56 protein-coding genes (1 of these 56 cut by a window edge) are annotated in these 55045 nt (G+C 71.2%); 28 read left to right on the top strand and 28 right to left on the bottom strand.

Features of this window, described 5'->3' with window-relative positions:
• The coding region (locus tag ACWDY5_RS30395; RefSeq protein ID WP_449725573.1) for an ALF repeat-containing protein at nucleotides 1–823 on the bottom strand (823 nt) is incomplete at its 3' end.
• 120 nt (nucleotides 824–943) lie between these two features.
• Between ACWDY5_RS30395 and ACWDY5_RS30400 the strand changes: the two genes are divergently transcribed.
• Nucleotides 944–1402 carry a hypothetical protein gene (locus ACWDY5_RS30400; protein ID WP_449725574.1) on the top strand — a complete coding sequence of 153 codons (459 nt, stop codon included), beginning with the start codon at nucleotides 944–946 and terminating at the stop codon, nucleotides 1400–1402.
• A gap of 7 nt (nucleotides 1403–1409) precedes the next feature.
• Here ACWDY5_RS30400 and ACWDY5_RS30405 read toward each other — a convergent pair whose 3' ends face one another.
• The 4 genes from ACWDY5_RS30405 to ACWDY5_RS30420 form a co-directional block, all read right to left on the bottom strand.
• On the bottom strand, nucleotides 1410–1952 hold the full coding sequence (locus ACWDY5_RS30405; RefSeq protein ID WP_449725575.1) for a TlpA family protein disulfide reductase: 543 nt from the start codon (nucleotides 1950–1952) through the stop codon (nucleotides 1410–1412).
• Complete coding sequence (locus ACWDY5_RS30410; protein ID WP_283664812.1) at nucleotides 1949–2368, bottom strand: hypothetical protein; 420 nt, start codon at nucleotides 2366–2368, stop codon at nucleotides 1949–1951. The genes ACWDY5_RS30405 and ACWDY5_RS30410 overlap by 4 nt, the downstream gene beginning before the upstream one ends.
• Nucleotides 2350–4353, bottom strand: coding sequence for a M6 family metalloprotease domain-containing protein (locus ACWDY5_RS30415; RefSeq protein ID WP_449725576.1), 2004 nt, complete (start codon nucleotides 4351–4353; stop codon nucleotides 2350–2352). Before ACWDY5_RS30415 ends, ACWDY5_RS30410 begins: the two co-directional genes overlap by 19 nt.
• A gap of 61 nt (nucleotides 4354–4414) precedes the next feature.
• Nucleotides 4415–5647, bottom strand: a complete 1233-nt coding sequence (locus ACWDY5_RS30420) for a cytochrome P450 (protein ID WP_449725577.1) — start codon at nucleotides 5645–5647, stop codon at nucleotides 4415–4417.
• A 105-nt stretch (nucleotides 5648–5752) separates the two neighbouring features.
• Between ACWDY5_RS30420 and ACWDY5_RS30425 the strand changes: the two genes are divergently transcribed.
• From ACWDY5_RS30425 to ACWDY5_RS30435, 3 genes are read left to right on the top strand one after another with little or no spacing between them, the layout of a single operon-like run.
• The gene (locus ACWDY5_RS30425) at nucleotides 5753–6091 is read left to right on the top strand and encodes a hypothetical protein (RefSeq protein ID WP_449725578.1); all 339 of its coding nucleotides are present in this window, start codon (nucleotides 5753–5755) and stop codon (nucleotides 6089–6091) included.
• Nucleotides 6092–6103: 12 nt separating this feature from the next.
• Nucleotides 6104–6391 (top strand): hypothetical protein, encoded by a 288-nt coding sequence (locus tag ACWDY5_RS30430; protein WP_449725579.1) that lies wholly within the window; start codon nucleotides 6104–6106, stop codon nucleotides 6389–6391.
• Nucleotides 6388–8019, top strand: coding sequence for a RecQ family ATP-dependent DNA helicase (locus ACWDY5_RS30435; protein ID WP_449725580.1), 1632 nt, complete (start codon nucleotides 6388–6390; stop codon nucleotides 8017–8019). The genes ACWDY5_RS30430 and ACWDY5_RS30435 overlap by 4 nt, the downstream gene beginning before the upstream one ends.
• An 87-nt stretch (nucleotides 8020–8106) precedes the next feature.
• Here ACWDY5_RS30435 and ACWDY5_RS30440 read toward each other — a convergent pair whose 3' ends face one another.
• The 3 genes from ACWDY5_RS30440 to ACWDY5_RS30450 all read right to left on the bottom strand — a co-directional run bounded on the left by ACWDY5_RS30440 (nucleotide 8107) and on the right by ACWDY5_RS30450 (nucleotide 9991).
• Nucleotides 8107–8655 carry an EF-hand domain-containing protein gene (locus tag ACWDY5_RS30440; RefSeq protein WP_449725581.1) on the bottom strand — a complete coding sequence of 183 codons (549 nt, stop codon included), beginning with the start codon at nucleotides 8653–8655 and terminating at the stop codon, nucleotides 8107–8109.
• 124 nt (nucleotides 8656–8779) lie between these two features.
• On the bottom strand, nucleotides 8780–9151 hold the full coding sequence (locus ACWDY5_RS30445) for a DUF6292 family protein (RefSeq protein WP_449725582.1): 372 nt from the start codon (nucleotides 9149–9151) through the stop codon (nucleotides 8780–8782).
• 63 nt (nucleotides 9152–9214) lie between these two features.
• A complete protein-coding gene (locus ACWDY5_RS30450; protein WP_449725583.1) occupies nucleotides 9215–9991 on the bottom strand; it encodes an alpha/beta fold hydrolase in 777 nt (258 codons plus the stop codon).
• Between the two features lie 193 nt (nucleotides 9992–10184).
• Here ACWDY5_RS30450 and ACWDY5_RS30455 point away from each other — a divergent pair, with 193 nt between their 5' ends.
• A complete protein-coding gene (locus ACWDY5_RS30455; RefSeq protein WP_449725584.1) occupies nucleotides 10185–11852 on the top strand; it encodes a trypsin-like serine protease in 1668 nt (555 codons plus the stop codon).
• Nucleotides 11853–11990: 138 nt separating this feature from the next.
• On the opposite strand, the gene ACWDY5_RS30460 is transcribed toward ACWDY5_RS30455, so the two are convergent.
• A complete protein-coding gene (locus ACWDY5_RS30460; protein ID WP_449725585.1) occupies nucleotides 11991–13445 on the bottom strand; it encodes a M1 family metallopeptidase in 1455 nt (484 codons plus the stop codon).
• A gap of 97 nt (nucleotides 13446–13542) precedes the next feature.
• Nucleotides 13543–15486, bottom strand: coding sequence for a GTP-binding protein (locus ACWDY5_RS30465; protein ID WP_449725586.1), 1944 nt, complete (start codon nucleotides 15484–15486; stop codon nucleotides 13543–13545).
• 152 nt (nucleotides 15487–15638) lie between these two features.
• On the opposite strand from ACWDY5_RS30465, the gene ACWDY5_RS30470 reads away from it, so the two are divergent.
• On the top strand, nucleotides 15639–16622 hold the full coding sequence (locus tag ACWDY5_RS30470; RefSeq protein ID WP_449725587.1) for an acyl-CoA dehydrogenase family protein: 984 nt from the start codon (nucleotides 15639–15641) through the stop codon (nucleotides 16620–16622).
• Nucleotides 16623–16638: 16 nt separating this feature from the next.
• On the opposite strand, the gene ACWDY5_RS30475 is transcribed toward ACWDY5_RS30470, so the two are convergent.
• Entirely contained in the window at nucleotides 16639–17019 is a 381-nt protein-coding gene (locus tag ACWDY5_RS30475; RefSeq protein ID WP_449725588.1) for a hypothetical protein, read from the bottom strand.
• Nucleotides 17020–17106: 87 nt separating this feature from the next.
• Nucleotides 17107–18042: a heme o synthase gene (locus ACWDY5_RS30480; RefSeq protein WP_449725589.1), complete on the bottom strand. Its 936-nt coding sequence runs from the start codon at nucleotides 18040–18042 to the stop codon at nucleotides 17107–17109.
• Between the two features lie 308 nt (nucleotides 18043–18350).
• On the opposite strand from ACWDY5_RS30480, the gene tkt reads away from it, so the two are divergent.
• From tkt to opcA, 5 genes are read left to right on the top strand one after another with little or no spacing between them, the layout of a single operon-like run.
• Nucleotides 18351–20459, top strand: a complete 2109-nt coding sequence (gene tkt / locus ACWDY5_RS30485; RefSeq protein ID WP_449725590.1) for a transketolase — start codon at nucleotides 18351–18353, stop codon at nucleotides 20457–20459.
• Complete coding sequence (gene tal, locus ACWDY5_RS30490; RefSeq protein WP_449725591.1) at nucleotides 20456–21571, top strand: transaldolase; 1116 nt, start codon at nucleotides 20456–20458, stop codon at nucleotides 21569–21571. Before tkt ends, tal begins: the two co-directional genes overlap by 4 nt.
• A gap of 8 nt (nucleotides 21572–21579) precedes the next feature.
• Nucleotides 21580–23193: a glucose-6-phosphate isomerase gene (locus tag ACWDY5_RS30495; RefSeq protein ID WP_449725592.1), complete on the top strand. Its 1614-nt coding sequence runs from the start codon at nucleotides 21580–21582 to the stop codon at nucleotides 23191–23193.
• Nucleotides 23190–24719 (top strand): glucose-6-phosphate dehydrogenase, encoded by a 1530-nt coding sequence (zwf, locus tag ACWDY5_RS30500; protein WP_252481683.1) that lies wholly within the window; start codon nucleotides 23190–23192, stop codon nucleotides 24717–24719. Before ACWDY5_RS30495 ends, zwf begins: the two co-directional genes overlap by 4 nt.
• The gene (opcA, locus tag ACWDY5_RS30505; protein WP_449725593.1) at nucleotides 24716–25849 is read left to right on the top strand and encodes a glucose-6-phosphate dehydrogenase assembly protein OpcA; all 1134 of its coding nucleotides are present in this window, start codon (nucleotides 24716–24718) and stop codon (nucleotides 25847–25849) included. The genes zwf and opcA overlap by 4 nt, the downstream gene beginning before the upstream one ends.
• A gap of 73 nt (nucleotides 25850–25922) precedes the next feature.
• Here the strand turns inward: opcA and ACWDY5_RS30510 are convergent, their stop codons facing one another.
• From ACWDY5_RS30510 to ACWDY5_RS30520, 3 genes are all read right to left on the bottom strand, one after another.
• Nucleotides 25923–27479, bottom strand: a complete 1557-nt coding sequence (locus tag ACWDY5_RS30510; protein ID WP_449725594.1) for an MDR family MFS transporter — start codon at nucleotides 27477–27479, stop codon at nucleotides 25923–25925.
• Between the two features lie 31 nt (nucleotides 27480–27510).
• The gene (locus ACWDY5_RS30515) at nucleotides 27511–28146 is read right to left on the bottom strand and encodes a TetR family transcriptional regulator (RefSeq protein WP_449725595.1); all 636 of its coding nucleotides are present in this window, start codon (nucleotides 28144–28146) and stop codon (nucleotides 27511–27513) included.
• Between the two features lie 108 nt (nucleotides 28147–28254).
• On the bottom strand, nucleotides 28255–29223 hold the full coding sequence (locus ACWDY5_RS30520; RefSeq protein ID WP_449725596.1) for a quinone oxidoreductase family protein: 969 nt from the start codon (nucleotides 29221–29223) through the stop codon (nucleotides 28255–28257).
• A gap of 109 nt (nucleotides 29224–29332) precedes the next feature.
• On the opposite strand from ACWDY5_RS30520, the gene ACWDY5_RS30525 reads away from it, so the two are divergent.
• Both ACWDY5_RS30525 and ACWDY5_RS30530 read left to right on the top strand, forming a co-directional pair.
• Nucleotides 29333–29626, top strand: coding sequence for a hypothetical protein (locus ACWDY5_RS30525; RefSeq protein ID WP_252481688.1), 294 nt, complete (start codon nucleotides 29333–29335; stop codon nucleotides 29624–29626).
• A gap of 108 nt (nucleotides 29627–29734) precedes the next feature.
• Entirely contained in the window at nucleotides 29735–30214 is a 480-nt protein-coding gene (locus ACWDY5_RS30530; RefSeq protein ID WP_283664834.1) for a MarR family transcriptional regulator, read from the top strand.
• A 184-nt stretch (nucleotides 30215–30398) separates the two neighbouring features.
• On the opposite strand, the gene ACWDY5_RS30535 is transcribed toward ACWDY5_RS30530, so the two are convergent.
• The 5 genes from ACWDY5_RS30535 to ACWDY5_RS30555 form a co-directional block, all read right to left on the bottom strand.
• Nucleotides 30399–31292, bottom strand: coding sequence for a COX15/CtaA family protein (locus ACWDY5_RS30535; protein ID WP_449725597.1), 894 nt, complete (start codon nucleotides 31290–31292; stop codon nucleotides 30399–30401).
• A gap of 296 nt (nucleotides 31293–31588) precedes the next feature.
• Nucleotides 31589–32428, bottom strand: a complete 840-nt coding sequence (locus ACWDY5_RS30540) for a DUF4037 domain-containing protein (RefSeq protein WP_449725598.1) — start codon at nucleotides 32426–32428, stop codon at nucleotides 31589–31591.
• Nucleotides 32404–32745, bottom strand: a complete 342-nt coding sequence (locus ACWDY5_RS30545; RefSeq protein WP_449725599.1) for a hypothetical protein — start codon at nucleotides 32743–32745, stop codon at nucleotides 32404–32406. The genes ACWDY5_RS30540 and ACWDY5_RS30545 overlap by 25 nt, the downstream gene beginning before the upstream one ends.
• A 248-nt stretch (nucleotides 32746–32993) precedes the next feature.
• Nucleotides 32994–33443 (bottom strand): hypothetical protein, encoded by a 450-nt coding sequence (locus ACWDY5_RS30550; RefSeq protein WP_449725600.1) that lies wholly within the window; start codon nucleotides 33441–33443, stop codon nucleotides 32994–32996.
• Nucleotides 33444–34209: 766 nt separating this feature from the next.
• Nucleotides 34210–35007: an SDR family NAD(P)-dependent oxidoreductase gene (locus ACWDY5_RS30555; RefSeq protein WP_449725601.1), complete on the bottom strand. Its 798-nt coding sequence runs from the start codon at nucleotides 35005–35007 to the stop codon at nucleotides 34210–34212.
• 93 nt (nucleotides 35008–35100) lie between these two features.
• Between ACWDY5_RS30555 and ACWDY5_RS30560 the strand changes: the two genes are divergently transcribed.
• Both ACWDY5_RS30560 and ACWDY5_RS30565 read left to right on the top strand, forming a co-directional pair.
• Nucleotides 35101–35673 carry a TetR/AcrR family transcriptional regulator gene (locus ACWDY5_RS30560; RefSeq protein ID WP_449725602.1) on the top strand — a complete coding sequence of 191 codons (573 nt, stop codon included), beginning with the start codon at nucleotides 35101–35103 and terminating at the stop codon, nucleotides 35671–35673.
• A gap of 68 nt (nucleotides 35674–35741) precedes the next feature.
• A complete protein-coding gene (locus tag ACWDY5_RS30565) occupies nucleotides 35742–36800 on the top strand; it encodes an SDR family oxidoreductase (protein ID WP_449725603.1) in 1059 nt (352 codons plus the stop codon).
• Here ACWDY5_RS30565 and ACWDY5_RS30570 read toward each other — a convergent pair.
• On the bottom strand, nucleotides 36790–37575 hold the full coding sequence (locus ACWDY5_RS30570; protein ID WP_449725604.1) for an AraC family transcriptional regulator: 786 nt from the start codon (nucleotides 37573–37575) through the stop codon (nucleotides 36790–36792). The two genes, ACWDY5_RS30565 and ACWDY5_RS30570, sit on opposite strands and share 11 nt — an antisense overlap.
• Nucleotides 37576–37630: 55 nt before the next feature.
• On the opposite strand from ACWDY5_RS30570, the gene ACWDY5_RS30575 reads away from it, so the two are divergent.
• On the top strand, nucleotides 37631–38206 hold the full coding sequence (locus tag ACWDY5_RS30575) for a class I SAM-dependent methyltransferase (RefSeq protein ID WP_449725605.1): 576 nt from the start codon (nucleotides 37631–37633) through the stop codon (nucleotides 38204–38206).
• Between the two features lie 105 nt (nucleotides 38207–38311).
• Here ACWDY5_RS30575 and ACWDY5_RS30580 read toward each other — a convergent pair whose 3' ends face one another.
• Nucleotides 38312–38461 carry a CGNR zinc finger domain-containing protein gene (locus ACWDY5_RS30580; protein WP_449725606.1) on the bottom strand — a complete coding sequence of 50 codons (150 nt, stop codon included), beginning with the start codon at nucleotides 38459–38461 and terminating at the stop codon, nucleotides 38312–38314.
• Between the two features lie 71 nt (nucleotides 38462–38532).
• Nucleotides 38533–38871 (bottom strand): ABATE domain-containing protein, encoded by a 339-nt coding sequence (locus ACWDY5_RS30585; protein WP_449725607.1) that lies wholly within the window; start codon nucleotides 38869–38871, stop codon nucleotides 38533–38535.
• Between the two features lie 98 nt (nucleotides 38872–38969).
• Here ACWDY5_RS30585 and ACWDY5_RS30590 point away from each other — a divergent pair, with 98 nt between their 5' ends.
• Nucleotides 38970–39425 carry a DUF1348 family protein gene (locus ACWDY5_RS30590; RefSeq protein ID WP_449725608.1) on the top strand — a complete coding sequence of 152 codons (456 nt, stop codon included), beginning with the start codon at nucleotides 38970–38972 and terminating at the stop codon, nucleotides 39423–39425.
• A 665-nt stretch (nucleotides 39426–40090) separates the two neighbouring features.
• Here ACWDY5_RS30590 and ACWDY5_RS30595 read toward each other — a convergent pair.
• From ACWDY5_RS30595 to mptB, 3 genes are read right to left on the bottom strand one after another with little or no spacing between them, the layout of a single operon-like run.
• Complete coding sequence (locus ACWDY5_RS30595) at nucleotides 40091–40876, bottom strand: ABC transporter permease (RefSeq protein WP_449725609.1); 786 nt, start codon at nucleotides 40874–40876, stop codon at nucleotides 40091–40093.
• Nucleotides 40873–41811, bottom strand: a complete 939-nt coding sequence (locus ACWDY5_RS30600) for an ABC transporter ATP-binding protein (RefSeq protein ID WP_449725610.1) — start codon at nucleotides 41809–41811, stop codon at nucleotides 40873–40875. Before ACWDY5_RS30600 ends, ACWDY5_RS30595 begins: the two co-directional genes overlap by 4 nt.
• Before the next feature lie 46 nt (nucleotides 41812–41857).
• The gene (gene mptB, locus ACWDY5_RS30605; RefSeq protein ID WP_449725611.1) at nucleotides 41858–43441 is read right to left on the bottom strand and encodes a polyprenol phosphomannose-dependent alpha 1,6 mannosyltransferase MptB; all 1584 of its coding nucleotides are present in this window, start codon (nucleotides 43439–43441) and stop codon (nucleotides 41858–41860) included.
• 96 nt (nucleotides 43442–43537) lie between these two features.
• Here mptB and ACWDY5_RS30610 point away from each other — a divergent pair, with 96 nt between their 5' ends.
• The 9 genes from ACWDY5_RS30610 (at nucleotide 43538) to ACWDY5_RS30650 (ending at nucleotide 51559) form a co-directional block, all read left to right on the top strand.
• A complete protein-coding gene (locus tag ACWDY5_RS30610; protein ID WP_449725612.1) occupies nucleotides 43538–44341 on the top strand; it encodes a helix-turn-helix transcriptional regulator in 804 nt (267 codons plus the stop codon).
• Nucleotides 44338–45783: a Fe-S cluster assembly protein SufB gene (gene sufB / locus ACWDY5_RS30615; protein ID WP_252481703.1), complete on the top strand. Its 1446-nt coding sequence runs from the start codon at nucleotides 44338–44340 to the stop codon at nucleotides 45781–45783. Before ACWDY5_RS30610 ends, sufB begins: the two co-directional genes overlap by 4 nt.
• Nucleotides 45783–46958, top strand: a complete 1176-nt coding sequence (gene sufD, locus ACWDY5_RS30620) for a Fe-S cluster assembly protein SufD (RefSeq protein ID WP_252481704.1) — start codon at nucleotides 45783–45785, stop codon at nucleotides 46956–46958. Before sufB ends, sufD begins: the two co-directional genes overlap by 1 nt.
• On the top strand, nucleotides 46955–47281 hold the full coding sequence (locus tag ACWDY5_RS30625) for a Rieske (2Fe-2S) protein (RefSeq protein WP_252481705.1): 327 nt from the start codon (nucleotides 46955–46957) through the stop codon (nucleotides 47279–47281). Before sufD ends, ACWDY5_RS30625 begins: the two co-directional genes overlap by 4 nt.
• A gap of 28 nt (nucleotides 47282–47309) precedes the next feature.
• Nucleotides 47310–48080, top strand: a complete 771-nt coding sequence (sufC, locus tag ACWDY5_RS30630) for a Fe-S cluster assembly ATPase SufC (protein ID WP_449725613.1) — start codon at nucleotides 47310–47312, stop codon at nucleotides 48078–48080.
• 83 nt (nucleotides 48081–48163) lie between these two features.
• Complete coding sequence (locus ACWDY5_RS30635; RefSeq protein WP_449725614.1) at nucleotides 48164–49444, top strand: cysteine desulfurase; 1281 nt, start codon at nucleotides 48164–48166, stop codon at nucleotides 49442–49444.
• Nucleotides 49444–49908: a Fe-S cluster assembly sulfur transfer protein SufU gene (gene sufU, locus ACWDY5_RS30640; RefSeq protein WP_449725615.1), complete on the top strand. Its 465-nt coding sequence runs from the start codon at nucleotides 49444–49446 to the stop codon at nucleotides 49906–49908. Before ACWDY5_RS30635 ends, sufU begins: the two co-directional genes overlap by 1 nt.
• A complete protein-coding gene (locus ACWDY5_RS30645) occupies nucleotides 49905–50327 on the top strand; it encodes a metal-sulfur cluster assembly factor (protein ID WP_449725616.1) in 423 nt (140 codons plus the stop codon). The genes sufU and ACWDY5_RS30645 overlap by 4 nt, the downstream gene beginning before the upstream one ends.
• 71 nt (nucleotides 50328–50398) lie before the next feature.
• Nucleotides 50399–51559 (top strand): sialidase family protein, encoded by a 1161-nt coding sequence (locus ACWDY5_RS30650; RefSeq protein WP_449725617.1) that lies wholly within the window; start codon nucleotides 50399–50401, stop codon nucleotides 51557–51559.
• Here ACWDY5_RS30650 and ACWDY5_RS30655 read toward each other — a convergent pair.
• On the bottom strand, nucleotides 51556–52077 hold the full coding sequence (locus ACWDY5_RS30655; protein ID WP_449725618.1) for an EF-hand domain-containing protein: 522 nt from the start codon (nucleotides 52075–52077) through the stop codon (nucleotides 51556–51558). The genes ACWDY5_RS30650 and ACWDY5_RS30655 overlap by 4 nt on opposite strands.
• A 34-nt stretch (nucleotides 52078–52111) precedes the next feature.
• Nucleotides 52112–52879: an alpha/beta fold hydrolase gene (locus ACWDY5_RS30660; RefSeq protein WP_449725619.1), complete on the bottom strand. Its 768-nt coding sequence runs from the start codon at nucleotides 52877–52879 to the stop codon at nucleotides 52112–52114.
• Between the two features lie 61 nt (nucleotides 52880–52940).
• Here ACWDY5_RS30660 and ACWDY5_RS30665 point away from each other — a divergent pair, with 61 nt between their 5' ends.
• Complete coding sequence (locus ACWDY5_RS30665) at nucleotides 52941–54260, top strand: aminotransferase-like domain-containing protein (protein ID WP_449725653.1); 1320 nt, start codon at nucleotides 52941–52943, stop codon at nucleotides 54258–54260.
• A 54-nt stretch (nucleotides 54261–54314) separates the two neighbouring features.
• Nucleotides 54315–55045 carry the 5' portion of a calcium:proton antiporter gene (locus tag ACWDY5_RS30670; RefSeq protein WP_449725620.1) on the top strand. The gene runs 376 nt beyond the window's last position, so 731 of the gene's 1107 nt are visible here — the first part of the coding sequence; it begins with the start codon at nucleotides 54315–54317; its stop codon lies off the right edge, out of view.

Raw genomic sequence — 55045 nt, forward strand, 5'->3', positions numbered from 1 at the left:
CCGCCCGGCCGGCCGCCTGCGCGGCCTTGCGCGCGTCGCCCTGGGCCGCGGCGGTCTCGGCGGCAGCCCGCTCGGCGGCCTCCTTGGCCTTGCGCGCGGCGGCCAGCGCCTGGTCGGCGTTGTCCTTGGCGAGGTCGGTCTGCTCAGCGGCCCTGACCTGGGCGTCGGCGGCCAGCTCGGCCAGCCCGGCGACGGTCAGCGTCTCCTCGTCCCGCTGCACCGCGACCTGCCAGCCGCTGCGCAGGAACTCCCGGATGTCCTCAGCGCCGCCGTCCAGGGCGCGCTGGGCGGTGACGTGGACCGCAGAACCCTCCTTGGCCGCGGCCAGGATCTTGTTGACCCGGATCCGGTTGTCCTGGTCCTCGGCGACCGCCCGGCCGGTGGACAGGAACGCCTCGACGTCGGCGTCGGTGCCGTTGAGTGCGGCCTGCCCCGCCTTGGCCAGTTGGGTGCCGCCGCGGGCGATCAGCTGGTTGACCAGCCTGCGCTGGTCGTTGCGGTGCGGCTGCTGCCAGCCGGAGTCCAGGAAGGCCCGCAGCTCGGCCATCCCGCCGTTGAGCGCGGTGTCGGCCGCCGCCCGCATGGCGGGTCCGGAGGCGGCCAGCAGCCGGGTGACCTCGATCCGGGCGTCGTGCTCGGCGGCCACCGGACGCTGCTCGGTGAGGAAGCGCCGCACGTCCTCCTCGCTGCCCAGCAGCGCCGCCTCGGCGGCCCGCGCGGTGACCTGGCCGCCGGCCCGGTAGGCGGCCAGCACTTCCGCTCGGGAATGGGTCGGGGCCGGTGCGGCATTCACCGGTAGTGGCGCCAGCAAACCCGCGCCCATGGTCAGCGCCGTCGCCAGGACGGCTGCACGTGTTATAGCTTTCATAATGAAGTCAGTATCGGTTCGCGATGGGGCAAAAAGCTCTATTACCTCCATCCAGAGAATTTGAGGACATTTGTCATGAGCGCATTACTGCGGTTGGCCTATTCCGTGGCCATGGTTGTCTCCGGCACAATCCTAGGCACGGCCGGGACCGCCGTGGCGGCGGACAACCCGCCGCCGGTGGAGGAGGACTACGCCTATCCGGGCGCGGACAAGATTTTCGCCGAGCGCGGTATTCGGCTACTCAAAGGAAACGGGGTCATTCTGCTGACCACCTGCGTGCCGGGGCACGCCAACCAGATCGTGCTCAGCAGTTCCGCATTCACCGACCCGATCTGTTTCGCGGCGGGACCGGGTGCCGGATTTGTCAGCATGGACATTCCCGAGGTGTACTCGGTCAAGGGCGACAGCCATCGCGGGTCGGTCACGGTGCGGGTCAAGGACGTCACCAGCACCTCGCCCATCACGCCGAACCGGTGGAACCCGGTCAACAACGGCGACGGCGGGACCCTGCTGGAGCTGCGCACCCAGCCCTGAGCGCGGCTCAGCCCAGCAGTTCCCTCACCGCGGTCTCCACGGCGTTCGCCGAGGTCAGGCCTTTGACCAGGGTGCCGCCGGGGGCGATGACGGCCAGCAGCGGCGGTTCGGCCACGGCGTAGCTCCGGCCGACGGTCTGCTGCTGGTCGTCGTGGCCGACCGGGTAGGGCACCTGGTGCTGCTCCAGGTAGCCGCGCAGGTCCGCCTCGGTGTCCCTGGCCGCGACTCCGAGGAAGATCACCTTGTCCTTGTAGGTGTTCGCAAGCTCGGTGAGTTTGCGCTGCTCAGTGCCGCATTTGGCGCACCAGGAGCTGAAGAACACCACCACCAGCGGCCGGTCCTTCCACAGCGTGGAGGCGGTGACCTTGGTGCCGTCGGTGAGTGGCACGGTGAAGTCGGGGGCGGCGCCCGCCTCCGGGGGCGGCGGGCGGAAGGTGACCCCCGGCGGCAGCGGGCCGGGCAGTGCGGAGGCCCCGCCGCGCGCGGGCGGCGGGGTCGCGGTGCAGGCGGTCAGCAGCGCCGCCAGCAGCAGGACGAGGACGGTTCTCACGTGGTCAATCCCACCAGGGGCGCCCGCTCGCCCAGACTCGGGTCGCGGGCCAGCTCGATCGGCGGCAGGTCGCCGACCAGCAGCCGGTAGCCGTCGGCGGCCGGCAGCTCGGCGGTGAACTCGACCTGACAGAACGTGGGCTCCCTCGGCACGTCCAGCTGCTCCTCGATGGCCTTGACCGCCTTGCCCGGCGGCAGCGTGCCCTCGGCCAGCTGCCTGCCCCCGGCGTCCTGCACGCGGTAGCCGGCCTTGGGGTGGATGGCCTGGTAGGCGCCGGTGCCGGAGCACTCGGCGCCCACCTCGCGCATCGCCCCGTCCCGGACGAGCAGTTTCACCGGCGCGGCGGTGGTGGCGGGCGTGCTCGCGCAGCCCGCCACCACCAGTGCGGTGAGCAGGATCAGGACAGGACGGTGCACGTCGCCGTCGCGGTCTTGCTCGGGTCGGACTCCGAGGTCGCGGTCAGCTTGACCGTGGCGGGCTCGACCGGTTTCGCGGTGGTGCGCTCCACGTTGACCGCCACGTCCGCCTTCTCGCCGAACTTCGCCGTGGCCAGCGCGTTGGGCAGCTGGACCTGCCAGCCCGCGCCGCTGACCTCGGCCTTGAGCCGGTAGACGTCCGAGCGCAGGTGCGCGGCCGGGGTGCCACTGGCCTTGCCGGTGTTGGTCAGCGGGAACGAGCACGCGGTCGCGCCGCGGTGCCCGACCCAGCCGGTGCGGGCGTTGTCCAGCTTCACGCCCCTGGTGTGCGGGCCCGCGCCGTCGAGGGAGCGGACCGCGACGGTGTAGGAGAGCACGCCCTGGGCGTCCCGCTTGATGTCGAGCACGTAGAAGTGCAGCCGGTTGTGCGGGTCGGTGTACTCGTAGATCGACTTGGACCCGGTGCCCGCCTTGAGCAGCGCGTCAGCCAGCTGGCGCGGATCGCCCACGGTGACCTTCACCGGGGTGCCGTCCGGCTTGTAGTAGTCGACCAGGTTGATGTCCTGCGGGTTGGCGTCGATGACCCACTTGAACGGGGCGGCGTCGGCGTTCTTCGTCTTGGCCAGCAGCACGCCGCTGTCCGGGGTGAAGGAGTCCGACCCCATCCGGTCCACGACCTCCAGGGTGTAGTTCTGGTAGCCGCGGCCGTCGCAGAGCGGATCCTTGGCCTGGCTGCACGCCGGGGCCTTGTCCCCGCCGGGCATGACCACGTTGATCCCGGCCAGCCCGCCGGGTCCCGGCTGCGCCGCGCGGGCGGTCACCGTGGCCACCGCGAGGCCGGAGGTGGTCAGCGTGCCGCGGTCCAGCCGCAGCACGTGCGCCTCGTCGACGATGCCGAGCTTCATCTTGTTGCGCAGCATGTGCTGCGCGCCCATGGACGCCCCGGCCGTCGGCGGGATGAACCAGCGGGTGTGGGTGCCGCCGGGACCGTTGAAGGTGCCGCGGCTGAGCATGTCCCACGGGCCGCTGTAGGCACGCACCGGCGGGTTGCCGAAGGGGTTGTTGTAGTTGTCGCCGATGCCCAGGATGTGGCTGAACTCGTGCGCGTACACGCCCTGCCCCGAGCTCTCCGCCTGGGTGGAGGAGCCGCCGCCGGCGTTGGGCCAGATGGAGGCCGCGGCCTTCCACGAGGTCCACTCCACGTAGCGGGTCTTCGCCCAGTTCGGCAGGTTGGGGTCGGGCGGGCCGAAGGAGTCCGGCACGTCCTCCTTCTTGGCGAACATCATCGGCCCGAACTCCTGCCAGGTGCCCGACTCGTCCTGTCCCGCGGAGAGGAAGAAGACGAAGTCGAAGCCCTTGGGCACCTCGGTGCCGACGTCCTCGCGCCAGGCCTTGCCCGCGTCGGTGCGCAGGTCCTTGTTGCAGCTGGACCCGGCCGGGCAGGCGCCGGAGCCCTGGAACTCCATCGCGTACTCGTAGGACTTGCCGGGCAGCTGGTACGCGCCGAAGGCCTTGAGGTCGACGCCGAAGCGGCCGCCGGAGTCCTCCATCCAGTACTCGTTGATGGTGTGCCCGTTGTTGATCTTGCCGGGCTTGTTGAGGAAGTCCTGGTAGAACTGCGCGACCTGGGCGCGCGGGATGTTGTTGGCCAGCTGGGTGGGGTTGCCGAAGACGGTGGACTTCGGCGGCTGGGTGACCGCGAAGGGCTGGTCGGGGTAGTCGACGAGGACGAGCGCGCCCTTGAACATCCGCTTGGTCGGCTTGCGCGCCGGGTTCGCCCAGTCGGTGCCCGGCGGCTTCTTGTAGTCCGACCACGTCATGTCAGCGGGGTTCTCCCACTGCTGCGGGTCGATCGGCGCGAGGGAGACCGGCGAGCCCCACCCGGCGGGCGCGGCGGCGGCCGTGCCCGCCATCGACACCGACAGGGCGGCGGCCAGCACGAGGGCTCCGGTTCGCCTGACCCGGAAACGACGACGTAGCTGCATGAACCCGGATCCTAGGAACCCCTCGGCGGGCAACCCAGCCGCCGAAGGGACTGTGTCCCGCTCAGCCGGGGATCAGCAGGAACCGGCTGGCGGGCAGCGCGGGCACCCGGCGCAGCGATATCCGCAGGTCCTGGGGCGGCACCCGGTAGTCGGCCCGGGCCAGCCGGGTCACCAGCGCCTCCAGCAGCCCGAGGGTGAACGCCTCGCCGGGGCACCGGTGACCGGTGCGCGGATCGCCCGCGCCCTGCGGGACGAGTTCGAACTCGCCGATCGTCCGGTCGAGGAAGCGGGCCGGGTCGAACCGGTAGGGGTCGGGCCAGAGCCGGGGGTCGTGGTTCTGGCCGTAGAGGTCCAGCAGCACCAGCGCCCCGGCCGGGATGGTCTCGCCCTGCCAGGTGAGGTCGCGGGCGGCGCGGCCGCCGAGGAACGGGGCGAAGGGGTAGAAGCGGCGCAGCTCCTGGGCGAACGCGGTGGCGTAGCCCGGTTCGCCCGCGCGCAGCGGTTCCCGGTGCTGCGGCCAGCGGTGCAGGGCGTGCCCGGCGAAGGTGACGAACCAGCTGACCGCGACGGTCGGCCGGATGATGTTGAGCAGCTCCACCGCGGCCAGCCGCGGGTCCAGCGGCTGCCCGTCGGCGTCCCGGTGGCTCGCCACGGCCAGCAGCGCGGAGCCGGGCAGAGCTGGTGCCGAACCCGCGCGGACCTGGGTCACCAGCTGCCCCAGCCGTTCCTCCTGGCGGGCGCGGGCGCGCCGGGCCCGCCAGTGCCGGGGACCGGGGGTGGCGAAGCCGTCGACCATGGCGGTCAGGTCGCGGGCCACGGCGGGCGTCTCGGCCTCGGTCAGCGGTATCCCGGCCCAGCGGCAGACGCCCTGGGTGAGCACCCTGGCGGCGGCCTCGAACAACACGATCCGCTGGCCGCTCCGCCAGGAGCCGGTCTCCTGCTTCCAGGCGGTGATGGCGTGTTCGACCAGGTCGGCGGCGGTGTCCGGGCCGACCACGGAGAGGAACAGGTTCTTGCGGCAGCGGTGCTCGTCGCCGTCCAGGGTGTGCACCGCGCCGCGGCCGAACAGGGTGCTCCGCACCGGGCCGGGGATGGCGGTCTGCCTGCGGATGTTGTGCTCGTCGTAGAAGAACCGGGCCGCCTCGGGGCCGGTGAGGCAGACCGTGGGCTGGCCCATCAGCCGGGTGTGCACGACCGCGCCGTCGGACTCGCGCAGCCGGTCCGGCAGCCAGGCGTAGCCCTCGACGAGCAGCGCGGCCGAGTTGTCCATCAGGGGTGCCTGGAGAAGTCGCATGGGCGGGGAGTGCCCGTTCTGCCGCGATCAACTCCCGCGGCGTGCCGTTTGCCCGGTCGGCGCGGGGGTAGCCGGAACGCACCGCGTACCCGGGAAGGAGCGACCATGTCCGAGCACGCCGAGCTGCCGCTGCCCGACTACGACCACCTGCCGCAGGGCAGCCTGAACCACCGGATCAGGGCACTGGACCGGCCGCAGCTGGCCACCTTGCGCGAGTACGAGACGGCGCACGCGAACCGTCCGGCCGTGCTGGCCGTCTTCGACGCCCGGCTGGCCGAGCTGGACGCGGGCGCGCGCCCCTCCGGCGGCGACCAGCGGCGGCAGCCGGAACAGGCCCCGCCGCCCAGTGGCGGATCCCCCGTGGGCTCGGGCACCGGCGCGGAACCCAGCGCGCCGCCGCATCAGGGTGTGCACGAACAGGCCGCCCGCCACCAGCGGTCCTGACGGCGGGCGCCGATGGCTCCCGGACTCGCCGCGGTGGCGGCCTCCCGCGAGTGGACCGGCGAGGACGGCGTCCGGCTGCCAGCCGGTGACGTGCACGCCTGGTGGCCGCGGACCAACCAGACGGTGTGCGGGCTGGCGCTGCGACGGTCCCAGCTGGCGCCGTTCCCGCACGTGGTCTGGCCGGACGCGGTGTGGCTGACCCAGTCGGCGGAGGCGCGGGATCAGCTGCTGCGGCTGTGCCACCGGTGCACGGCGGCCATGGCTCCTCGGCCGCGGCGGCGGGAGCGGGCCCGCCGGTGACCACCTCAGCCGAGCACGAGGACGAGCTGAGCAGGGTGGCCGCGGAGAAGTTCGGCTGGCCGGAGCTGCGACCGGAGCAGCTGCGCGCGATGGCGTCGCTGATGGCCGGGCACGACGTGCTCGCGGTGCTGCCCACCGGCGCTGGCAAGTCCGCGATCTACCAGGTGCCCGCGCTGCTGCTGGACGGGCCGACCGTGGTGGTCTCGCCGCTGATCGCCCTGCAGCGCGACCAGGTGGACGGCATCGCCGGCAGCGGGGCTCCGGCGGCGGTGGCGGTGAACTCCGCGCTGCGGGCCGCCGAGCGGGAGCAGGCCTGGCGGTCGCTGCGCGCGGGCGAGGCCGAGTACCTGTTCCTCGCGCCCGAGCAGCTGGCCAAGGACGACCTGGTGGCCGAGCTGGCCGGGCTGGGGGTGTCGCTGTTCGTGGTTGACGAGGCGCACTGCGTCTCGGCCTGGGGCCACGACTTCCGGCCGGACTACCTGCGGCTGGCCCCGGTCATCGCCCGGCTCGGACGGCCGAGGGTGCTCGCCCTGACTGCCACCGCGGCCCCACCGGTGCGCGCGGACATCGCGCAGCGCCTCGGCCTGCGCGAGCACCGCGAGGTGGTCACCAGCTTCGACCGGCCCAACCTGCACCTGTCCGTGCGGCGCTGCGCCGACGAGGCCACCCGGCGGGCCGCGGTCCTGGCCAGGGCGGCCGAGCCGGTGCGTGGCCGAGGACTGGTCTACACGGCCAGCCGCAAGGACGCCGAGCAGTACGCCGCCGACCTGGCCGCGGCCGGGGTCCGGGCCGCCGGGTACCACGCCGGGATGAAGGCGGCCGACCGCGACCGGGTGCAGGAGCGGTTCACCGCGGGGGAGTTGGACGTGGTGGTGGCGACCTCGGCCTTCGGCATGGGCATCGACCTGCCCGACGTGCGGTTCGTGCTGCACGCGGCGATGCCGGAGTCGGTGGACTCCTACTACCAGCAGATCGGGCGGGCCGGCCGGGACGACGAGCCCGCCGAGGTCGTCCTGTTCCACCGCCCGCAAGACGCTGCCCTGCAACGGTTCCTGACCAGCAGCCCGCCGCCGCAGGACACCCTGGCCGAGGTGGCTCGGGCGATCGAGGACCACGACGGCCCGCTGCCGCCCGGCGAGCCCGCGGAACTGCCGCCGGCCCGGCGCACCAGGGCAGTCAACCTGCTGGAGGAGGCCGGGGCGGTCAGCACTGGCGCGGACGGCCACGTCGAGTACGCCGACCCCGGGCTGACACCGGAGCAGGCGGTGGCCAAGGCCACGGCCACGGCGGAAGCGCGGCAGCGGCTGCTGCGGTCCCGGGTGCGGATGATGAGCGGCTACGCCGAGACCACCGGCTGCCGCCGCCAGTACCTGCTCGGCTACTTCGGCGAAGGGCACGACGGCGGCTGCCGCGCCTGTGACAACTGCCTGAGCGGCCTGGCCGAACCGCGACCGGCGCAAGACCCGGAGTTCCCGCCCAACAGCGCGGTGGCGCACCGGGAGTGGGGGCCCGGCGTGGTGGTCTCCACCGAAGGGGACCGGCTGACCGTGCTGTTCGACGAGCAGGGCTACAAGACGCTGTCCCTGGCGGCCGTGCGCGAGCGGAACCTGCTCAGCGCGGCGGACTGAGACGGTGGCCCGGACCAGCCGGCCTGGCGGGCGGACGGCCTCGTCCGTGGCGGATCGCGCCGGGGCGAGGCCGTCACCGCGCGGCGTTCAGCCCAGCAGCCCGGTCCCGGGGGCATCGGGATCGGAGCTGGTGAACAGCTCCCGCAGGGCTGCCAGGAACTCGGCGTAGTCGATCACGCCGTCACCGTTCTCATCGATCCGGTCGAATGCCGCGCCCGCGATGTCGGCGCTGACGTCCGCGGCGAGGTACAGCTCGATGTACTCCCCGCGGTCGACCTGTCCGTCGCCGTCCCGGTCGAGCGCCTCGAACGCCGATTCGGCGACCTTGAGATAAGCCTCGTCCAAATAGTTCGGGTTTTCCGCCAGGCCACGTTCGGTGGCCGCGATGAACTCCTCTCTGCTGACTTGTCCGTCATTGTCGGAGTCGGCGTCCCGTTCGATCTGCGCCCACCAGCCGCGGAAGGCGGAGGTGATGTTCTCCCTGCGGTGTTCGTCCGCCCCCGGGGCGAGCCGGTCGGCCAGCTGCGTGGCCAGCGCGTCGAAGTCCTCGGCGGTGATGATGCCGTCCCTGGTGATGTCGAGCGCGTCGAACGCTTTGCCGAGGTTGGCGTCCTGAATCGGTGATTCGGTGCTCACGTGCTGCCTCCCGGTCGCTGACTCCTCTTGGAGTAAACCGCTTCCGCTCATCGGCATACCAGGGTGATTCCACGGTGCACGCATTCGGCCGTACCCGACCGGAAAACCTAGATATACGGCGCTTTCAGCGGGCCGCGGCGCCACCGGCGCGGGTGGCCGGAAACGTCGCGCCGTTGTGGCAGAGGCGGCGCACCCAGCCGGCCACCGCGCGCGGTGGTGGCCGGTGCTCACCGTCCAGGCGGGCCACCACCTCGAGGTCCGCGCCGCAGCGGGTCTCCACCGCGACCGCCCAGCCGCGGTCCTCCGCCCACAGCAGGGCGACATCGCGGCCGGGGAAGTCCGGTAGCCGCTCCTCCAGCGGCAGGTACACGCTGACCGGGCGCTCCTGCTCCACGCACAGGCAGTCCCCGCGCAACCCGAGCGCGGCGGCGACCCGCCGGAGGTAGTGCCGCGCCGCGCGCACCGGCTCGTCGTCCTCCTCGAACCGAAGCTCCATCCAGACCGCCGCCCTTCGCCCAGCCGGGCCCTCCGGCGTGTCTGCGGAGATACCCGGACCGGACTAGCGCAACCGCCCGTCCGGTCCCGGCAGGTCACTGTTCCGATCCAGTGCGGCCTCGGCGATCAACCGGGAGGTCAGGCCGCCCTGGCCGTAGGGGAAGGCGTGCGCGCCGGGCAGGGTGCGGGACACCGCGTCCGGCGCGGCGGCGGCGAGCCGGTCGAGCCAGTCCTGCGGGGCGAAGCCGTCCTGTTCGCCGCGGGCCAGCAGCACCGGGCAGCCAACGCGGGTGATCAACTGTTCCGGCCGGTCCCGCTGGGCGGAGCGGACGAACCGGGCGATCCGGCGGGGCCCGCCGCGCAGGTAGTAGGGCGCGGTCACCGGGAGCAGCCCGAGCGGTTCGTGCCGGGAGCTGCGCAGGTAGCCGCGGAAGAGCCCGGGCAGCCTGCGCTGCTCCGGCGGGAAGGTCGGGCCCAGCAGCACCAGGGACCGCACCCGGTCCGGCCGGTCCACCGCCGCCCGCAGCGCGGCCTGCGCGCCGGTGGAGTGCCCGACGAGCACCACCGGTTCGCCCGGCACGTCCAGCCAGGCGGCCACCGTGCCGGCCACCGCGCCCAGCTCGGCCGGACAGGCCAGCGGGCCGCGCTCGCCGAAGCCCGGCACGTCCAGCAGGAAGGCCCGCGCCCACGCGCCGCAGCCGGCCAGGGTGTCGTGCAGGTAGCCCAGCGCGCCCAGTCCCGGCACCAGCACCACCACCGGGCCGCGCTCGCCCGCGGTCAGGCTGCGCACCCTGGTGCCCGCCACCTCGTCCCACCGCTCCCGCCACGGCTGCTCGGTCATCGCGCCTCCTCCACCGGTCTGCCCGAAGCAGGCCTACCGCCGGCAGGCGCGGCCCAAACCGGGGGACAGGACAGAAGTACTGGTCACCACGCACCCGGCCGGTGGCTGGTGGTTCGGCCGTGCGGCTGCTGCGCGCCCTGGCCGCGGGTGCGAGGTTGAGGTCGTTGACCGAACAACTGGGGGAGAGTCCCGCATGTCCTCGACCACCCGGCTACGCGCCGGACTGCTCGCCGTGCTGATCGCGCTGCTGGCCGCGCCGGCCGCGCACGCGGTCAGCGGCGCTCCGGTGCCCGACGGCGGCCACCGGTTCACCGTCAAGCTGGACACCGGTGACGGGGCTCGCGCCTGCTCCGGCGCGCTCGTCGACCCGCAGTGGGTGCTCACCGCCGCCTCCTGTTTCACCTTCGAGCCGGGGGAGACCCTGCGGCCCGGCCCGCCGGGCAAGCCCGCGCGGGCCACGGTCGGCCGGACCGCGCTGTCCCAGACCGGCGGCCAGGTCCTCGGCGTGGCCTACCTGGTGCCGCGGGCGGACCGGAACGTGGTGCTGGCCAAGCTGGCGCACCGGGTCCTGGACGTGCCGGTGGTGCCGATCGGCGGTGCGCCGGCGGCGGGGGAGAAGGTGAGCGTGGCCGGGTTCGGCCGCACCGCCACCGAGTGGACCCCGGACCGGCTGCACGCCGCGCCGTTCACGGTGAGCGCGGTCGGCGCGACCACGGTGGACCTCACCGGCGACGGCGCGAACACCGGTGTGTGCAAGGGAGACTCGGGCGGTCCCGCGTTCCGAAAGCGGGACGGCCGGGCCGAGCTGGTGGCCGTGCACCACACCTCCTGGCAGCGCGGCTGCCTCGGCGAGACCGAGCAGCGCAACCTGGCGGTGGAGTCCAGAGTGGACGATCTCGCGGGCTGGGTGCGCGAGCGGATCGCCGCCGACGACCCGGATCCCGGTCCCGGCAACGGCCCCGCCACGCTGGCGGCAGGCGACCAGCTCAACTTCTTCGGCCGTGGCACCGACAACCAGCTGCACCGCTGGTGGTACGCGCCCGGCCAGCCCACCCAGCGGGAGGTGCTGGGCGCGGGGACCGCGGGCAAACCGGCCGCGGTGCTCTACCGGGACCAGCTGACCGTGTTCGCCAGGGGCGCGGACGGCACGCTACGGCACTGGTGGCACGACGGCACGCGGTTCCACCACGACGTGTGGGGCGAGGGACTGGCCGGTGACCCGACAGTGTTGCTGTACAAGGGCGAGCTGACCGTCTTCGCCAGGGGCACCGACGGTTCGTTGAAGCACTGGTGGTTCGACGGGCAGCTGCGCCAGGACACCTGGGGCACCGGACTCGCGGGCGATCCGGTGGCCACCCAGTTCGGCGAGGAGCTGACCGTGTTCGCCCGCGGCGGCGACAACAGCCTGCGGCACTGGTGGTTCAACGGCAGCCTGCACAGCGACACCTGGGGCACCGGCATCCTGGGCAACCCGGCCGCGCTGGTCTACCGCAACGAGCTGACGGTGTTCGCCAGGGGCACGGACGGTTCGCTGAAGCACTGGTGGTTCAGCGGGAGCCTGCGCCACGACTCCTGGGGGCTGGGCATCAGCGGCAACCCGGCCGCGGTCGTCTTCGGCGACCACCTCACCGTGTTCGCCCGCGGCAGCGACAACAGCTTGCAGCACTGGTGGTTCGACGGGCAGCTGCACCGGGACTCGTGGGGTGGCGGGGTGACCGCGACGCCGAGTGTCACGGTGTACCGCGGGCAGGAGCTGACCGTGTTCGCGCGCGGGGACAACGGTGGGCTGGAGCATTGGTGGTTCGTCGCGGGCGGTGCCGCGCACCAGCGGGACTCCTGGGGCGCGGGGCTCCAGGACTGACTCCGGTGGCGCACGGTCCGCGCTGACCCCGGCCCGCACTCGGCCGCCCGCGCCATTCCCTGGCGTGCCTGGCCCGCGCTGGGCAGACCGCGCCATCCCCCGACGTGCCCGGCCCGCGATGGGCCGGGTACGTCCCTTTCAACTGCCCGGTTTCCAGTCCGGGTGGCCCGGCATCGGCGGGGTGGTCGGGCTGTGCAGCCAGTCCCGCAGCACCGCGGCCACCTCGGGACCGCCGGTCTCGGCGACCACCCGCTCGAAGTCCGCGGTGCTCGCGGTGGCGTCCCGGTACCGGTCCAGGAAGGCCTGCAGGATCCGCTGGAAGGCCTGCTCGCCCGCGGCCTGCCGCAGCGCGTAGACCACCAGCGCGCCACCGCCCCTGGCCAGCCCGAACATCCCCGCCGGGTCCTTGGACACCACGATGGACCCCAGCGCGGTGCGGGCCTCCTGGTCGGCCCCGTAGATCCGGCGCAGCACGCCGGGCAGGGACTGGCCGCCGTGCTCCTCGTCCCAGAGCTGGCCGAAGTAGGTGGCGAAGCCCTCGCTGAGCCAGACGTCGTCGTAGCCGCGGAAGGAGACCGAGTTGCCGAACCACTGGTGCGCGGCCTCGTGCACCAGCACCGGTTCGGCGTGTGCGAGGTTCGCCAGCCCGTCGGCCAGGAAGGTGGACAGGGTCGGGTTCTCCAGGGCCTCGGTGTGCATCGGCCGGTGCCCGTCGATGGCCAGCACCCCGTAGGTCTCCAGCGGGAACCGGCGGCCGATCTTGGCCTCCAGCCAGGACAGGTGCCCGCTGATCTTCTCCAGCGCCGGCCGCACCTGGTCCAGGTGCCCGGCGGCGACCGCGCTGCGCAGCGGCAGCCCGTGCGGGCCAGCGCCGGTTACCAGGTCCAGCTTGCCGACCGCGAGCTGGGCGACCTGGCTGGTGATCGGGTGCAGCGTGGTGTGCGTGACCACCGTGCGCCCGCCGCCGGTCCGCTCGCCGGTGCGGATCCCGTTGGCCACCACCGTCCAGCCCTCCGGCGCGTCCACCCGGTAGGTGAACCTGGCCTTGTCCGAGGGGTGGTCGTTGACCGGGAAGAACTGGTGCGCCCGGTCCGGCTGCGCCCACAGCGCGAACCCGCCGTCGGTGGTGTTGCCCCAGCCCGCGGTCTCATCCACCGGCGAGGGCAGCTTGACCGACCGGTCGGTGGTGTAGCGAACCTCGGTGCGGAACACCCGGCCCGCGCGCAGCGGCCGGGCCGGGGTGACCACCAGCTCCTCGCCCTCGGTGCGGAACCCGGCGCGGCGGCCGTCCACCCGCACCTCGTGCACCACGCCACCGGCGAAGTCCAGGTTGAACCGGGACAGGCCCGCCGTGGCGCGCGCGGTCATCGTGGTGCGCCCGGCCATGGTGGTCACGCCCGGCTCGAACCGGAAGTCCACTGTGTACGCCTCGGCGTCGTAGCCGCCGTTGCCCAGGCCCGGCAGCAGCCGGTCCCCGAGTCCGGCTGAGCCGGGTGTGGGCTCCGGGGCGGCCGAGGCCGGTGCGACCGCGATGGTCAGCGCCGAGGCGGTGACCAGCAGCAGCGCGGCGGCCCGGCGGGTGGTGCCTGACATCAAGGAAAACCTTTCGACTGGAGGCGGTGGCCGCCAGCCTGTCCGCCCGGCACTGGCGACCACCTCAACCGATCGGTCGGCAAGATCGGCCGTTCGGCTACACCCTCCGTAAAACCCACAGTAGGTATTCCTTGCGGTTCAACGGGTTGTGGTCGGTGCGCGGCCGTTCCGGCACCGGTCCGCGCACCGGCCGGTGCCCGGCGAAGACGCATTCCAAGACGCCCTCGCCGCGGGTCAGGCCGGGCAGTTGCCGTTGCAGGGCGTGCACCGCGGCCGCCGGGATGTCCCCGGCCAACCGGTAGGCGGCGCCGTGCGCCGTGGTCTCCCTCGGCACCGCGCCCAGCGGCGCGAGCGCGGCCCGGACCGGGGCCAGGGTGTCGGCCGGGATGTCCAGCTCGAAGCGGTGCAGCGGCTCGTGCACGGTGGTCCCGGCCTGGCGCAGCGCGGTCATCAGCACCAGCGGGGTGAGCAGCCGGAAGTCGCCCGCGGTGCTGGACATGCTCTTGTCGAAGGTGGCGTGCGCGTGGCTCTGCCTCGGCGCGTAGCCGGAGCGGACCAGGGTGACCGCGCAGTCGGTGACCGGCCAGCCGTGCAGGCCCTGGCGCAGGGTCTCGTGCACGGTCTCCTCGATCGCCTTGAGGAAGGCCGGCGGCAGCGAGCCCAGCTCGATCTCGTAGCCGAAGCGCACCCCCGACCCCGGCGGTGTGGCCTCCAGGCGCAGGCCGATGGTGGCCAGGAACGGGTTGACCTCCTTGTCCTTGGTCATCACCTCCACCGCGGTGCCGGTGCCGGCCGGGCGTTCCAGGCAGATCGTGGTGGTCTCCCGAAACTCCACCGCGATGCCGTACTCCTCGGCCAGGGTCGCCTCGATGACCTCCTTCTGCACCTCGCCGTAGAGGGAGACCGCGATCTCCTGGCGGGTCTCGTCCCGGCGCAGGTTGATCAGCGGATCGGCCTCGGCCAGCTGGCTCAGCGCCAGGTGCAGCGCACCCCGGTCGGCCGGATCCCTGGGCAGCACCACGGTTTCCAGCGTCGGCGGCGCGAACTGCCTGCCCAGTTCGGAGCGCGGATGCGGCTGCCCGACCGGGTCGCCGATGCGGATCTCGTCCAGTCCGCGCAGCAACCCGATCCGGCCCGCGGCCACCGCATCCGCGGGGATGGCCGTGCCGTCGGCGAACACGCTGACCCCGGTGACCTTGCCCTGGCGGCCGCGGCCGAAGTCCAGGCGGTCGCGGGTGCGCACGGTCCCGGCGAACAGCCGCAGGTAGGCCAGCTTCTCCCCGGCCGGGCCGCGGTCGACCTTGAACACGGTGCCGGAGACCGGCGCGGCAGGGTCGCCGGTGTCCGCGGGCAGGAACTCGCGGATGCCTTCGACCAGGGCGTCCACCCCGGCCCCGGTCATCGCCGACCCGGCGTACACCGGGTGCACCAGCGCCTGCCTGGTCTGTTCGGTGAGCGCGGCGCGCAGCCGGGGCCAGGTCACCGAGCGCTCGTCGGCCAGGTAGTCGGCCAGCAGGGCGTCGTCCTGCCGGGACAGCACGTCCACCACGCGGTCAGCAGGGCGAGCGGCCATGTCCACCACGGAGGGGGTGAGCCGTTCGGTGATCTCGCCCAGCACCCGCGCCGGGTCCGCGCCGCGCCGGTCGGTCTTGTTCACGAAGATCAGCGCCGGGATGCCGAGCCTGCGCAGCGCGCGCAGCAGCACCCTGGTCTGCGCCTGCACACCCTCCACCGCGGAGACCACCAGCACCGCGCCGTCGAGCACGCTGAGCACCCGCTCCACCTCGGCGATGAAGTCCGGGTGGCCGGGGGTGTCGATCAGGTTGACCGTGGTCCCGCCGAGGGCGAAGGACACCACGGCGGACTTGATGGTGATGCCGCGCCTGCGTTCCAGCGCGAGGGAGTCGGTCTGGGTGTCACCGTGGTCGACCCTGCCGATCCGGTCGATGACCCCCGCGGTGTGCAGCAGCCGTTCGGTGAGACTCGTCTTACCGGCGTCGACGTGCGCCAGGATGCCGAGGTTGATCGTGTGCGAAGCCAAGCGTCGTGTCCTTGAGGTAGAGGGGGACTCCTTCCCGGTGGCACACGAACGAGGGACGCATGATCATCTCCTAGGTCGGGGGCTGGCAGCCCTAGGCTGCGCAGCAGACCAGAGTCCGGATCGGCCGGGCAACCGAATATCGGGGGAGAGTCATGAGCCAGGCGCTGCGCACGGCCGCGGAGATCGCCGACACCGTGCTGTTCCCGGCGGCGAACGCGGTGGACACCGCCGACCGGGTGCCCGCGAGCCACCTGGACCTGTTGGCCGCCAACGGTTTCTATGGTCTGTCCACATTGGACATTGAGGACTATTCCTCGGTGCTGCGGCTGGTGGAGGTGCTGGCCGGCGGCTGCCTGACCACCACGTTCGTCTGGCTGCAACACCACGGCCCGGTGCGCGCCCTGGACCGCTCGGCCAACCAGGCCCTGCGCGAGACCTACCTGGCCGACCTCACCGCGGGCCGCCGCCGCGCGGGCATCGCGGTCGGCGCGGCGGTGCGCCCCGGCCCGCCGCTGCTGCGCGCCGAACCGGTCGAGGGCGGCTACCGCTTCGACGGCAGCGCGCCCTGGGTCTCCGGCTGGGGCATGGTCGACCTGCTCCAGGTGGCCGCACGCGACGAGAAGGACGTGCTGGTCTTCGCCCTGCTCGACGCCGTGGCAGGCGACACCCTGTCGGTGGAGCCGCTCGACCTGCTCGCGGTCCAGGCCAGTCGCACGGTCACCCTTGCCTTCGACGGCTACTTCGTGCCGCATGAACGCGTGGTGCACACCGTCCCGCAGGCCGAGCACCTCACCGGCGACGCCGAGTCCCAGCGCTTCAACGGCGCGCTCGCCCTTGGCGTCGCCGGCCGCGCGATCACCCTGCTCGGCGACGCGGCGGGCGCGCTGCCCGGTCAGCTCGACGCGGCCCGCGCCCAGCTGCACACCGCCGCGCCGGAGGACGTGCCGCTGGCCCGCGCCGCGGGCGCGGAACTGGCCCTGCGCGCGGCGAACGCCTGCGCGGTGCACCAGGGCAGCCGCAGCCTGCTGCCCGGCTCCGACGCCCAGCGCCTGGTCCGCGAGGCCACCTTCCTGCTGCTGTTCGGCTCCCGGCCGGCCATCCGCTCGGCCCTGCTGACCAGGCTGACCCAGCGCTGACCCGCCCGCGCCGTGGTCACGCCGCGAAGTGCCGCCGGGCCGGGCCCCACAGCAGGACCAGCACGAACGCCGACAGCGCCCACCCGCAGACCAGGTCCGCCCGCACCTCCAGGTCCGAGTAGGCCAGGAACACGAAGTACCGGCCGACCGCCTGGAAGCCGAGCAGCACGGTGATCGCGATCCGCCCCCAGTTCCGGCCCCGGTAGACCACCGTGGCCAGCCACACGTACAGCACCGCGCTGATCGGGTGGTAGATGGTGCCGGGATTGATGCCCGCCGAGGCCGGATCGGCTATGAAGCGCCACACGTCCTGCACCACCACGGTCAGATGGTTGAACGCGTGGGTGGCGATCCCGGCGGCGGCCACCGCGGCCGAATCGGGGGTGTTGCGGTGCATCGGACCTCCTCGAAGTGCGAACACTCCGGGGACGCCCTCGGCAGGCGGTCAGGCCGTGTCGGCTGGATCACAGCCCGGACGGGTGGCTCAGAACGGCAGGCCGAGCACCGGCAGGCCGATCGCGGAGTCCACCGCGAGCACCACGAACACCGCGGTCAGGTAGGTGTTCGACATGTGGAACAGCTTCATCGGGTTGGCCGGCTCGCCGTCCCGCACCGCCTTGTACAACCGGTGCGCCAGCAGCAGGAACCAGGCCCCGGCGAGCACCGCCGCGCCGGTGTAGAGCCAGCTGGTGGCGGGCGCGAGCAGCAGCGACCAGGCCACCATCACCCAGGAGTAGATGACGATCTGCTTGGCCACCTGCACCGGGGTGGCCACCACCGGCAGCATCGGCACCCCGGCCGCGGCGTAGTCGTCCTTGAACTTCATGGCCAGCGCCCAGAAGTGCGGCGGGGTCCAGAAGAAGATCACGCCGAACATGACCAGCGCCGGCCAGTCCACCGAGTTGGTCACCGCGGACCAGCCGATCACCACCGGCATGCACCCGGCCGCGCCGCCCCACACGATGTTCTGCGCCGTGCGGCGCTTGAGCACCATCGTGTAGATGAGCACGTAGAACAGGATCGCGCCCACCGCCAGGATCGCGGAGAGCAGGTTCGTGGTGGCCCACAGCCAGCCGAAGCTGGCCACGCCGAGCACGATGCCGAAGATCAGCGCGTTGCGGGTGGGCACCGCGTGCCTGGCCAGCGGCCGGGACTTGGTGCGCTTCATCACCGCGTCGATGTCGGCGTCGGCCACGCAGTTGAGCGCGTTCGCGCTACCGGCCGCCATGGTGCCGCCGACCAGCGTGGTCAGCACCAGCCACACGCTCGGGATGCCCCGCTGGGCCAGCAGCATCGCCGGGATGGTGGTCACCAGCAGCAGCTCGATGATCCGCGGCTTGGTCAGGGCCACGTACGCCCCGACGGTCGTCTTCACCTTGGCGAGGGGACGCTGCGGTGGCGCGTCGAGGGTGGCGCTCATCGGACCCTCTTGACCACGGTCACGGGCGGCATCTCGCTCCTCATCGGCCCGGCCGCTGCGGATGGGTGGGGGCGGGCCGGGTAGATCCTCGTCAGGTTCGGGGAGACCCAGCTGCGGGTCCCATCGGATGGTAGCCGCGCTACCTAAGCGGGGCGCGAACGGGGGTCCGGGCGCGCCAACAACTGGATCGAGTCCGGTGAGCTGCCAGCCGAAGGACTAGGCTGAGCCGAAAGAGGGAAAACAACGGTTCGGGGCTGGTCAGTCCGCCGGTTCCGCCGCTATGGCAACCAAGTTGGGAGCAGCGTCAAGTGTCCGGTTCAGAGGACTCCGTCAACATCGCCGAGTTGACCACCGCGCACCTTCCTGCCGACTGGACCGAGCTGGACAAGCGCGCGGTCGACACGGTCAGGGTGCTCGCCGCCGACGCGGTCCAGAAGGTGGGCAACGGCCACCCCGGCACCGCGATGAGCCTGGCCCCCGCCGCGTACACGCTGTTCCAGCGGGCCATGCGGCACGACCCGGCCGACCCGGACTGGCCGGGCCGCGACCGCTTCGTGCTCTCCTGCGGGCACTCCAGCCTCACCCTGTACATCCAGCTCTACCTGTCGGGCTACGGCCTGACCCTGGACGACCTCAAGGCGCTGCGCACCTGGGGCTCGGCCACGCCGGGCCACCCGGAGCACCGGCACACCCCTGGCGTGGAGATCACCACCGGCCCGCTGGGCCAGGGCCTGGCCTCCGCGGTCGGCATGGCCATGGCCGCCCGGCGTGAGCGAGGTCTCTTCGACCCGGACGCCGCGCCTGGGGAGAGCCCGTTCGACCACCACGTCTTCGTGATCGCCTCCGACGGCGACATCGAGGAGGGCGTGACCTCCGAGGCTTCCTCGATCGCGGGCCACCAGCAGCTCGGCAACCTCGTGGTGATCTACGACGACAACCAGATCAGCATCGAGGACGACACCGCGATCGCGCTGTCCGAGGACGTGGCCAAGCGCTACGAGGCCTACGGCTGGCACGTGCAGACCGTGCTCGGCGGCGAGAACGTCGACGGCCTGCTCCAGGCGCTGGAGGCGGCCAAGGCCGAGACCGGCAAGCCCTCGTTCATCCGGCTGCGCACCATCATCGGCTTCCCCGCGCCGACCAAGCAGAACACCGGCAAGATCCACGGCTCCGCGCTCGGCGAGGACGAGGTCGCCAAGGTCAAGGAGATCCTCGGCTTCGACCCGGCCCAGACCTTCCAGGTCGACGCCGACGTGCTCGCCCACGCCCGCGAGGTGGTCAAGCGCGGCGAGGCGGCCAAGGCCGAGTGGCAGAAGTCCTTCGACGCCTGGGCCGCGGCCAACCCCGAGCGCAAGGCCCTCTACGACCGCCTGGTCCGCAAGGAGCTGCCGGAGGGCTGGGCGGCCAAGCTGCCGAGCTGGCCGGTCGACCCCAAGGGCGTGGCCACCCGCAAGGCATCCGGCGACACCCTCGCCGCCATCGGCGAGGTGCTGCCCGAGCTGTGGGGTGGCTCGGCCGACCTGGCCGAGAGCAACAACACCACCATCAAGGGCGCGGACTCCTTCGGCCCCGAGAGCAGCTCCACCAAGACCTGGAACGCGAACCCGTATGGGCGGACGCTGCACTTCGGCATCCGCGAGCACGCGATGGGCTCCATCCTCAACGGCATCGCGCTGCACGGCCCGACCCGCCCCTACGGCGGCACCTTCCTGGTCTTCAGCGACTACATGCGCCCCGCGGTGCGGCTGGCCGCGCTGATGAAGTCCCCGGTCATCTACGTGTGGACGCACGACTCCATCGGCCTGGGCGAGGACGGCCCGACCCACCAGCCGATCGAGCACCTGGCCGCGCTGCGCGCCATCCCCGGCCTGTCCGTGGTCCGCCCGGCCGATGCCAACGAGACCGCTTTCGCCTGGAAGAAGGTGCTGGAGACCCAGGACGGCCCCACCGGCCTGGCGCTGACCCGGCAGAACGTGCCCACCCTTGAGGGCACCGACGCCGAGGGCGTGGCCAAGGGCGGCTACGTGCTCGCCGAGGCCGAGGGCGGCGACGCCCAGGTTGTGCTGATCGCCACTGGCTCCGAGGTGCAGATCGCGGTCGCGGCCAGGAAGATCCTGCAGGACGGCGGCGTTCCCGCTCGGGTGGTGTCCATGCCGTGCGTCGAGTGGTTCGACCAGCAGGAGCAGAACTACCGCGACCAGGTGATCCCGCCCGCGGTCAAGGCGCGCGTGGTGGTGGAGGCGGGTATCGCCCAGCCGTGGCACCGCTTCGTCGGCGACGCCGGGGAGATCGTCTCCATCGAGCACTTCGGCGCCTCGGCGGACTACCAGACGCTGTACCGCGAGTTCGGCCTGACCGACGACGCCGTGGTCGCCGCGGCACAGCGCAGCATCGCGCGAGTGGAGGGAAACAAGTGACTGCCAACAGCCCACTGGCCGCGCTGAGCGAGGCCGGCGTCTCCATCTGGCTCGACGACCTGTCCAGGGAGCGGCTCAACACCGGCAACCTGGTCTCGCTGATCGAGAACCAGCACGTGGTCGGCGTGACCACCAACCCGACCATCTTCGCCGGCGCCCTCGCCAAGGGCGAGGCCTACGACGCGCAGGTCAAGGAGCTGGCCGAGCGTGGGGCCAGCCTGGACCAGACCGTCCGCGAGCTGACCACCACCGACGTGCGCAACGCCTGCGACGTCTTCCGCGGCGTCTACAACGGCACCGACGGCCTGGACGGCCGGGTCTCCATCGAGGTCGACCCGCGCCTGGCGCACGACACCGAGCGCACCACCGCCGAGGCCCTCGACCTGTGGAAGACGGTCGACCGGCCCAACCTGATGGTCAAGATCCCGGCCACCGTCGAGGGTCTGCCCGCCATCACCAAGGCCCTGGCCGAAGGCGTCAGCGTCAACGTCACGCTGATCTTCTCGGTGGCCCGCTACCTCGACGTCATGGACGCCTACCTCGCCGGGCTGGAGCAGGCCAAGGCCAACGGCCACGACCTGTCCACGATCGCCTCGGTGGCCTCCTTCTTCGTCTCCAGGGTGGACACCGAGATCGACAAGCGCCTGGAGGCCAAGGGCACACCCGAGGCGCAGGCGCTGCGCGGCCAGGCCGCCATCGCCAACGCCCGGCTGGCCTACGCCGCCTACGAGGACGTTTTCGCCTCCGAGCGCTGGCAGCGGCTGGAACAGCAGGGCGCCCGGCCGCAGCGGCCGCTGTGGGCCTCCACCGGGGTGAAGGACCCGAACTACTCCGACACCCAGTACGTGGACCAGTTGGTCGCGCCGAACGTGGTCAACACCATGCCGGAGAAGACCCTGTTCGCGGTCGAGGACCACGGCCGGATCGAGGGCGACACCGTGCGCGGCACCGCCGAGGCGGCCCAGGAGCTCTTCGACGCGCTCACCGAGGCCGGCATCGACGTGGACGACGTCTACGCGGTGCTGGAGCGGGAAGGCGTGGAGAAGTTCGAGAAGTCCTGGGAAGAACTGCTGCAGACCGTCACCGACCAGCTCGCACGCGCGAAGGGCTGAGACCACAGATGACCGAGCAGATCTCGGTTGAGATCGTCCACAGTGGACTGAACGCCGAAGCGGAACCGCTGGCGGCGCAGCTCGCGGAGGAACAGGTCGCGAGCAAGCTCACCGCACAGGACGCCACCCTCTGGGGTGCCGAGGCCGAGTCCGAGGCATCCATCCGGCTGTCCTGGACCACGCTGCACGAGAGCTCCCGGCCGCTGGTCGCCGAGATCCTCCAGCTGCGCGAGGAGCTGCACGCCGACGGCGTGGACCGGGTGGTGCTGGCCGGCATGGGCGGCTCCTCGCTGGCCCCGGAGGTGATCTGCGAGACCGCCGGAGTGCGGCTGGTCGTGCTGGACACCACCGACCCCGGCCAGGTGGCCGACGCGCTGGCCGGTGACCTGTCCCGCACGGTGATCGTGGTCTCCTCCAAGTCCGGCGGGACCGTGGAGACCGACAGCCACCGGCGGATCTTCGCCAAGGCCTTCGCCGACAACGGCATCGACGCGGCCAGCCGGATCGTCGTGGTCACCGACCCCGGCTCCCCGTTCGAGAAGCTCTCCGCCGAGGCGGGCTACCGCAAGGTGTTCCTGGCCGATCCGAACGTGGGCGGCCGCTACTCCGCGCTGACCGCGTTCGGGCTGGTCCCGGCCGGTCTGGCCGGGGCGAACATCGCCGGGCTGCTGGACGAGGCGGCCGCGGCGGCGGCCGTGCTGTCCCAGGACCGCGCGGACAACCCGGCGCTGCGCCTGGCCGCGGCCTTCGGCGCGGCGCACGCCCGCGGCGCGGAGAAGGTGGTGCTCACCGACACCGACTCCGGCATCAAGGGCTTCGGCGACTGGGCCGAGCAGCTCGTGGCGGAGTCCACCGGCAAGAACGGCACCGGCCTGCTGCCGGTGGCGGTGGAGAACCCGGGCGCGCCCGGCTTCGCCGACGCCGGCGAGGACGCCACCACCGTGGGCATCGCCCCCGGCACCCCGGGCGCCCAGATCACCACCTCGGGTCCGCTCGGCGGGCTGTTCCTGTTGTGGGAGTACGCCACCGCGGTGGCCGGGCGGCTGCTCGGCATCAACCCGTTCGACCAGCCCGACGTGGAAGCGGCGAAGAAGGCGGCCCGCGCGCTGCTGGACGCGCCGACCGCCGAAGCGGCTGCTCCGTCCTTTGTGGACGGTCCGGTCGAGGTGCACGCCAGCGGTGACTTCCTCGGCGGGGCGAGCACGGTGGCCGAGGCGCTGCGCGCGCTCAAGGCCGTGCTGCCCGAGCACGGCTACCTGTCGGTGCAGGCCTACCTGGACCGCCTGGACGACGCCTCCGCCGCGGTGCTGCGGCCCCTGCTGGCCAAGCGCTTCGGCGTGCAGACCACCTTCGGCTGGGGCCCCCGGTTCCTGCACTCCACCGGCCAGTACCACAAGGGCGGGCACCAGAACGGCGTCTTCCTCCAGCTGACCGGCGCGAACGAGCAGGACCTGGAAGTACCGGAGCGCCCGTACACCCTCAGCGTGCTCCAGCTGGCGCAGGCCAAGGGCGACGGCTCGGTGCTCGCCGAGCACGGCCGCCCGGTGCTGCGCCTGCACCTGACCGACCGCGCGGCCGGTCTGGCGCACGTGGTCAAGGCCGTTCAGGAGGTCGGTGAGTGAGCCGTCAGTGGCAGAACCCCTTGCGGGACCCGCGGGACAAGCGGCTACCCCGGATCGCCGGGCCCTGCGGCCTGGTGATCTTCGGCGTGACCGGTGACCTGTCCCGCAAGAAGCTCATGCCCGCCATCTACGACCTGGCCAACCGCGGCCTGCTGCCGCCGGGCTTCGCGCTCACCGGCTTCGCCCGCCGCGAGTGGGAGAACCAGGACTTCGAGCAAGTCGTCTACGAGGCGGTCAAGCAGCACGCGCGGACCCCGTTCCGCCAGTCGGTGTGGGACTCCCTGGCCGAGGGCTGCCGGTTCGTGCAGGGCACCTTCGACGACGACGACGCCTTCGACCGGCTCGCCGCCACCATCAAGGAGCTCGACGAGCAGCGGGGGACCGGCGGCAACCACGCCTTCTACCTGTCCATCCCGCCCGGCGCGTTCCCCACCGTGTGCAAGCAGCTGGCCCGCTCCGGCCTGTCCGAGCAGGCCCCGGACCAGTGGCGCCGGGTCGTGATCGAGAAGCCGTTCGGCCACGACCTGGCCAGCGCGCGCGAGCTGAACCGGATCGTCAACGAGGTCTTCCCCGAGGAGTCGGTGTTCCGCATCGACCACTACCTCGGCAAGGAGACCGTGCAGAACATCATGGCGCTGCGGTTCGCCAACCAGCTGTTCGAGCCGATCTGGAACGCCAACTACGTCGACCACGTGCAGATCACCATGGCCGAGGACATCGGCCTCGGTGGTCGCGCCGGGTACTACGACGGCATCGGCGCCGCCCGTGATGTGATCCAGAACCACCTGCTGCAGCTGCTCGCGCTGACCGCGATGGAGGAGCCCAGCTCCTTCGCGCCCAAGGACCTGCGCGCGGAGAAGGCCAAGGTCCTCGCGGCCACCGCGCCCATGGAGCCGCTGGCCGAGACCACCGCGCGCGGACAGTACGTGGGCGGCTGGCAGGGTGGGCAGAAGGTGCCCGGCCTGCTGGAGGAGGGCGGCTTCGCCAAGGACTCGATCACCGAGACCTACGCGGCGATGACCGTGGAGGTCAAGAACCGCCGCTGGGCCGGGGTGCCGTGGTACCTGCGCACCGGCAAGCGCCTCGGCCGCAGGGTCACCGAGATCGCGGTGGTGTTCAAGCGCGCCCCGCACCTGCCGTTCGACTCCACCTCCACCGAGGAGCTGGGGCAGAACGCGCTGGTCATCCGGGTCCAGCCGGATGAGGGCATCACCATGCGGTTCGGCTCCAAGGTGCCCGGCACCTCGATGCAGATCCGCGACGTGACCATGGACTTCGGCTACGGCCACGCCTTCACCGAGTCCAGCCCCGAGGCCTACGAGCGGCTGCTGCTGGACGTGCTGCTCGGCGAGCCGTCGCTGTTCCCGGTCAACGACGAGGTGGAGACCTCGTGGGAGATCCTGGAGCCGGTGCTCAAGTTCTGGGAGCGCGACGGCAAACCAGAGCCGTACGCCGCGGGCACCTGGGGCCCGGACTCCGCCGAGGAGATGATGGCCCGCACCGGACGTCACTGGAGGCGACCGTGATCATCGACCTGCCCTCCACCACCACCTCGGCGGTCAACAAGAAGCTGGTCGACCTGCGCGAGCAGGGCGGCGCGGTGGCACTGGGCCGGGTGCTCACCCTGGTCATCGTCACCGACGACGGCGAGCGCACCGAGGAGGCCATCGACGCGGCCAACGATGCCAGCCGCGAACACCCCTGCCGGGTGATCGTGCTGGCCAGGGGCGCGCGCAAGGCCGCGCCCCGGCTGGACGCGCAGATCAGGGTCGGCGGCGACGCCGGGGCCAGCGAGGTCATCGTGCTGCGCCTGTACGGCCCGCTGGCCGAGGAAGGAGCCAGCTGCACCATCCCGCTGCTCCTGCCCGACGCCCCGGTGGTCGCCTGGTGGCCCTTCGCCGCTCCCGCGGTCCCGTCCCAGGACCCGATCGGCAAGCTCGCCCAGCGCCGGATCACCGACGCCGCCGCCGAGCGCAACCCGATCAAGGCCCTGGAACAGCGGCGCAAGGCGCACGTGGCCGGTGACACCGACCTGGCCTGGACCCGGCTGACCAGCTGGCGGGCCGTGCTCGCCGCGGCACTGGACCTGCCGCCGTACGAGAAGGTCACCGCGGCCGTGGTGACCGGCGCGGGCGACTCGCCGTCCACCGAGCTGCTGGCCGCCTGGCTGGCCGCCAGCCTGAAGATCCCGGTCGAGCGGGCCAAGTCCACCGACGGCCAGGGCATCTGCTCGGTGGAGCTGGAACGCCGCTCGGGCAAGGTGGAGCTGGTCCGGCCGGACGGCAAGGTCGGCCTGCTCACCCAGGCCGGACAGCCGGAACGCCGGGTGGCGCTGCAACGCCGCGAGGTCCGCGACTGCCTGGCCGAGGAGCTGCGCAGGCTGGACCCGGACGAGATCTACGAGCACACGCTCAAGGGCCTGGCCAGGGTCGTCAAGCCCACGGCCAAGCGCGCGGCCAAGCCCGCCGCCAAGGCCGAGGCCAAGCCGGTCGCGAAGGTGGAGGCCAAGCCCGAGGCCGCCACCGCCAAGCCCGAGCCGAAGCCCGCGGGCAAGGCGGACCCGAAGGCCAACGGCAAGGCCGAGACCAAGGCCGAGCCGAAGCCGGCGGCCAAGGCCCCGGCCAAGCCGAAGCGCGCGAAGAAGGCCGAAGCCTGATCCCGTTGTCCTGACACGACTGTGGCGTTCCCGCCCCGAGCGGGAACGCCACAGTCGTCTTCGCGTCTTCGGCTCAGTCCGCGGTCTCGGCGGCCAGCCGGTCCATCCCGCTCTGCGTCTTCAACGGGATCGGCTTGAGGAAGGCCACCGCCACGACCACCAGTACCGCGATCGGCGCGGAGATCAGGAACAGCTCCCCGGTGGCCGACCCGTAGGTCTCCTGCACCACCGCCTTCACCGGCTCGGGCAGCAGCGCCAGGTTCGGCACCCCTTCGCCACCGCCCGGCAGCGCCGCGCCCGCGCCCAGCTTCGCCGACAGCGTGCTGCCCACGTTGCTGGCCAGCACCGCGCCCAGCGCGCTCACCCCGATGGTGCCGCCCAGGCTGCGGAAGAAGGAGAGCACCGAGGTCGCCGTGCCCAGGTCCTTGGCAGGCACGTCGTTCTGCGCGGCCAGCACCAGGTTCTGCATCAGCATGCCCACGCCGACCCCGAGCAGCACCATGTACGTGCCGAGCAGCACCAGGCTGGTGTGCGCGTCGATGGTGCCCAGCAGCGCCAGCCCCGCGGTCATCAGCGACGCGCCCGCGACCAGGAAGTGCTTCCACCGCCCGGTCCTGCTGATCAGCTGCCCGGCGATGGTGGAGGAGACCAGCATGCCCACGATCATCGGCAGGCTGAGCAGCCCGGCCACCGTCGGCGAGTGCCCCAGCGCGAGCTGGAAGTACTGCGAGAGGAACACGGTGCCGCCGAACATGGCCACGCCGACCAGGAAGCTGGCCACCGTGGCCAGCGTGACGGTGCGGTTGCGGAAGATGGTCAGCGGCACGATCGGCTCGGCCACCCGCGACTCCACGAACACCGCGAGGGCCAGGATCAGCAGGCCGCCGCCGAGCAGGCCCAGCGTGGCGGTGGACATCCACTCGAACTGCTTGCCCACCAGCGAGGACCACACCAGGGTCAGCGAGACGCCCGCGGTGATCAGGAACGCGCCCAGGTAGTCGATCTTGACCTCGCGGCGGACCACGGGCAGGTTCAGCGTGCGCTGCAACAGGATGATCGCGGCCACCGCCAGCGGCACGCCGAGGAAGAAGCACCAGCGCCAGCCCAGCCAGGAGGTGTCCACCAGCACGCCGCCGATCAGCGGACCGGCCACCGTGCCCACCATGAACACCGCGCCGAACACCCCGGAGTAGCGGCCCAGCTCCCTCGGCGAGAGGATCGCGGCCATGATCACCTGCGCCAGCGCGGTGAGCCCGCCGGCGCCGACGCCCTGCGCGATCCGGCTGATGATCAGCACGTCCATGCTGGTGGCGAACCCGGCCACCAGCGAGCCGATGACGAACAGGCCCAGTGAGAGCTGGATCAGCAGCTTCTTGCTGTAGAGGTCGGAGAGCTTGCCCCACAACGGAACCGTGGCGGTCATCGCCAGCAGCTCGGTGGTCACCACCCAGGTGTAGCTGGCCTGGGAGCCGCCCAGTTCGGAGATGATCCGGGGTAACGCGTTGGCCACCACGGTCGAGGCCAGGATGGCGACGAACATGCCCATCATCAGGCCGGAGAGCGCTTGCAGCACCGCACTCCGGTTCGTCGCCGCGGTCGCCGGCTCCGGCGCCGCCGCGGTCACAGTCATTGGTTTGTCCTTAGGTGCAAAGGGAAATCGGTCAGCCGCGCGGCGTCGCGTCGGCAGGCAGGGGGAGACCGTGCGCCAGCGCGGCGCAGGCGGTGTCGACGAGCTCGACCAGCGGCTCGGCGCCGTCCACCCGGTACCAGCGGCGCAGCGCGGAGCGCATCGCGCCACCGGCGGTGTAGAACAGCAGCGCCGGGTACAGGGACTCCGCGGACAGGCCGCACCAGCGCGCGATCCCCTCGATCAGCCGCAGCTGGTCGTCGGACTCCAGCGCGGCGCTGCGGGCCAGCAGCTGCGGGTAGCGGGTGCACACGGTCATCCGCAGCAGCCACTCGTCCCGGTCGGCGTCGATCCGCTCCAGGTCCGGCCGCCAGGAGCGCACCAGCCCGAGCAGCGGTCCGGATTCGGGGGAGTGTTCCCGCAGCCGCTCCAGGCCGCGCTCGACCCGGCTCGTGTGGTCGGGGTAGGGCGTGGTGACGGCGTCTTCCTTGGTGCCGAAGTAGTTGAAGAAGGTGCGCGAGGAGACGCCGACCGCCCCGGCGATGTCCTCCACCGTCACCTGGTCCAGCCCGCGCGCGGCGATGAGCTCCAGCGCGGTCAGCGCCAGTGCCCGGTGGGTCTCCTGCCGCTTGCGCTCCCGCAGCCCCAGCGGTCGGTCGGTGCTCGTCACAACAACCAAGAAACCAGAAAACTTCACAACGTGCAAAGTTTCAGACTGTGAAGCAGACGACAGCGCCCCCCGGCCCATACGGACCAGGGGGCGCCGGAGAGGCCGCGATCAGCCCAGGAGCAGCACCTTCCCGGTGGTGCGCCGCCCCTCCAGGTCCTCGTGCGCCTGCCGCGCCTCGCCCAAGGCGTAACGCGCGCCGATCCGGATGTTCAGCGAGCCGTCGGCCACCCCGGTGAGCACCTCGGAGGCCCGCCACACCAGCTCCTCGCGGTTGGCGGTGTAGTGGCCGAGGCTGGGCCGGGTGACGAACACCGACCCGGCCTGGTTGAGCCGCTGCAGGTCCACCGGCGGCACCTGCCCGCTGGCCGCGCCGTAGAGCGCGAGCACCCCGCGCGGCCGCAGGCTGGCCAGGCTCGCGTCGAAGGTCGAGGCCCCCACCCCGTCGTAGACCACGGCCACCCCACGCCCGCCGGTCAGCGCGCGGGCCTGCTCGGCCACGTCGGCCTCGGTGTAGCGGATGATCTCGTCCGCCCCCGCCTCGCGGGCGAGTTTTTCCTTCTCCGCGGTGGACACGGTGCCGATCACCCGCCCGCCCTTGGCCTTGACGAACTGGGTGAGCAGCAGTCCCATGCCACCCGCGGCCGCGTGCACCAGCACGTCGTCCCCGGCCTGCACCGGGTAGGTGGAGGTGGTCAGGTAGTGCGCGGTCATGCCCTGCAACATCGACCCGGCGGCCACCACCAGGTCGACCCCGTCCGGCACCGGCACCACCGCCGAGGCGGGCACCGCGACCAGTTCGGCATAGGACCCGATCGCCGAGCCCCAGGCCACCCGCGCCCCCACGGAATGCTCGGTGACCCCGTCGCCGACCGCGACCACCTCGCCCGCGCCCTCCAGCCCGGGGGTGAACGGCAGCGGCACGGGGTAGACGCCGGTGCGGTGGTAGGTGTCGATGTAGTTGACCCCGCTGGCGGCCACCCGGACCAGCAGCTCCCCAGGCCCGGCGACCGGATCGGCCACCTCGGCCGCCACCAGCACCTCGGGTCCACCGTATGCCTGTACCTGCACCGCTCGCATGAACCGCACCTCTCACCTGATCTTCGCCGGTCACTGTTGCCAACAGAACCGGTCACGGACGTGTTCCCGCACGCCGAACTTGGCCGCCCCAGCGGCTAGAGTGACCCGGGTGAGTGAGCCTTCGAAGGCCGCGGTCGCCGCCGCCACCGCGTTTGTCGCTGCCCACGGGAAGTCCGCCCGCGCCGTTGTGGAGAACATCGGCCGAGCCGGCGTCCGCGTAGTCCTGGTCGGAGACGACGGAGCCCTGGGCGACGTGATCGTCCCCGACGTCGCCACCGGCGAAGCCCTGGTCGCCAAGGTCGAAGGCCTCGACGGCAAGGAATGGGACCGCGAGACCATCGCCGCCACCAAGATCGGCCCCGCCCACCGCCGGAAGATGGCAGGCCCCCGAGCCCGCGGCTGACCCGCGTCCCGCCCCGCCCAACACTCCCACGATCACTTCCGCACACCCAGGCATCTCCATTGCTACCATCACTTCAGTTCCAACTGAAGAAAATGGGGAGGTCCCACGGTGTCCGACATCAGCCGCACTGGTGGTCGCCAACCGTCCGACTGGATCGAAACGTTCGCGGCCAAGTTCGAAGCCCAGGAGGGCATGCCCCTCATCGCCGGCCGAATCCTGGGCTTTCTGCTTATTTGCGACCCCCCAGAACGCACCGCCGCGGAACTCTCCGCCGCCCTGTCCGCCAGCAGCGGTTCGGTCAGCACCAACGTCCGCCTGCTGATGGCCCGCGGCCTGGTGAGCAAAACGACTCGCCGAGGCCGCGAAGCCGCCGTCTACCAGGTCCGCGCCGAAGCCTGGGCCGAGGTCATGCTCCAGCGCCTGGAAGCCATCGCCGCGGTCAACGAACTGACCCACGAAGGCCTCCGCCTGCTCAGCGGCCAGGGCGACCGGGCGCAACGCCTGCGCACCGTCGACGCCTACTACCGCTGGCTGGCCACCGAAGTAGCCGAACTCCCAGCCAAGTGGTCCGCCGCCAAACCCCGCTAACCTCTCGCCGGTCGCCTCGCCTGCCCGGGGCTTGCCCGCCTGCCGGCCGTTCGCCCGCCTGCCTGGGGGCTTGCCTGCCGGCCGTTCGCCCGCCTGCCTGGCCGCTTGCCCGCTTGCCCGGCCGTTCGCCCAGCCTGCCCGGCCGCTTGCTCGCCGGGAAGGCCACCTGCCTCTGCCCCGACGGTCAGCCCTGCCGCGCGTCCTCCGCGACCAGCTCCGGCCGCCCGGCCGCCACGCCCCGATCCCCGGTCGCCGCCCACACATTGCCCATGGCCAGCGTCACCAACGCCGCCCCCAGCACGTGCAGCGACACCAACGCCTCCGGCACCCCGGTGAGGTACTGCACCATCCCGATCGACCCCTGCGCGAGCACGGTCACGATCAACCACGCGTAGGCCCGCCACACCCCACGAGGCGCACCCACCGCCCGCAACGCGAACCCAAAGGCGATCAACAACCCCAGGTACAGGAACAACAGGTCGGCATGCGCCTGCGCCAACCCCGACACCGAGACGTTCAACCGAGCGGTCTCCGCGTCCCCAGCGTGCGGCCCCGCCCCGGTCACCATGGTGCCCACCACCAGCACACCACCGAGCACCACGGTGCTCACCACCAGTAGCTGGCGCAACGCCGCGGGCACCAGGGGCCGCACCGCGTCATCGCTCTCGAACTGCGCCCGCACCAGCAATACGGCCAGCCACACCAACACCATCGACACCAGGAAGTGCCCGGCCACGGTCCACCAGACCAGCCCCGCCAGAACGGTGATACCGCCGATAACCCCCTGGCTGATGGTCACCAGCAGCGTTGCCGCCGCCAGTCGCGTCAGCCGCTGCCGCCGAGGCCGGTGCAACCAGACCAGCACGAAGCAGAGCAGCGCGACCAGCCCTACGACTCCGCTGAGCAGCCGGTTCCCGAACTCGATCCACTGGTGGAACCAGGCGAACTCCGGATGCTCAATCGGCACCAGACTCCCCGGAAAACAGTTGGGCCAAGTAGGACACCCCAACCCAGACCCGGTAACCCGAACCACCGACCCGGTGACTGCGATGACCACCTGCAAGACCAGGTTCGTCACCAGAAAACCCCTGGTCAAACCCCAAGAAGGCCCCGGCTTCCCCTGATCTCCAGCCGCATCTCCAGCCCCGGCCCCGGTCCCAGCCCCGGTCCCAGCCTTGGCCCCGGTCCCAGCCCCGGTCCCAGCCTTGGCCCCGGTCCCAGCCTTGGTGCGCGTCACACCTGTGGCTGACCCCGCGTCCTTCGACGGCGCGGCAGCCCTCGATGGGCTGGCGTCAGAGTTGGCTGGCGGCTCGGCGTCAATGGGAGGCACGGCACCCGATGGTAGGCCGCCCCACTCCACTACCTGTCGCCGGGCTACGTAATAGCGCTCCACCCCACCCGCCGGCCAAGTCCCCGGTCAGTGAGCAACGCCGTGCTGTCCGCCCACTGGTCGACGGCCCCCGGCCCCCGCAACTCCGGATCCGTCACGGTGGCCAGCAATGCCGCGCTGAACCGATCCGCCCGCAACACCCGGAACGGCCGCGAGTGATACCCCCGCACAGCCGGATCAACCACCGCGGTCAACCCCAGCCCATTGTGTTCCCCCGCAACAACCTCATAGGCCAGAACCAGTCCCGCCTCCCGCTCCCGCCAGTCCCGCGCCGCAAGCACCTCCCGGAACACCGGCGCCAACTCCGCCGCAACCGGCAGCCGCCCAAACGCACTCCCCAACCACTTGCCATAGGGCGGATACCGCCGCGCCATCAACAGGCACAGCCGCATCAGGTCCCGAACCACCCGCGCCGCGACCACCGCGGACCCAATGTCATCCCCAACCTCCCCGCACCGCCCGACAAACGCCTCCTCCTCAGCCACCCGCCCCCACTGCCGCGCCAACACGAACCGCCACACCTCCGCCGGGTACCACAACAACCGCTCCCGAGCCCGCCCCAAGTCCCCAACCCAAGCCACGTCCACGCTCCGACAATCCGAGCCCAGTCGGTCCGCGCGCTCGCCGCCCGCGCCGCCGTGCTCCGCGAGCCCGTCATGGAAGACCGCTCCGGCAGTGACCTCCGCCAGCGTCTGCGTAGGCGTGACAAGCCAATCCCCGGCCGAGACCGCCACCCGTGGATCAAACCCCAGCATCCGCCCGAACCAGTCACCAAGTCCGCTGACCTCAACGCGGTGGTTCACCGCCCCCTCGGTGAGCCGCATGACGCCAACGCCTGATCCCCGGTCGACTCGAAATGCGTCGGAAACCCCAGGAACTCCTTCGGCAACCGCTCAGCCAGCATCACCCGGATCGACTCGCCGAATCGCCGACCGTCCTGCGCGCCCAGGGACAACTGCAGCCGAGGCCCCCATTCGTGGTCCGAGGACCGCTCGGTGTCGAACCCGAGCACCTCCGACCCACTGCCGATCCGCGCCGCGGTGTGTGGCAGGTCCCCGAAGTGCCTGCGCAGCAACGGTTGGACCACCTCCCAGTAGTACCGCCGAGACAGCTCCAACCCGGGAACGAACGCGGAGTCCATGCCCGGCATCGTGCGCTGCCCCTCGGCGAGCAGCGACTGGATTTCCCCGCGCCGCGGCCGTCCTCTCCAGGACCATGCTCCCCGAGCCCCGAGCCCCGAGCCCCGAGCCCCGAGCCCCGAGCCCCGAGCCCCGACCCCCGAGCCGGGATGCAGCCCCCTCCAGTTACAGCCGCTCTCCGGGCGCATTCTCCTGTCCGGTGCGGCCGTTCCGGCGACTGCTCCGGCCCTGGCGATCAGACGCCCGACGTTCAGCGCCGCCGGAACCAGGCGTTGGCCCCGGGCGCGAACATCAACGCCAATGCCCCGAGCACTGCCACGATGTGCAGCGCCCGAACCGCGGCGAACACCAGGAATCCAGCATCGGCGCCCGTGAAGGCGGCGATCGGATCGTTGCCCTCGGCCAGCCACGAGATCGGCTCGACTACCAGGGACAGCATTCCCAGCACGCCCAGCAGCAACGCCAGCGCGATCCGTGCCCACCCTCGCCCTCGGTGCAGGGCCAGGACGATCGGCACCAGGATCGCGGTGACCGCGATGCGGACTCCCACGGGCACAATGGCTTCGGTGAACGCGGGCTGGTGCTCGATCATGCCGAGCACGGTCTCGACCACGCCCGCGCCCACCGCGACGAACCACAACGCGGCCGATCGCCGCACGGCGACGGGCACAACCTGCGGGGCAACCAGTGTCTGCGTCATGCCAGGAACTCTGCTCCCGGACAACCGCCGAGTCAGGGGTTCCAGGCTCCGGACAGCAGGTAGGGAAAACTCCCGTAGATCAAGGTTGCTCACCTACTGGTGCTTGGGCGATGCACAGTACGCAGGGCATGCCCGCGCTCCGTGGTTCCACGGCGGTCGTTGGCGCGCGGTGCCCGCAGATCGCGGTCAGCTCGACCGGCGGCTGTCGTGGGTCAAGTCCACTGACGATGAAGGCATGCACCTGGCGGTCACGCCAGGAACGCCACCACGCCAGATCGTTCACGGTCACCACGGTCTTGCCTCCATCCGGTCGTCTCTGATGTGACGACTGGCCTAAGGCTCAATGACGTTGCCTCCTAAGGTTCTCTAGAGCCGTGGTCCGATTTCCTCGTCCTGACAACCTCGGGCAGGGCTGCCGTTCACCCATGGAGTTGCGCGGCACACCCGCTGGAGTTGTCGCCTGGGCGCCCAGGCCGTTCCACGACTTCGGTGTGCGTCGCGTTCTCCGGTCACACCACCTTTCTCGATCACGTAGTTGTCAGGGGCTTCGTAGGGTGGGGCGTCAGCGCCTGGTTTGCCGTGTGTCTCCGCCCGCTCGCCAGTCGCTCTCGTCGGCTGGGTGCGCCGCTGCGCGGGGAGGCCGCGGTGCGTGGACCGCGGAACCGCCTGTCTGTGGTCGAGTTGGTGGCGTGGTGCCGGCACGCCGACAGCTCGACGGTCTCGTTCCGGGTGCCTCCTTCGCGGTGATCTTCGTTGTCCCGATTGGTCAGATGCGGGTTCGGAGGTACGTGGTCAGCGCCTCCCAGCGGAGTGCCTCGGCGTGGTCGTCAGGGGTCACCTCCAGGGGCAAGCGCTTCTTCTTGGTGTATGCCGACAGGCGGCTCCTCGGTGGGCTGGCCAGCAGATCCAGGATTGGCGTGAGGGCCTGTTCCGGGGAGGGAGCTAATCGGAACAGGACCCGGATGATCGCGCGATGGACCGGGGAGAGGTCGCCGGAGAGGCTGCTCCGGACGAACAGCGGGTTGTACAGCACGTACTTCAGCCGGGGCTCGGCCTTGGTGAGCAAGAGCGCGGACAGCTCGTTGGCGCGGCGGCTCTGGTGGTTGGCCGCCCGCCAGCTGTAGTTGTTCGCCAGGCTGGGGTCCTGCCAGCGCATGGCCGTCTTGGGTGCTCCTGGGACCGAGGTGTTGATGATCATCGGGCGCGACGAAGCGCTCAGCTGCGGGAGCAGGGCGGTGGCCAGGACGTGGCGGCTGAGGGAGTAGAGGGCCAGGTTGTGTTCGACGCCCTCGGTGGTCAGTGTGCGGGAACGGACCACGTGGGCCGCGGCCAGGAACAGGGTGTCGATCCTCGGGTGCTCGCTGGCTATGTGGGCGGCGACTCGCTCCGCCTCCCGCTGCAGGCGCAGGTCGGCCTGGACGAAGTGCGCGCGAGTGGCCGCCAGCGTCTTGAACTTCTCGACATCCCGGCCGATCACCACGACCGTCTCACCTGCTCGGAGCAGGTGTTGGGCCAGTGCGCGGCCCAGGCCGTCGGTGCCGCCGGAGATCACTGTGGTGGCCATGGCGTCCTCTCGTTTGCAAGGGGAGCAGCTGCTCCGTATAGTCAACGTAGCAGAGGCGGAGCAGATGCTCCAGTTGGCGACTAGAGTGGAGGAATGAGTGCGGCGGACAATGCGGGAACCAAGCCACTACGGGCCGATGCTGCGCGGAACCGGGCTCAGATCCTCGATGCGGCCACGGAGGCGTTCCGGGAGCGCGGGCTGGAAGTGGATGTCCGGGAGATCGCCCGACTTGCTGATGTGGGCATGGGCACTCTCTATCGCCACTTCAGCACGAAGAAGTCGCTGGTCGAGGCGGCGCTGGAGGCGAAGATCGTGGAGTGGGAGCAGCGCGCCGCCGCTGCTCGGAACTCGACCGCGGCCTGGGACGGGCTTCGTACCCTTGTTGAGCACACGATCGAGTTGATGGCCGCCAACCGGGCATTCCTGGACGGCCTCACCGTGGCGGAGTCCGCGGTGGAGGCGTGTCAGGGGCACCTGAAGCAGTCACTGGGTGACCTGGTCGAACGTGCTCATGAGGAAGGGTCGTTGCGAGCCGATGTCAGTGCCGGAGACATCGGGCTGTTCGTCCTGTCCTTCGGGCCGATCGTGTTGGCCACCAAGGACTCCGAGTCTGACGCCTGGCGCAGACTGCTGGCGGTGCTGCTGGACGGCCTGCGCGCGGCATGAGTTCTTCTCATGACAAGCATGAGAACGAAGAGTTGGACTCATCGCTGAAGTGATCCGAAGATCTTCCTATGAGCACTGCGGGGAAGGTCGCGTTGGTCGTCGGCGCGAACGGCGTCATCGGCGGCAACCTGGTCGAGCACCTGCTCGAACTGGGGGATTGGGAGGTCATCGGGCTGTCCCGGCGGGGCGGCACTGATCGGGAACGGCTGCGGTATGTCGCGGTTGATCTGCTGGATCCGGTGGACACGCGAGAGAAGCTGGCCGAGTTCGATTCGGTGACGCACGTCTTCTACGCCGCCTACCAGGACCGTCCGAGCTGGGCGGAACTGGTGGCGCCGAACCTGGCGATGCTGGTCAACGTCGTCGAGGCGATCGAGCCGGTCGCGGCCGGACTCGAACACATCAGCCTCATGCAGGGCTACAAGGTCTACGGCGCGCACCTCGGGCCGTTCAAGACCCCGGCCCGCGAGGACGACGCCGGCCACATGCCGCCGGAGTTCAACGTGGACCAGCAGGACTTCCTGGTGCGGCGCCAGGTCGGCAAGAGCTGGACCTGGTCGGCGATGCGTCCGTCGGTGGTCGCCGGGTTCGGGCTCGGTAACCCGCTGAACCTGGCCATGGTGATCGCGGTGTACGCCTCGATCTCCAAGGAGCTCGGTCTGCCACTGCGATTCCCTGGCAAGCCGGGCGCCTATGACGCGCTGCTGGAGATGACCGACGCGGGGTTGCTGGCCGAGGCGACCGTGTGGGCGGCAACCGATCCGGCGTGCGCCAACCAGGCGTTCAATATCAACAACGGTGACTTGTTCCGGTGGAGCGAGCTGTGGCCGAAGATCGCCGAGTACTTCGAGCTGCCGGTTGCGCCACCATTGCAGATGTCGCTGGCCACGGTGATGGCCGACAAGGAACCGTTGTGGGACAAGATGACCGAGGTGCACGGACTGGCTGGACACAGCTACCGCGAGGTCTCCTCGTGGGCTTTCGGGGACTTCGTGTTCTCGTGGGACTACGACATGTTCGCCGATGGATCCAAGGCGCGGCGATTCGGGTTCCACCGATACGTGGAGACCGAGCGGATGTTCTTTGACATCTTCACAGAGATGCGCAAACGGCGGGTCATTCCCTGATCCGGCCGAAGTACTGGCCGGGCGGCAGGCCGACCGCGGCGCGGAAAGCGGCCACGAACGCGCTGGTGCTCTCGTAACCAACGCGTCTGGCCACTGTGGACACCGCGATTCCGTGTGCCAGCAACGGAAGCGCGGCCTGGATTCGCAGCTGGGTTCGCCACCGGCCGAACGGCAGGCCGGTCTCGGTGCGAAACAGGCGTGCCAGGGTTCGCTCGCTGGCGCCGACCTGGCGGCCCCACTCGCCCAGGGTGCGTGGGTCGGCCGGGTCGGCGGTCAGGGCGGTGCTGATCGCCCGGGTGCGTGGATCATGTGGGCTGGGCACCGCCAGGGTGGTCACCGGCAGCGGCTCCAGCAGGTCGAAGACCACCGCCTCGGCGCGGGCGCGTGCCTGCGGGGACAGGGTTTCCTGGCCCAGGTAGGGGATCAGCTCGCGCAGTAGCGGCGGGGCGGCGACCACGGTCGGCCGCGCCCAGGTCGCCGGCCAGTCCGGTGGGCAGGCGGCAGGGGCGAGGTAGAGGCTCCGCATTGTCGCGCTGCCGATCGCGGCGGTGCTGTGCCCGATGCCCGCGGGCAGCCAGAGCGCGCGGTTGGTCGGCAGCACCCACGTGCCGTCCGGCGTCGTCACGGCCAGGACTCCACTGGCGGCCCAGGCGAGCTGGTGCACCGGGTGCAGGTGCCAGTCGAAGCGGGTGCCCAGGGGCAGGTCGAAGCTGCCGACCAGCACCGCTCCCGAGGCGGGCACCAGCATGGGCGTGGCCTGTCTGGATGGCGACATCAGTTGGCAGGTTAGCCCGTAGCGGTCACCATGGGTGGTTCCTAGTGTCGGGAACATGCCGATGAACCGCTATCACCGCTGGTTGTGCCGCTCGGATCTGTGGGCTCGGGCGGTGGCCCGCGACCTGATCCCGTGGGCGCTGGACGGCGTCGATCTGGGCACGGATGTGCTGGAGATCGGCCCGGGTTACGGCGCGACGACGGTGGCACTGGCCGCGCGGGTGCCGAGGCTGACCGCGGTGGAGATCGATGTCGAGCTGGCGCGTGGGCTGCGAGCCCGGCTGGGTGACCAGGTGAACGTGCTGGAGGGTGACGGGGCGGCGATTCCGTTGCCGGACAACAGCTTCACCGGAGTCGGTAGTTTCACCATGCTGCACCACGTGCCGTCGGTGGCCTTGCAGGACAGGGTGTTCGCCGAGGCGTTCCGGGTGTTGCGGCCGGGTGGCACGTTCGCCGGGATGGACGGGGTGCCGAGTCTGGGGTTCCGGCTCATCCATCTGAACGACACCTACGTCCCGGTCAATCCGGACACGCTCGCGCCCCGGCTCCGGGCGGTGGGGTTCCGGGACATCTGGCTGACCGCGGTCCCTGGCCGGTCGTTCCGGTTCCGTGCCCGTAAACCCTTGACGTGACAGCGGCCTGACGTGGGTCCATGGCTGGGACGGCGGAGGCGCTGGTGGGCGCGGGCCTCGGGTAGTGCCGTTGGGCGAGGTGGGTGCGTGGGTGCGTGGGGGCGGTCAGGTGGGCTTGTGGCGGTTGTAGTGCCGGGCGGCTCGGGCGCGGTTGCCACAGGTGGTTGAGCACCATTCGCGGCGGGGGTGGTCCTTGGTGAAGTAGATGACGCAGGCCGGAGCCAGGCACGCGTGCAGGGGGGCGGTGGTGAGCACCGGGATGGACTGGGTGGCGAAGGCGGCCAGGGTTTGGGCGGTGCGGGTGCCCTTGCTGGTGGTGGTGCTGCTCAGGGTGTTGTCCGCCAGGAGAGTTGGGGGCTGGTGGGGGACTGGGTGATGGTGCGGTTGATGATCGCCACCGCCTGGTGCGGGGTGAGCGGGCTGGTGGTGGCTCGGGCGCGGGGGTCCTCGGTGTGGTGGGCGGCCAGGCGGCGCAGGGCATTGCGCAGGGTGTGGAAGTAGGGGATATCGTCCTCGGTGATCCGTTGCGCTGTGGCGTCGTCGTGCACGACAGCGAGCCAGCCGCGGAGGGAGTCCAGGGTGGCCAGGGTGTCGTGGATGCCGTTGCGGTCGGCCCAGATGGTGTTCATCAGGTGTACCGGGAGCGGCTCACCGGGAAGTATCACGTTCTCACGGTAGCAGGGGCTTGTTTCCGTTAGGTGTTCGTGCTTGGGTTCTCACGGTTGAAGTTGGTTCTATCCGTTAGATAGAGGTGGAGTTTTCGATGACTCGTGCGCCGGTCCCCCCGTTTGACGAAGCCACCGCCAGGCAGAAGGTGCAGGCCGCTGAGGACGCCTGGAACACCAGGGAGCCGGCCAGGGTGGCGGCGGCGTACACGCTGGACTCGGTGTGGCGCAACCGGTCTGAGTTCGTCACCGGTCGGGCGGAGATCGAGGAGTTCCTGACCCGGAAGTGGGAGAGGGAGCAGGAGTACGCGCTGCGGAAGGACCTGTGGACCTTCGCGGGGAACCGGATCGCGGTGCGCTTCCAGTACGAGTGGCGGGACGCGCAGGGGCAGTGGTGGCGCAGTTACGGCAACGAGAACTGGGAGTTCGACGACGAGGGGTACATGCGGCGGCGGGAGGCCAGCATCAACGACGTGGCCATCGCGGAGTCTGAGCGGCGGATCTTTGGGCCGCGGCCGGAAAGCGAGCGCGGACAGGGGATTCCGCTGCGGTGACCGGGTAGGCGGGTCGGGCGGGAAGTGCGGGCAGACAGACGGGCAGACGGGCACGGGCAGAGGGCCAGAGACAGGGGGCAGGGGCAGGGGAAGTGGGCAGACGGGCCGAGGCAGACGGGCAGACGGGCAGACGGGCCGAGGCAGTTGGGCAGTTGGGCAGTTGGGATGGTCTGGCGGTCGGCTGGCAGGGGGTGGCGGTGTTGCCCTGGGGCGTCGGAGATGGCCGAGTGCTCCCGGGTTCGTTGAGATTGGCGGAATTTGTCCGGGGGCTATGGGGGATGGCTGGGCTCGGTGGGGAGGGTCGGCTGTCCCGAGGCCGCCGAGGGATGACCGGCTCGCCCTGTGGCGGCCGAAGATGGCTGGGTTCGCCCAGGGCGGCGCGAATGGCTCGGTTTGGCTGGGCGGCGCGGATGGCTGGAGCTGAGGTGGAGCGGTTGCTACGCGCCCTGCGTCGGGCGGGTGGCTCGATCGGCCAGTCGTCGGGACAGCGGGCGTGGCTGTTCGCGGGGCCTGGCTGAGTCGGTCTTGGGGGCAGGGGAGTGCGTGGGCTCGCTGGAGTTGGGCGAGTTCACCGAGGAGAGCTGCGGGCGTCCGGGTGAGTGGGCCGCCCGGGGCAGTTGCGTTTGCCTGGGTGGGGCCGCTGGAGTGGTTTGTGGCGGTGTGGATCAGCTGAGTTTGGTGGTGCGGCAGGCCAGGGTGGTGGCTGCCGCGCCCCACACCACGAGCACCAGGACGGGTTGGGCGCTGGGCCAGGAGCCGGTGGCGGTGACGGTGTGCAGGCTGTCGGCCAGGGCGGCGGTGGGGAGGTAGGCGGCGATGTCGGCCCAGGCGCCGGGGAGCTGGGCGGTGGGCAGGGCCACGCCGCCGCCGAGGAGCAGGGCGAACCAGATGATGTTGGCCAGGGCCAGCACGATGTCGGCGCGGAGGGCTCCGCCCAGGAGGACGCCGAGGGCGGCGAAGGTGAGGGCGCCCAGGAGGGTCAGCAGTAGAGCCGGGAGCAGGCCTGCCAGAGCGGGGCGCCAGCCGAGGGCCGTGGCGACCAGGGTGATGAGCAGGAGTTGCACGGCTACCACGCCCAGAACGGCGAGGATGCGGCCGGAGAGGAGCATCCAGCGCGGCACGCCGGTGGCGGCCAGTCTCTTCACCACGCCGTAGCGGCGGTCGAAGCCCAGGGCGATGGCTTGGCCGGTGAAGGCTGAGGACATGACGGCCAGGGCGATGATCCTGGGGGCGATGGTGGCTACCCGGGGTTCGGCCAGGGGGAGGATCGGCAGCAGGGTGAGGCCGATGAGCAGGGCCAGCGGGATCAACAGGGTGAGCAGGACCTGTTCGCCGTGGCGCAGGTGCAGGCGCAGCTCGGTGCCGGACTGGGCGGCCAGCATGCGCAGGGGGGCGCCGGGGGCCGGGTTGGGGCGGAAGGTGCCTGGGGCGAATCGGATGGTGGCGGTCATGAGCGCAGCTCCCGTCCGGTCAGGTCGAGGAACACGTCCTCAAGGCTGCGGCGGGCCACCGTCAGCTCATGTGCCAGCACCCCGTGCTGGGCGCACCACGAGGTCACCGTGGAGACCACCTGCGGGGTGATCGTGCCCTCCACCAGGTAGTCGCCGGGGCGGGGCTCGCTGGTCCGGCAGCCCTCGGGCAGGGCCGCGGTCAGCAGGGTCAGGTTCAGGCCCGGCAATGAACGGAAACGCAGCTGCTGGTGGTCTGGTTCACCGCTGGTCAGCTCGGCCGGGGTGCCCTCGGCGACGACGCGGCCGTGGTCGACGATGGCGACCCGGTCGGCCAGGCCCTCCGCCTCGTCCATCAGGTGGGTGGTCAGCAGGACCGTGACGCCGTCGGCGCGCAGGGCGCCGATCAGCTCCCAGACCAGTCGGCGGGCCTGGGGGTCCATGCCGGCGGTGGGCTCGTCCAGGAAGACCAGCTCCGGCCGGCCGACGATGGCGCAGGCCAGGGCCAGGCGCTGCTGCTGGCCGCCGGAGAGGCGCTTGAACGGGGTGCGGCGGGACTCGGTCAGGCCGAGGACGTCCAGCAGCCATTCCACGTCCAGGGGCTCGGCGGAGCAGGTGGCGACCAGGCGGAGCATCTCGTCGGCGCGGACCGAGGGGTAGGCGCCGCCGCCCTGGGGCATCACGCCGATGCGCGGGCGCAGCCGGTCAGCCTCGGTGGCAGGGTCCAGGCCGAGCACCCTGATCGAGCCGGCGTCTGGGCGGAGGAAGCCCTCGCACAGCTCGATGGTGGTGGTCTTGCCCGCGCCGTTGGGGCCGAGCAGGGCCAGCACCTGGCCACGCGGGACGGTCAGGTCGAGGTGGTCGACCGCGACCGTCGAGCCGTATCGCTTGACCAGCCCGGTGATCGCCACAGCTGGGTCGTCGAGATCCGGGCGCACGAGAGCCAAGCCTAGGCCGAGAGCGGGGTCACCCGGACGGCGGGTTTCAGAACAGGACACGCTTCCGGCCGTTGTTGGGTTCGGGCATGTGCTTGCGGACCGCCCAGACCAGCAGGGCGCACATGATCAGGCCCGCGATCACCGACAGCGGGATGACGTAGGCGCGGCCCTCGTAGGTCATGCCGGGTGGCGGGTCGGGCACCGCGAGCACGATGCTGAGCACGATGGCCGCGGTGCGGAACCGGCGCGAGTTCGTGGCCGCGGCCAGCGGGATGGCGGCCCAGATCATGTACCAGGGGTGCACCACCGCGCCCAGCAGCATCACGCAGCCCAGCGCGATGCCCAGCGCGGTCAGGGAGTTGCGGCCGGGCTGGCGGGTGCGGAAGGCGATCCACAGCAGCGCGGCGCAGATGATCGCGATGATCACGTAGCCCAGGCCGCGGCCGATCAGGATGGCCGAGTCGATGTGGTTGCCGACGCCGAGCAGGATGCCGACGCCGCCCGCGGCCATGCCCAGAGCGGTGGTCGGGGACTTGAAGGTCTTGACGATGTTGGGCACGTCCAGCGCGCCTATCCAGCCGAATCCGATGCCGGTGACCAGCGTCAAGGCCGCCAGGGTGAGCCCGAAGACGATCAGCAGCTTGATCGTGACGCGCACCAGGTCGCGGAACTCCCCGCCCATCCGGCGGGCCAGCACCGCGCCGAGGAAGCCCAGCGCGAGCACCGCGGGCAGCTTCACCAGCGCCGCGGTGGTGATGATCACAGTGCCCAGGATGACCGAGCGGGACAGCGCCAACTCGAAGCCCGCCAGCATCAGGCCGATCGCCAGCGCCTCGTTGTGCACGCCGCTGACCAGGTGGAACAGCACCAGCGGGTTGGCGGCGCCGAGCCAGAGCGCGGCCACCGGGGGCACCCCGAAGCGGCGGGCCAGGCGGGGCAGCGCCCACACGATCATGGCGATGCCGGCCAGGGCGAGCAGGCGGTGCAGCAGGATGCCGACCATCAGGTGGTCGCCCACCAGGCTGGCGATGCCGCGGCCGATGGCCAGGCCGACCTGCCCGTACGGGGAGGGTGTGTCCCGCCAGATGTTGGGCACGCCCCTGGTCAGCGGGTGGTCCACGCCGAGGGTCTCGGCCGGGCCCTGGGTGTAGGGATCGAAGCCGCGCGCGGCCATCTCGCCGATGGCCAGGTAGCTGTAGACGTCCCGGCTGAACATCGGCAGCGACAGGCTCAGCGGGACCAGCCACATCATCAGCGTGCGGTCCATCTGCGAGCGGGAGACCAGCCGCGCCCGGCCCGGGCTGGCGAAGCGGCCCAGCCACAGCCAGGACACGATCAGCAGGCCCATGCCGGTGTAGACCGCGGCCATGGACACCGTGCCCACCCGGATGAACAGGTTGAGCACCGGGAAGTCCTGGAACGGGTTGACCACCGGCGCGGCGCCTGCGCCGATCGCCCCCGCGGCCATCAGCAGCGAGCCGAGGGTGCCGAACCGGCGCACCAGGTCCAGCTGCCGTTGTTCGGCCTCGTTCAGCCCGGCCGGACGGCCGTGGCTGGACCGGCCTAGTTCTGCCGGTCGCCCTTCCACCACTGATCCACTGACACCGCTGCCCACCTCGCCGGACGACACATCCGGAAGGGTAGTGCGTAGGCATGGGGGGTGAGTCGGGTCACCTCCCGCCACCCCGCCTTTGCCGGTTGCGGGGAAATAAGCAAGACTTGTGTTGTGAAAAACGCCGGGACCCCGCAGCGGTCCGCCCACGAGGCGGAACGTGCTGATGGGCGCACCCGGCAGGCGGTCGCCAAGCAGCTGCTGGAGCAGGGGCCGATGACCGCCATGAGCATCGCCGAGGAGCTCGGCCTCAGCCCGGCCGCGGTGCGCAGGCACCTGGACGCGCTGCTGGCCGACAAGGAAGTGAGCACCAGGGAGGCCTCGCGGCGTCAGCCGAGGGGACGGGGCCGCCCGGCCAAGCTGTTCCTGCTCACCGAGAGTGGCCGCGCGCAGTTCGGGCATGCCTACGACGACCTGGCTGTGGCCGCGCTGCGTTACCTCGCCGAGTTCGGCGGGGAGGACGCGGTACGCGCCTTCGCCGAGCGCCGGATCGCCACCCTGGTGGACCGGCACCGCGAGGTCGTGTTGTCCATTTCCGACCCGGTGCGCAGGGCCGAGGCCCTCGCGCGGGCGCTGAGCAGCGAGGGTTACGCTGCCTCGACGCGCCGCGTCGGCCACGGTGAGCAGCTCTGCCAGCACCACTGCCCGGTCGCGCACGTCGCTGCCGAGTTCCCGCAGCTCTGCGAGGCCGAGACCACGGCGTTCGCCGAGCTGCTCGGATCGCACGTGCAGCGCCTGGCGACCATCGCCAGGGGAGACGCGGTGTGCACCACGCACCTGCCGCTGATCCCCGTGGCGGTTTCCCAGAACGACCCGGTCCCGCCGACGGCGGGCACCACCACCACGCGTCCGGAACCGGCCGAGAAACCGGTGCCGGGCCAGACCGCACGGATCCCGGACGGAGGGGAGCCCGCATGACTGCCGCTGCCGAGCAGCGTCCCACCACGGAGCCCATGACCCAGGAGGAGACGCTCGCCACCCTTGGTCGTTACGAGTACGGCTGGGCCGACTCGGACACGGCCGGCGAGACCGCTCGACGTGGCCTGAGCGAGGAGGTCGTTCGCGACATCTCCGCGCGCAAGGGCGAGCCCGAGTGGATGCTGGAGTCCCGGCTCAAGGGCCTGAAGCTCTTCGAGCGCAAGCCGATGCCGCACTGGGGCGCCGACCTCACCGGGATCAACTTCGACTCGATCAAGTACTTCGTGCGCTCCACGGAGAAGCAGGCCACCAGCTGGGAGGAGCTGCCCGAGGAGATCAAGAACACCTACGACCGCCTGGGCATCCCGGAGGCGGAGAAGCAGCGCCTGGTCGCCGGTGTCGCCGCGCAGTACGAGTCCGAGGTCGTCTACCACCAGATCCGCGAGGACCTGGAGGAGCAGGGCGTCATCTTCCAGGACACCGACACCGCGCTCAAGGAGCACCCTGAGCTGTTCCAGGAGTACTACGGCTCGGTGATCCCGCACGGGGACAACAAGTTCTCCGCGCTCAACGGCGCCGTGTGGTCCGGTGGCTCGTTCATCTACGTGCCCAAGGGCGTCAAGGTGGACATCCCGCTGCAGGCCTACTTCCGGATCAACACCGAGAACATGGGCCAGTTCGAGCGGACGCTGATCATCGTCGACGAGGACGCCTACGTCCACTACGTCGAGGGCTGCACCGCTCCGATCTACTCCTCCGACTCGCTGCACTCCGCGGTCGTGGAGATCATCGTGAAGAAGGGCGGCCGCTGCCGCTACACGACGATCCAGAACTGGTCGAACAACGTCTACAACCTGGTCACCAAGCGCGCCAAGGCCGAAGAGGGCGCGACCATGGAGTGGATCGACGGCAACATCGGCTCCAAGGTGACCATGAAGTACCCGGCCGTCATGCTGATGGGCCCGCACGCCAAGGGCGAGGTGCTTTCCATCGCCTTCGCCGGTGAGGGCCAGCACCAGGACGCCGGCGCCAAGATGACCCACCTCGCCCCGCACACCTCCTCGACCATCGTGTCGAAGTCGGTGGCCCGTGGCGGCGGCCGCACCTCCTACCGCGGCCTGGTCCGGGTCAACAAGGGCGCGCACCACTCCGCCTCCACGGTGAAGTGCGACGCGCTGCTGGTCGACCAGATCAGCCGCTCGGACACCTACCCCTACGTCGACGTCCGCGAGGACGACGTGTCCATGGGGCACGAGGCCACGGTGTCCAAGGTCAGCGAGGACCAGCTGTTCTACCTGATGTCCCGCGGCCTGACCGAGGACGAGGCCATGGCGATGGTGGTGCGCGGGTTCGTCGAGCCCATCGCGCGCGAGCTGCCCATGGAGTACGCCCTTGAGCTCAACCGCCTGATCGAGCTGCAGATGGAAGGGGCAGTCGGCTGATGACTGCGATTGTTGAAGGGGTGACGCCGCACTCGCACGGGGCGGGTGCGGTGGTCCCTGACGCCTCCCGCGCGGAGTGGTTCTCCTCGTTCGACGTCAACGCGTTTGAGGTGCCCACCGGCCGTGAGGAGCTGTGGCGGTTCACCCCGCTCAAGCGCCTGCGCAACCTGCACGACGGTTCGGCCCCGGCCAACGGGACCACCACGGTCGAGGTCACCGCCGCGCCCGAGGTGAACGTGGAGACCATCGAGCGCGGGGACACCCGCCTCGGCGTGGCCGGCGTGCCCGCCGACCGGGTCGCCGCCCAGGCCTGGTGCTCCTACCCGTCGGCGACCCTGGTGACCTTCCCGAAGGACACCAAGGCCACCACGGCCACCATCGTCACGGTGACCGGCGCGGGTGCGGACAAGACCGCCTACGGGCACATCCAGCTGCGCGCCGAGGCATTCGCCGAGGGCATCGTGGTGCTGGACTACCGCGGCTCCGGCGTCTACGCGGAGAACGTGGAGATCGTCGTCGGTGACGGCGCCAAGCTGACCGTGGTCTCGGTGCAGGACTGGGCCGACGACGCGGTGCACGTGGCCAGCCACCACGCCAAGCTCGGCCGCGACGCGGTGCTCCGGCACACCGCCGTGACCCTGGGCGGCGACCTGGTCCGGCTGTCCCCGACGGTGACCTACGACGGTCCCGGCGGCGACGCGGAGATGCTCGGCGTCTACTTCGCCGACGCGGGCCAGCACCTGGAGCACCGGCTCTTCGTCGACCACTCGGCCTCGCACTGCCGTTCCAACGTGGTCTACAAGGGCGCGCTGCAGGGCGAGGGCGCGCACACGGTGTGGATCGGCGACGTGCTGATCCGGGCGAGCGCGGAGGCGACCAACACCTACGAGCTCAACCGCAACCTGCTGCTGACCGACGGGGCGCGCGCCGACTCGGTGCCGAACCTGGAGATCGAGACCGGCGAGATCGAGGGCGCGGGCCACGCGTCGGCGACCGGCCGCTTCGACGACGAGCAGCTGTTCTACCTGCAGGCGCGGGGCATCCCGGTCGAGCAGGCGCGACGGCTGGTGGTGCGCGGGTTCTTCAGCGAGATCCTCGCCAAGATCACCGTGCCCGAGGTCCGCGAGCGCCTTGAGGCCGCCATCGAGGCAGAGCTCGAGGCGGTCGGCGCATGACCGAGTTCAGGGTGTGCCCGCTGGCCGAACTGGCCGAGGGCAAACCGTACGGCACCGAGGTGGACGGCACGCCGGTCGTGCTGGTCCGCCTCGGCGAGCAGGTGCACGCGCTGCACGATGTCTGCTCGCACGCCGAGGTCACCCTGAGCGACGGTGGCGAGGTCAGTGACGGCGCCATCGAGTGCTGGCTGCACGGTGCGGGTTTCGACCTGTGCACCGGCGAGCCGCTGACCCCGCCGGCCAGCGACCCGATCGACGTGTACGCGGTGAGCGTGCGCGAGGGCGAGGTCTACGTGGACCCGGCCACCCCCACGAACCGCTGACTGCTTCCACCAGGAGAAACGAAAGACCATGGCTACTCTGGAGATCAAGGACCTGCACGCAGAGGTCGTCACCAATGAGGGGAACAAGGAGATCCTCAAGGGTGTCAACCTCACGGTGAAGGCCGGCGAGACCCACGCGATCATGGGGCCCAACGGCTCCGGCAAGTCCACCCTGGCCTACGCCATCGCCGGGCACCCCAAGTACGTGATCACCAGCGGCTCGGTGCTGCTCGACGGTGAGGACGTGCTGGAGCTCAGCGTGGACGAGCGCGCCCGCGCCGGCCTGTTCCTCGCCATGCAGTACCCGGTCGAGGTGCCCGGCGTGTCCATGTCCAACTTCCTGCGCACCGCGGCCACCGCGGTCCGTGGCGAGGCCCCCGCGGTCCGCCACTGGGTCAAGGAGGTCAAGGCGGCGATGACCGACCTGGACATCGACCCGACCTTCGCCGAGCGCTCGGTGAACGAGGGCTTCTCCGGCGGTGAGAAGAAGCGCCACGAGATCCTGCAGCTGTCGCTGCTCAAGCCGAAGATCGCGGTGCTGGACGAGACCGACTCCGGCCTGGACGTCGACGCGCTGCGCGTGGTCTCCGAGGGCGTGAACCGGTTCAAGGCCGACGGCGAGGTGGGCGTGCTGCTGATCACCCACTACACCCGGATCCTCAAGCACATCAGCCCCGACTTCGTGCACGTCTTCGCCGGTGGCCGCATCGTCGAGTCCGGCGGCGCGGAGCTGGCCGAGCGCCTGGAGAACGAGGGCTACGTCCGCTACGCGGGCAAGCCGGAGGCCGCCGCCCTCTGAGGGAATTTCCCTTGATCGGCAACGGTTTCCCGTACTGACGACACCCACCACCACATGCGGACAGCGAAAGGAGGCGGCTCCCTGTGACAGCTGTTGCCGCACCTTTGGACGTCGCCGCCATCCGGGCCGACTTCCCCATCCTGGGCCGGACCGTGCGCGACGGCAAACGGCTGGTCTACCTCGACTCAGGGGCCACCTCCCAACGTCCGCGTCAGGTGCTCGACGCCGAGCGGCGCTTCCTGGAGACCAGCAACGCCGCCGTGCACCGCGGCGCGCACCAGCTGGCCGAGGAGGCCACCGACGCCTATGAGGAGGCGCGGGCCAAGATCGCCGCGTTCATCGGCGCCGGCGTCGATGAGGTGGTGTTCACCAAGAACGCCACCGAGGGCGTCAACCTGGTGGCCTACGCGATGAGCAACGCGGCCACCTCCGGTCCCGAGGCGGCCAGGTTCATGGTCGGTCCCGGTCACGAGATCCTGGTGACCGAGATGGAGCACCACGCGAACCTGGTGCCCTGGCAGGAGCTCTGCCGCCGCACCGGCGCGACCCTGCGCTGGTTCGGGGTCACCGCGGACGGCAGGCTCGACCTGTCCGATGTGGACGAACTGATCAACGACAACACCCGGGTCGTGGCCATCACGCACCAGTCGAACGTGCTGGGCACGGTCAACCCGGTCAGCGCCATCGTGGCCAAGGCACGGGAGGTGGGCGCGTTCACCGTGCTGGACGCCTGCCAGTCGGTGCCGCACGCCCCGGTGGACTTCCAGGCGCTCGGAGTGGATTTCGCGGTCTTCTCCGGGCACAAGATGCTCGGGCCGTCCGGAGTGGGTGTGCTCTACGGACGGCACGAGCTTCTTTCCGCGATGCCCCCGTTCATCACCGGCGGCTCGATGATCGAGCTGGTCAAGATGGAGGGCTCCACCTACGCCCCGCCGCCGCAGCGGTTCGAGGCTGGCGTGCCGATGACCTCGCAGGTGATCGGGCTGGGCGCGGCGGTGGACTACCTCAGCGCGGTCGGCATGGACAACGTCGCCGCGCACGAGCACCACCTCACCGAGCTGACGCTGGCCGGGCTCAAGGAGATCCCCGGCGTGCGGATCATCGGGCCCGAGGAGGCGGTGGACCGCGGCGGCGCGGTGTCCTTCGTCATCGACGGGGTGCACGCCCACGACGCCGGCCAGGTGCTGGACAGCCTGGGCGTGGAGGTCAGGGTCGGGCACCACTGCGCGTGGCCGCTGCACCGCGCGCTGGGCGTGGCCGCGAGCGTGCGCGCCAGCTTCTACCTGTACAACACGCCCGAGGAGGTCCAGGCGCTGCTGGACGGGGTGCGCGAGGCACAGCGGTTCTTCGGGGTGAGCGCCTGATGCAGCTGCAGCAGATGTACCAGGAGATCATCCTGGACCACTACAAGAACCCGCACCTGCGCGGCCTGCGGGAGCCGTTCCAGGCCGAGGTGCACCACGTGAACCCGACCTGCGGCGACGAGGTCACCCTGCGCGTGCAGCTGGCGGGTCAGGGCCGCGAGGCCAAGATCGTCGACGTCTCCTACGACGCGCAGGGCTGCTCGATCAGCCAGGCCGCCACCTCGGTGCTGACCGATCTGGTGGTGGGCACCACGGTGGAGTCGGCGCTGACCAAGCACGAGGCCTTCCGCGAGCTGATGCAGGGCCGTGGCAAGGTGGAACCGGATGAGGACGTGCTGGAGGATGGCATCGCCTTCGCCGGGGTAGCCAAGTACCCGGCGCGCGTGAAGTGCGCGCTGCTGGGCTGGATGGCATTCAAGGACGCGGTGGCGCAGGTCGTCGGGGAAGGAGCCGGTGCACGATGAGCGCCGAGAAGCAGGAAGTCCAGGGACAGCAGGAAGTCCAGGAGCAGGACGTGCAGCGCGGGGTGGCCGGGATGCCGGAGCCGCCCGCCGAGCAGAAGGCCGAGCTGCCCCTGGTGGCCGATGTCGAGGAGGCCATGCGCGATGTGGTCGACCCCGAGCTGGGCATCAACGTGGTCGACCTGGGCCTGGTGTACGGGATCCACGTGGAAGAGGACAACGTCGCCATCATCGACATGACGCTGACCTCCGCGGCCTGTCCGCTGACCGACGTCATCGAGGACCAGACCCGCGCGGTGCTCACCGGGCCGGGCCTGGTGGACGACGTGCGGATCAACTGGGTGTGGATGCCGCCGTGGGGTCCGGACAAGATCACCGACGACGGTCGCGAGCAGTTGCGCGCGCTCGGTTTCACCGTCTGACCATCATTTGTCGCCACCGCCCGGCACGGACTCCCGTGCCGGGCGGTGGCGCGTTTCTGGAGAGGACGGGGATGACCGGAGTTGTCTGGCGGCGCGTGCTGGGGGTTGTGCTGGCGCCGGTGCTGCTGACCGGGTTGCTGGCGCAGCCGGCGACGGCCGCGGTGGGCATTGTGGGCGACATCGTGCGGGAGCCGGGTGAGTACGAGGCACGGTTCCCGGACCTGCTGAAGCTGCGGGACAACAAGCTGCTGGCGGTGTGGCACCGGGCCACGGCGCACCAGAACGCGCTGGGCACCATCCAGATGTCGGTCGGCAGCGCCGACGGCAGGGAGTGGAGCAAGCCGGTCCCCGCGCTGAAGCCGGGCACCCTGTCCACGGAGGACACCCGCGACCCCAAGCTGGCGCTGATGCCGGACGGCCGGGTGATGCTGACCTTCTTCCTGGCGCACCGCGGCCAGGTCTACTACTCGATGTGGACACCCGGCGAGGCCGACTTCAGCGCCCCGGTGCTGATCGAGGTGCCCGGCGTCAAGGCCGGGCTGCTCAACCACGGCAGCCCGCTCGTGCTGGCCAATCGCGGATCCCAGGTCAACCAGGTGCTGCTGCCGGTCTACACCGTCAGCGAGTCCTCGGCCGGGCACAAGGCCGGCGCGCACTTCATCCGGGCCACCTACCGGCCAGGGGCCGACTCCGCGTTGCAGGTGACCTCGATGCACCAGATGATCGCCAACGGCAACCCGGCGGGCCGGTGGTACGGCGAGCCGAGCTTCGTGCAGTACGGCGACACGGTGGTCGCGGTGGTGCGGGCCGAGCAGGAAAGGCCGGGCGTCGAACCCAGGGACCCCTCCCCGGCGATCGTGATGCGCTGGAACCCCTACACCGCCACCCCGCAGTACAGCTACCAGAGCTTCAGCGACGTGCTCGCCAGCTCGCACCACCTGCTCAAGACCGCCAGCGGCAAGCTGCTGTTCACCTACGGCGACCGGTCCCGCACCGGGCGGCCCACCGCGGGCATGATGATCAGCAACCCCACCGCGAACTGGACCAAGGGCAAGGTCGTGCCGATCTACAACTCCGGCGCTTACGACCAGGCCAACCCGTCCAGTGTGGAGATCGCCAACGGGACCTTCCTGACGCTGGGCTACAACGCCAAGCCGAAGACCGGCAGCGGCGGGGACCCCACCTACGGCGGCACGCTCTGGGTCGTGGAGAGCCACGCCACCGACTACTAGACCGGGCCGAAGACCAGGGTGCCGGGGGCGTTCGCGTCGTCCCCGGCCCAGAACTCCAGCCACAGTTCGCTGAACTCGGTGCGGGAGAGGCAGCCGTCGCCGTCGGTGTCCAGGGCGGGGAAGACCGGGTCGGTGTCGGTGGGGCGGCCGTTCCAGGCCTCGATCAGCTGGCGGTACTCGGCGGCGGAGATCAGGCCGTCCTGGTTCTCGTCCACCGCCTCGAACATCGCCTCCGCGGTCGCGGTGACCGCCTCGGGCATGGCGGGCAGCTGGTCGACCACCAGCAGCACCTCCGCCAGGGTGACCTTGTCGTCCCGGTTCTCATCGGAGGCGGCCAGCAGGGTGGACCACCAGCCGAGCATGATCTGCTCCAGGCGCTGGTGGTCGCCGGGGCCGCGCAGCCGGCTCCAGCGGGTGGCCAGGGCCTGGAAGTCGCGCTCCGCCAGGAAACCGTCGCCGTCGGCGTCCATGGCCGCGAAAACGCCGTTGATCTTACGTCGTTGCAGGTCAGAGGCCATGCGATGACGGTAATGCGAGGACTGGCCGGTCGCGTTAGGCCAGGTGGGTGGTCAGGAAGTCCGTCAGGGCGGCGTTGAACTCGGCCGGGCGTTCCAGGTTGGGCAGGTGGCCCGCGCCGTCGATGACGACCAAGGTGGCGCCGGGGATGCCCTGCTGGATGGTGCGGGCGTCGCGGACCGGGGTGAACTCATCCGCGCTGCCGACCGCCACCAGGGCGGGCACGGTGATCGTGGACAGCAGCGGCCGGTAGTCCGGGCGTTCGGCGCGGCCGCGCAGGGCCGCCGCGGCGCCCTCGGGCGGGGCGGCGCGCATCATGCGCAGCACGTGCGCGGCCACCTCCGGCGGGGCCTGGGGCGCGATCATCTTGGGCAGCACCTCCTCGGCGTAGCCGGCCATGCCCTCGCGCAGCAGCCGGTCGGCCTGGGCGTTGCGAGCGGCCTTGCCCTCGGCGGTCTCGGCCTCGGCGAAGGTGTCGGCCAGCAGGAGGGCGCGCACGCGGTGCGGGAACCGCCGGTAGCACTCCAGCACGATCTGCCCGCCCATGGACAGGCCGCCCAGCGCGAAGTCCCCGATGCCGAGGCGGTCCATCAGCTCGGCCAGGTCGGCGGCGAAGACCTCCAGGCCGGTGACACCGGGGACGACTGGGCTGGCTCCGTATCCGCGCAGGTCAGGCGTGATCACTCGGTAGCCGAGGTCGGTGAGGTGGGAGACCTGCGGCTGCCACATCGAGCGGTCGAAGGGGTGGCCGTGCACCAGCAGGACCGGCTTGCCGGAGCCCTGGTCGTTGAAGCTCAGTTCCATGGATGAGACGCTAAGCGGAGCACTGAGTCGGTGCAATGAAAACAATGTGCTCGGAGCAATGATGCGGGACTACCGGGTGATCGCGGACCGGATCGCGGCCGACATCGCCAGCGGGCGGCTGCGGCCGGGGGACCGGCTGCCACCGCAGCGCCAGTTCGCCCGGCGGCGCGGGCTGGCCCCCTCCACCGCGGCCAGGGTCTACGGGGAGCTGGTGCGGCGCGGGCTGGTCACCGGCGAGGTCGGGCGGGGCACCTTCGTGCGCGCCGCCGAGCCGGGGGTGACGCCGGCGCTGGCCGAACCGGCCACCGCGCCGGTCGACCTGGAGCTGAACTTCCCGGTCCTGCCGGGCCAGCCCGAGCGGCTGGCCGCCGCGCTGGCCGGACTGGCCCGGCCGGAGGCGCTGGCTGGGGCGCTGCGCCCGGTGGGCGTGACCGGCGATCCGGAGCTGCGCGAGGCCGCCGCGGCGGCGCTGAGCCGTGGCGGCTGGACGCCCGATCCCGGGCAGATCCTGTTTCCCGGCAACGGAAGGCAGGGCCTGGCCGCGGCGATCTCCGCGCTGGTGCCCACCGGCGGGCGGCTCGGCGTGGAGGCGCTGACCTATCCGGTGGTCAAGGGCATCGCGGCCCGCCTGGGCATCGCCCTGGTGCCGCTGCCGATGGACGAGCACGGCGTGCTGCCCGCCGGGCTGACCGAACTCGCCGCGGTCTACCTGCAACCCACCCTGCACAACCCGCTGGGCGCGACCATGTCCGGCCCTCGCCGGGCCGAGGTGGCCGAAGCGTTGCGCCGCAACGACATCCCACTGATCGAGGACGGCGTCTACGGCTTCCTGCAACCGGAGTCGCCGCCGCTGGCCGCGCTGGTTCCTGAGCGCGCCGTGCTGGTGGACAGCCTGTCCAAGCGGCTGGCTCCCGGACTGACCCTGGGTTTCGCCGTGGCGCCAACGGGTGTGGCCGACCGGCTGGCGGCGGCGCTGCGGTCCGGGGCCTGGGCCGGTTCCGCCTTCGCCATGGCCGCGGCCCGGCGCTGGCTCGGCGACGGCACGGCCGCGGCCATCGAGGCGGCCAAGCGCGCCGATGCCGCGGACCGGCAACGCCTTGCCGCGCAACACCTTTCCGGGTTCGACCTGACCGCGGACCCAGGTGCCTACCACCTGTGGTGGCGGCTGCCCGCGCCGTGGCGGGCGGAGACCTTCGTCGCGGCCGCGGCCCGCAGGGGCATCGCGGTCACCCCGGCCGCGGCCTTCGCGGTGGTGCCAGGGCACGCGCCGAACGCGGTGCGGCTGGCGCTGTCCGCGCCGCCGCCCGGCGCACTGGCCGCGGCCCTGGATGTGTTGGCCGCGCTGGCCCACGGTGTGCCCGAGGACACCACAGTGGACTGATCAGCGGCCCGCTTGGGCCGCGCGCGAACGGAATCCGGACATTAGGGTCGAGGTGTGAACCCGCCGACCGACACCGCTCCCGACACCTCGGCCGCGTTGCCCAGGTGGAGTCTGCTCGTCCCGCCGCTGGCGCTGGTGCTGCTGGTGGTCTCCTGGGGCCGTGACCTCAACCCGGTGCTGCTCATACTCGTCTGCGCCGCCCTCGGCGGGGCGGTGGTGGCCGCGGTGCACCACGCCGAGGTGGTCGCGCACCGGGTCGGCGAACCCTTCGGCACGCTGATCCTGGCCATCGCGGTGACCGTGATCGAGGTCGCGCTGATCGTCACCCTGATGTCCTCCGGCGGCCCGGACAGCTCGACCCTGGCCAGGGACACCGTGTTCGCCGCGATCATGATCACCTGCAACGGGATCGTCGGGCTGGCGCTGCTGGCCGGCGCGCTGCGGCACCGGGTGCAGGAGTTCCGCGCGCACGCCTCCGGTGGCGCGCTCGCGGTCACCCTGGCGCTGGTCACGCTGAGCCTGGTGCTGCCCACCTTCACCACCAGCTCCGCCGGGCCCACCTTCACCGGCCCGCAGCTGGCCTTCGCCGGGGTCGCCTCGCTGACCATGTACGGCGTGTTCGTCTTCGTGCAGACCAAGCGGCACCGCGACTACTTCCTGCCCAAGACCGACAGCACCCCCGACGAGCACGCCCCCGCGCCGAGCGCGCGCACCGCGTGGGTGAGCCTCGGCCTGCTGGCGGTGTGCCTGGTCAGCGTGGTCGGCCTGGCCAAGGCGGTGTCCCC

This window comes from Crossiella sp. NPDC003009 (assembly GCF_053591555.1).

Bases quoted from the DNA above. Each gene is read 5' to 3' on its own strand.
- ACWDY5_RS30445 (WP_449725582.1), bottom strand. From the start codon at position 9,151: ATGGAGCTTCGGTTCGAGGAGGACGACGAGCCGGTGCGCGCGGCGCGG.
- ACWDY5_RS30540 (WP_449725598.1), bottom strand. From the start codon at position 32,428: ATGCGGCTCACCGAGGGGGCGGTGAACCACCGCGTTGAGGTCAGCGGA.
- ACWDY5_RS30400 (WP_449725574.1), top strand. From the start codon at position 944: ATGAGCGCATTACTGCGGTTGGCCTATTCCGTGGCCATGGTTGTCTCC.
- ACWDY5_RS30480 (WP_449725589.1), bottom strand. From the start codon at position 18,042: ATGAGCGCCACCCTCGACGCGCCACCGCAGCGTCCCCTCGCCAAGGTG.
- ACWDY5_RS30570 (WP_449725604.1), bottom strand. From the start codon at position 37,575: ATGTCGCCATCCAGACAGGCCACGCCCATGCTGGTGCCCGCCTCGGGA.
- ACWDY5_RS30655 (WP_449725618.1), bottom strand. From the start codon at position 52,077: ATGGCCTCTGACCTGCAACGACGTAAGATCAACGGCGTTTTCGCGGCC.
- ACWDY5_RS30430 (WP_449725579.1), top strand. From the start codon at position 6,104: ATGGCTCCCGGACTCGCCGCGGTGGCGGCCTCCCGCGAGTGGACCGGC.
- sufB (WP_252481703.1), top strand. From the start codon at position 44,338: ATGACTGCCGCTGCCGAGCAGCGTCCCACCACGGAGCCCATGACCCAG.
- ACWDY5_RS30665 (WP_449725653.1), top strand. From the start codon at position 52,941: ATGCGGGACTACCGGGTGATCGCGGACCGGATCGCGGCCGACATCGCC.
- ACWDY5_RS30560 (WP_449725602.1), top strand. From the start codon at position 35,101: ATGAGTGCGGCGGACAATGCGGGAACCAAGCCACTACGGGCCGATGCT.
- ACWDY5_RS30550 (WP_449725600.1), bottom strand. From the start codon at position 33,443: ATGACGCAGACACTGGTTGCCCCGCAGGTTGTGCCCGTCGCCGTGCGG.
- ACWDY5_RS30645 (WP_449725616.1), top strand. From the start codon at position 49,905: ATGAGCGCCGAGAAGCAGGAAGTCCAGGGACAGCAGGAAGTCCAGGAG.
- ACWDY5_RS30565 (WP_449725603.1), top strand. From the start codon at position 35,742: ATGAGCACTGCGGGGAAGGTCGCGTTGGTCGTCGGCGCGAACGGCGTC.
- ACWDY5_RS30650 (WP_449725617.1), top strand. From the start codon at position 50,399: ATGACCGGAGTTGTCTGGCGGCGCGTGCTGGGGGTTGTGCTGGCGCCG.
- sufD (WP_252481704.1), top strand. From the start codon at position 45,783: ATGACTGCGATTGTTGAAGGGGTGACGCCGCACTCGCACGGGGCGGGT.
- ACWDY5_RS30660 (WP_449725619.1), bottom strand. From the start codon at position 52,879: ATGGAACTGAGCTTCAACGACCAGGGCTCCGGCAAGCCGGTCCTGCTG.
- ACWDY5_RS30455 (WP_449725584.1), top strand. From the start codon at position 10,185: ATGTCCTCGACCACCCGGCTACGCGCCGGACTGCTCGCCGTGCTGATC.
- ACWDY5_RS30595 (WP_449725609.1), bottom strand. From the start codon at position 40,876: ATGACCGCCACCATCCGATTCGCCCCAGGCACCTTCCGCCCCAACCCG.
- ACWDY5_RS30420 (WP_449725577.1), bottom strand. From the start codon at position 5,647: ATGCGACTTCTCCAGGCACCCCTGATGGACAACTCGGCCGCGCTGCTC.
- ACWDY5_RS30575 (WP_449725605.1), top strand. From the start codon at position 37,631: ATGCCGATGAACCGCTATCACCGCTGGTTGTGCCGCTCGGATCTGTGG.
- ACWDY5_RS30470 (WP_449725587.1), top strand. From the start codon at position 15,639: ATGAGCCAGGCGCTGCGCACGGCCGCGGAGATCGCCGACACCGTGCTG.
- ACWDY5_RS30495 (WP_449725592.1), top strand. From the start codon at position 21,580: ATGACCGAGCAGATCTCGGTTGAGATCGTCCACAGTGGACTGAACGCC.
- ACWDY5_RS30415 (WP_449725576.1), bottom strand. From the start codon at position 4,353: ATGCAGCTACGTCGTCGTTTCCGGGTCAGGCGAACCGGAGCCCTCGTG.
- sufU (WP_449725615.1), top strand. From the start codon at position 49,444: ATGCAGCTGCAGCAGATGTACCAGGAGATCATCCTGGACCACTACAAG.
- ACWDY5_RS30475 (WP_449725588.1), bottom strand. From the start codon at position 17,019: ATGCACCGCAACACCCCCGATTCGGCCGCGGTGGCCGCCGCCGGGATC.
- sufC (WP_449725613.1), top strand. From the start codon at position 47,310: ATGGCTACTCTGGAGATCAAGGACCTGCACGCAGAGGTCGTCACCAAT.
- ACWDY5_RS30590 (WP_449725608.1), top strand. From the start codon at position 38,970: ATGACTCGTGCGCCGGTCCCCCCGTTTGACGAAGCCACCGCCAGGCAG.
- ACWDY5_RS30555 (WP_449725601.1), bottom strand. From the start codon at position 35,007: ATGGCCACCACAGTGATCTCCGGCGGCACCGACGGCCTGGGCCGCGCA.
- ACWDY5_RS30545 (WP_449725599.1), bottom strand. From the start codon at position 32,745: ATGGACTCCGCGTTCGTTCCCGGGTTGGAGCTGTCTCGGCGGTACTAC.
- ACWDY5_RS30425 (WP_449725578.1), top strand. From the start codon at position 5,753: ATGTCCGAGCACGCCGAGCTGCCGCTGCCCGACTACGACCACCTGCCG.
- ACWDY5_RS30460 (WP_449725585.1), bottom strand. From the start codon at position 13,445: ATGTCAGGCACCACCCGCCGGGCCGCCGCGCTGCTGCTGGTCACCGCC.
- ACWDY5_RS30450 (WP_449725583.1), bottom strand. From the start codon at position 9,991: ATGACCGAGCAGCCGTGGCGGGAGCGGTGGGACGAGGTGGCGGGCACC.
- ACWDY5_RS30510 (WP_449725594.1), bottom strand. From the start codon at position 27,479: ATGACTGTGACCGCGGCGGCGCCGGAGCCGGCGACCGCGGCGACGAAC.
- ACWDY5_RS30520 (WP_449725596.1), bottom strand. From the start codon at position 29,223: ATGCGAGCGGTGCAGGTACAGGCATACGGTGGACCCGAGGTGCTGGTG.
- ACWDY5_RS30625 (WP_252481705.1), top strand. From the start codon at position 46,955: ATGACCGAGTTCAGGGTGTGCCCGCTGGCCGAACTGGCCGAGGGCAAA.